This is a genomic window from Cupriavidus sp. GA3-3, assembly GCF_000389805.1.
GTDB lineage: Bacteria > Pseudomonadota > Gammaproteobacteria > Burkholderiales > Burkholderiaceae > Cupriavidus > Cupriavidus necator_D.
The window spans coordinates 57,672-113,939 of the sequence record NZ_KB944498.1; the positions used below are offsets into that span (position 1 = coordinate 57,672).

Genomic DNA, 56,268 nt, shown 5'->3' on the forward strand with positions numbered 1-56,268 from the left:
CGGCCCGGTGAACCTGGTGCGGCTGATGCAGATCCCCGACATGGTGGACCGGCCCGCGCTGAAGTTTGCGCCATATGTGCCCGCGCCGGTCAAGGCCTTCTCCGCCGGCGCGTCAATGTTCGACGTGATGCGCCAGCAGGACGTGTTGCTGCACCACCCGTACGAGAGCTTCAGTTCCGTGCTCGACCTGCTGCAGCTGGCCGCGGCCGACCCCAACGTGGTCGCGATCAAGCAGACCGTCTATCGCACCGGCAATGAGTCGCTGGTGATGGAAGCACTGATGACTGCCGCGCGCAACGGCAAGGAAGTGACCGTGGTGGTGGAGCTGCTGGCGCGCTTTGACGAGGAAACCAACATCAACTGGGCCGAGCGCCTGGAATCCGCGGGCGCACACGTGATCTACGGCGTGGTCGGCCACAAGTGCCACGCCAAGATGCTGCTGATCGTGCGGCGCGAGCCCACCGGCCCCAAGGCCAAGCAGGTCAAGCTGCGGCGCTACGCCCACCTCGGCACCGGCAACTACCATCCGCGCACCGCCCGCCTCTACACCGACTTCGGCCTGCTGACGGCCAACGAGGAGATCTGCGAAGACGTGCATCACGTGTTCCAGCTGCTGACCGGCACCGCCGGCACCATCCGGCTGAACCACCTGTGGCAGTCGCCCTTCACCATGCAGAGCAACCTGGTCGACCATATCCGCGCCGAGGCCCGCAACGCGCGCGCCGGCAAGCCCGCGCGCATCATCGCCAAGATGAACGCGCTGCTGGAGCCATCGATCATCGACGAGCTGTACAAGGCCTCGCGCGCGGGGGTGAAGATCGACCTGATCGTGCGCGGCGTGTGTGCGCTGATGCCGGGCGTGCCGGGCATGTCCGAGAACATCTCGGTGCGCTCGATCATCGGCCGCTTCCTGGAACACCACCGGGTCTACTACTTCTACGCCGGCGGCGAAGAGGTGCTGTACCTGTCCAGCGCCGACTGGATGGACCGCAACCTGTTCCGCCGCGTGGAAGTTGCCTTCCCGGTGCTGGACAAGGCGCTGAAGGCACGCGTCATCAAGGAAAGCCTGCAGGTGCACCTGCGCGACAACGCCTCGGCGTGGATCATGCAGCCGGACGGCAACTATGCACGCAAGCAGACGCGCTCGAAGCGTCCACATGTGAGTCAGAACGATATGCTGGTGATGTTTGGGGGGATGCCCTGAGCGGGCTTCTGTTGCCCACCTTGCGCCAGGAGCCGAGGAGGCTTCCCTGAGGCATAACATGCAAAACCCCGCCGCGGCGGGGTTTTACTTTACGGGTCAGGCGGCGCGCCGCGAGGTGTCCGGCGACTGCGGCGGCGCGGTCGGGCCGCTGCCTGGCGCTGGCATGTCCGCGCCCTCCCCGGCCGAACGCAGGCTGCGTTCAAGCGGGAAGATCACGCGGAACACGCTGCCCCGGCCCTCTTCGCTGGTCACGCGCAGGTCCGCATGGTGGCGTGACAGCACGTGCTTGACGATGGCCAGCCCCAGCCCGGTGCCGCCGGTGTCGCGCGAGCGGCTGCGGTCCACGCGGTAGAAGCGCTCGGTCAGCCGGGGAATATGCTCGGGAGCGATGCCCAGGCCGGTATCGGCCACCGAGAACACGGCATGACCCTCTTCCCAGGCCAGCCTGATGGTGATGCGCCCCCCGTCCGGCGTGTAGCGCACGGCGTTCGACACCAGGTTGCCCAGCGCCGACAGCAGTTCGGTCTCGGCGCCACGCATGCCGACGGTCGGGTCGATCTCGGCCGAGACCTGGTGCCGTCCCTGCGACAGCGCCTCGGCGTCGTGGGTCAGGTGCGCCACCATGGCACGGATCGGCACGATGTCATTGCCGGGCGGCTGCGCATCGCTTTCCAGCTTGGCCAGCGCCAGCAGGTCTTCGACGATGCTCTGCATGCGCACCGACTGCGCCAGCATCATGTCGATGTAGCGGCGCCGGTCGTCTTCCGACACCGGCAGGTCGCGCACGGTTTCCAGGAAGCCGGTCAGCACCGTCAGCGGCGTCTTCAGTTCGTGCGACACGTTGGCAACGAAGTCGCGCCGCATCGCCTCGGTGTTTTCGAGCTTGGTGATGTCCTGCGTGATCACCAGCTTGCGGTTGTCGCCATAGGGCAGGATCTGCACCGCGATCACGCTGTGCTTGTGCTCGCCCATGTCGCGCATCACCAGTGGGTCATCGAAGCGCTGCCGGGTCAGGTAGTGGACGAACTCGGGGCGGCGGATCAGGTGGGTGATGCGCTGGCGCACGTCGCGCCGCGCGTTCAGGCCGAAATGCTGCTCGGCCACGTCGTTGCACCACTCGATCTGGTCGGCGTCGTCCAGCATCAGCACGCCGTTGGGCGAAGCCTGGATGGCCTGGATAAAGCGCGTGTGCTGCTGCTCGACCTGCAGCACCTGGGTGCGCCAGCGCTTGACCAGCCGGTGCAGCCGGTAATACACCTCGCCCCAAAGCCCGAGTGCACTGGGGATCTCGCCGTAGACCGGCGCATCAAGCACCTTCCACAGGCGGTTGATCTGGTACAGGTAGTAGAACAGCAGCCCGAGCAGCGATACGCATGCCAGCGCCAGCGCCGGCACCGGGCCCACGGCCAGGTAAACACCGGCGGACAGCACCAGCAGGCTGATCAGGATGGCCACGGAACGGGCCCAGATGACATTCATGCGCAGGGTTCAGGCTCGCAGCCACGGAAGGCTGCAGGGTTGCGACGGAGTGTGCCACGAATGCGCCGCGCCCTGCCAGCAGCGTGGGCTCTGGCAGGGCAGCACGTCAAGCCGCCCTCCCATGTCCGGCGCGTCAGGCGCCGGGCGTGCGCGCCAGGCGGTAGCCACTGCCGCGCACGGTTTCGATCATATTGCTGTAGCCGCCGGGGGTGAGCGCGGCGCGCAGGCGCTTGATATGGACGTCGACGGTACGCTCCTCGACAAAGACATGGTCGCCCCAGACCTGGTCGAGCAGTTGCGAGCGGCTGTGCACGCGTTCCGGATGCGTCATCAGGAAGTGCAGCAGGCGGAACTCGGTCGGACCCAGCTCCAGCTTGATCGCGCCGCTGTCGTCCTGGCCGGTGACACGGTGCGTGGCCGGGTCCAGGCGCAGGCCGTTGATGGCCACCACATCGTCGGTCAGCTGCGGCGCACGGCGGCGCAGCACCGCCTTGATCCGCGCCAGCAGTTCCTTGGGCGAGAACGGCTTGGTGACGTAGTCGTCGGCGCCGGCCTCAAGCCCCATCACCTTGTCCTGCTCCTCGCCGCGGGCGGTCAGCATGATGATGGGGATCTGGCGGGTGCGGTCGTTGGCCCGCAACTCCTTGGCGAAGTTCGCGCCCGACTTGCCCGGGAGCATCCAGTCGAGCAGCACCAGGTCGGGCAGCACATCGCTCATCAGCGACAGCGCCTGCTCGGCGTTGTAGGCCCGGATCGGATAGTGCCCCGCGTGCTGCAGGTTCACGGCGATCAGTTCGGCGATCGCCGGTTCGTCTTCGACAACGAGAATACTGCTTGGCATGTAATTGTTCTCCGTGGGCGGCTGAGTTCAGCTCAGCGCTTCGCGCTCCATGTCCTCGCGCGAGACATGGCGGACGTCCGTCCCCTTGACAATGTAAATGATAAATTCCGCGATGTTCTTGGCGTGATCGCCAATGCGCTCCACCGCCTTGGCGATGAACAGGAAATCCAGCGCGACCGAGATCGTACGCGGGTCTTCCATCATGTACGTGATCAGCTTGCGCACGAAGCCGCGGAATTCCTCGTCGATGGCCTTGTCGTCCTTGACGATGCGCGCCGCCGCCACGGTGTCCAGGCGCGCAAAGGCGTCCAGCGCCTGGCGCAGCAGCGAGATCGCCATCTCGCCCGAGAGCTTGACCTCGGCGTAATTGATGCTGTGCGCCGACGCGTCTTCCATGATGTGCTTGGTGCGCTTGGCGATCTTCTCGGCCTCGTCGCCGGCGCGCTCCAGGTTGGTGATGGTCTTGGAGATGGCCATCACCAGGCGCAGGTCGCGCGCGGTCGGCTGGCGCCGGGCAATGATGTTGCCGCAGTCGGCATCGATCTCGACTTCCAGCGCGTTGAGCTGGATCTCCCGGGCGATGACCTGGTCGGCGGTCTCGCCATCGAAGTCGGACAGCGCGCGCATGGCGAGCTCGATCTGCGACTCGACCAGGCCGCCCATCTGCAGCAGCTTGGTGTTGATCGCGTTGAGGTCGGCGTCGAACTGGGTCGACAGGTGCTTGTCTGGCATGGGATTCTCCTGGCCGCTTATGGATATGCTACGCCCTGCGGTAACGATCAGCCGAACCGGCCGGTAATGTAGTCTTCCGTTTCCTTGCGGTGCGGCTTGATGAAGATCTTCTCGGTCTCGCCGAACTCGATCAGTTCGCCCAGGTACATATAGGCGGTGTAGTCCGAGCAGCGCGCCGCCTGCTGCATGTTGTGGGTAACGATCACGACCGTGTACTCGTCCTTCAGCTCCGCGATCAGTTCCTCGATGCGGCCGGTGGAAATCGGATCGAGTGCCGAGCACGGCTCGTCCAGCAGCAACACTTCCGGGCGGATGGCAATGCCGCGCGCGATGCACAGGCGCTGCTGCTGGCCGCCGGACAGGCCGTAGCCGGACTGATGCAGCTTGTCCTTGGCCTCGTTCCACAGCGCCGCCTTGGTCAGCGCCCATTCCACGCGGTCGTCCATCTCCGAGCGCGACAGCTTCTCGAACAGGCGCACGCCGAAGGCGATGTTGTCGTAGATCGACATCGGGAACGGTGTCGGCTTCTGGAACACCATGCCGACCTTGGCGCGCAGCAGCGCGATGTCCTGGCGCGCGGTCAGCAGGTTGTCGCCGTCCATGTTGATCTCACCCTCGGCGCGCTGCTCGGGATACAGCGCATACATCTTGTTGAAGGTGCGCAGCAGCGTCGACTTGCCGCACCCCGACGGTCCGATGAAGGCCGTGACCTTGCGGTCGGGGATCGACATGTTGATGTCCTTCAGCGCATGGAACTGGCCGTAGTAGAAGTTCAGGTTGCGCACGTCGATCTTGGCGCGTACCGAATCGGGAATGTCGATGACGGTGGAGGTCATTGCGTTTCTCGCTTGCAGTCTTTGGGCGGGACGGTTTGCGTGGTCCGGCCGCTTATTTCTTGAACAGGATGCGCGCCAGGATATTCAGGGCCAGCACGCCGATCGTAATCAGGAACACACCCGCCCAGGCCAGTTGCTGCCATTCGGTGAACGGGCTCATGGCAAAGCGGAAGATCGTCACCGGCAGGTTGGCCATCGGCTTGTTCAGGTCGCTGGTCCAGAACTGATTGGACAGCGCGGTGAACAGCAGCGGCGCGGTCTCGCCGGCGATACGGGCGACGGCCAGCAACACCCCGGTCACAATGCCGGCGTAGGATGACTTCACCGTGATCGACAGCACCATCTTCCACTTGGGCGTGCCGAGTGCGAAGGCCGCCTCGCGCAGCGCGTTGGGCACCAGGTTCAGCATGTTCTCGGTGGTGCGCACCACGATCGGCACCTGCAGCAGCGCCAGCGCGCAGATCCCGGCCCAGCCCGAGAAGTGGCCCATGCGGGTCACCACCAGCGCGTAGACAAAGAGGCCGATCACAATCGACGGCGCCGACAGCAGGATGTCGTTGATAAAGCGGATAAAGCTGGCCAGCGGCGAGCTCTTGCCGTACTCGGCCAGGTAGATGCCGGCCAGGATGCCCAGCGGCGTGCCGAACAGCGTCGCCATGCCGACCATCACGAAGCTGCCGAAGATGGCGTTGGCCAGGCCGCCGCCAGCGGTATTCGGCGCCGGGGTCATCTGCGTGAACAGGTCCAGCGACAGGCCGCCCACGCCCAGCGTGACGGTGGTCCACAGGATCCACGCCAGCCAGAACAGGCCGAAGCCCATCGCCACCAGCGAGGCGGTCAGTGCATACAGGTTGGTGCGGCGGCGGCGCGCCTGCAGCCGGGTGCGAATGGCATCCGCGTCGGCACGGACCGCCGGGATCGATGCGGTTGACACAGCTTGACTCGCGCTCATTTGGTTCCCTCATTCTTTGCCAGTCGCAGCAGCAGCAGCTTGGACAGCGCCAGCACCACGAAGGTAATGAAGAACAGGATCAGGCCCAGTTCCATCAGCGCCGCGGTGTGCAGGCCGGCGCCGGCTTCGGCGAATTCGTTGGCGAGCGCCGAGGTGATGCTGTTGCCCGGCGAGAACAGCGAGGCGCTGTCCAGCAGGTTGGTGTTGCCGATCACGAAGGTGACGGCCATGGTCTCGCCCAGTGCGCGGCCCAGGCCCAGCATCACGCCGCCGATGACACCGGCGCGGGTGTAGGGCAGCACCACGTTCCACATCACTTCCCAGGTGGTGCAGCCCACGCCGTAGGCCGATTCCTTGAGCAGCACCGGGGTGACTTCAAACACGTCGCGCATCACCGAAGCGATGTACGGGATGATCATGATCGCCAGGATCACGCCCGCGCACAGCAGGCCGATGCCCAGCGGCGCGCCCTGGAACAGCTTGCCGACCACCGGCAGCTGGCCCACCGTGGCGGCCAGGGGCTTCTGGAAATACTCGCCGAAGATCGGCGCGAACACGAGCAGGCCCCACATGCCGTAGACGATCGACGGCACCGCGGCGAGCAGTTCGATGGCCGTGCCCAGCGGGCGGCGCAGCCAGGCCGGCGACAGCTCGGTCAGGAACAGCGCGATGCCGAAGCTCACCGGCACCGCGATGATCAGCGCGATCAGCGAGGTCACGATGGTGCCGTAGATGGGCACCAGCGCGCCATAGACATCGGCGGGAGGATCCCACTCCGCGGTCCACAGGAAGCGCGCACCGAAGGTCTGGATCGACGGCCAGGCGCTGATCGCGAGCGAGACGATGATGCCGCCCAGCAGCAGCAGGGTCACGATCGCGGCGCCCCGCGTCAGGCCGCCGAACAGGATGTCGCCCATGCGGCTCGGGGGCTGGACGTTGCGGATCTCGGAGGGGGTAGTCGCCATGTCGGGAATTCAGGGTGGATCGCCGCTCCCGCCTGGGCGGGAGCCTGGTGTCCGGGCCAGTTTCGGGCAGCCCGGCCACCGGCCCCGCACTCGCGCGGGGCCGGCGATGCCGTCAGGATCAGTACAGCGCCTTGCCCGAGGCGTCCTTGACGCTGGTCTTCCAGGTCGAACGGATCTGGTTCACAACGTTTTCCGGCAGCGGCACGTAGTCAAGGTCGGCGGCCATGTTGGCGCCGCTCTTGTAGGCCCAGTCGAAGAACTTCAGCACTTCGGCACCCTGCGCGGCCTTTTCCTGGTTCTTGTGGACCAGGATGAAGGTGGCGCCGGCGATCGGCCAAGCTTCCTTGCCCGGCTGGTTGGTCAGGATCTGGTAGTAGGTCTTGCTCCAGTCCGCACCGGCGGCGGCAGCCTTGAAGGCATCGTCGCCCGGCTTGACCACGGCACCCGACGCGTTCTTCATGTTCACGTGGGTCATCTTGTTCTGCTTGGCGTAGGCGTACTCGACGTAGCCGATGGCGCCGTTCAGGCGCTGCACGAAGGCGGCGACGCCCTCGTTGCCCTTGCCGCCGGTGCCGCCGCCCGGCCAGTTGACCGTGGTGCCCTCGCCCACCGCGCTCTTCCAGTCCGGGCTGACCTTGGACAGGTAGTTGGTGAAGATGAAGGTAGTGCCCGAACCGTCGGCGCGGCGCACCGGCAGGATGTCCTGGCTCGGCAGCTTGGCTTGCGGGTTCAGCGCCTTGATCGCGGGGTCATCCCACTTCTTGATCTTGCCCAGGTAGATATTGGCCAGCACTTCGCCCGTGATGGTCAGATCGCCCGGCTTTACGCCCTGCAGGTTGATCACCGGCACCACGCCGCCGATCACGGTCGGGAACTGGACCAGGCCCTGCTTGTTCAGGTCCTCGTCCTTCAGCGGCGCGTCCGAGGCACCGAAATCGACCGTCTTGGCGCCGATCTGCTTGATCCCGCCCGACGAGCCGATGGATTGATAGTTGACCTTATTACCCGTTGCTTTTTGGTATGCGTCGGCCCACTTGGAATACACGGGCGCCGGGAAAGAAGCGCCTGCACCGGTAATTTCCGCCGCGAACGCAGTACCCGCCACCACCATCGAAACGATGCCTGCCACGGCAGTCTTGACCAGCTTCATATGTCCTCCAGAGAACATTGGTTGGGAATGACAAATTTTTGACAAGACGAACTCTATGCTCCCTGTATGACAATTCCGTGACATCTTTAAATCTTCTTGGAACCGGCCTCCAGCAAGGGATCGCCGCGCCCATCCGGCAATCATGGTGACGCAATATGACGGCGGTTAATTGCGCTATAGAATAAAAAAACGCCGGGACTGGCCCGGCGTTCCTGGTCAGGGGGCGGCGTATCAGGCGCCCAAGGCATCGGCCAGCCGCCTGGCCGCGCGCTCGGCCATTTCAGCCTGCTCGGCCTCGACCATCACGCGCACCACCGGCTCGGTGCCGGAGGCACGGATCAGCACCCGGCCGCGCCCCTCCAGTTCAGGCTCGACCGCCGCGCGCGCGGCCTGCAGGCCGGCATGCGACTGCCAGTCGAAGCCTTTCTGCACGCGCACGTTGATGAGCGTCTGCGGGAACAGCCTTACGCCCTCGAGCAACTGCGCCAGAGTCTTGCCGCTGCGGCGCAGCGCGGCCAGCACCTGCAGCGCCGACACGATGCCGTCGCCGGTGCTGTGGCGGTCCAGGCACAGCAGGTGGCCGGAGCCCTCGCCGCCCAGAGTCCAGCTGCGCTTGTTCAACTCTTCCAGCACATAGCGGTCACCCACCTTGGCGCGCACGAATTCCACGCCCTGGCGCTTGAGCGCGAGCTCCACCGCCATATTGGTCATCAGCGTGCCCACGGCACCCGGCACCGCCTGGCCAGCGGCCTGGCGGTCGCGCACGATCAGATACAGCAGTTCGTCGCCGTTGTAGAGACGGCCGTCGGCATCCACCACCTGCAAGCGGTCGGCGTCGCCGTCAAAGGCCAGGCCCAGGTCAGCGCCATGGGCCTTGACCGCCTCAACCAGCTTGGCCGGCGCGGTGGCGCCGTAGCCGTCGTTGATATTGCGGCCGTCCGGCTGGTTGCCGATCGAAACCACGTCGGCGCCCAGCTCATGGAACACGTGCGGCGCGATGTGGTAGGCGGCGCCATGGGCACAGTCGACCACCAGTTTCAGGCCGTACAGGTCCTGCTCATGCGGGAAGGTGCTCTTGCAGAACTCGATATAGCGGCCGGGCGCATCGTTGATGCGGCGCGCGCGGCCCAGGTCATCGGACGGCGCGCACACCATCGGCTCTTCGATGGCAGCCTCGATCTCTGCCTCGACCGCATCGGGCAGCTTGTCGCCGTCGGCCGAAAAGAACTTGATGCCGTTGTCGTAGTAGGGATTGTGGCTGGCCGAGATCACCACGCCGGCGGACAGCCGCAGCGCCCGCGTCAGGTAGGCGATGCCCGGCGTCGGCAGCGGACCGGTCAGCAGCACGTGCACGCCGGCCGAGGTGAAGCCGGCTTCCAGCGCCGCTTCCAGCATATAGCCGGAAATGCGCGTGTCCTTGCCGATCAGCACGGTCGGCTTGCCTTGCCCGGTCTTGGCGCCGTGGGCCAGCACCTTGCCGGCCGCATGGCCCAGGCGCATCACGAAGTCCGGCGTGATCGGCGCCTCGCCGACCCTGCCCCGCACGCCATCTGTCCCGAAATACTTGCGTGTCATTCGCTGATTCCCTTTCTTTACTCTGATCGTTGTTCTGCCTGCGGTGGCCGCGGCTGGTTCAGGCCGCGCCAACGGACTCGTTGCGCACCGCCCACCAGATCTTCACGGCGTCCACCGTCTGCTCCACATCATGCACGCGCACGATAAATGCTCCGCGCTCCAGCGCACACACCGCGGCGGCAATGCTGGCGGCAACACGCTGCTGCGGCGGCCGGCCACCAAGGACCGCGCCCAGCGTGGACTTGCGCGAGATGCCAGCCAGCACCGGCAGGCCCTCAAGCGCCAGCCGCGGCAGTTGGCCGAGCAGGCGCAGATTATGATCGGGTGTCTTGCCGAAGCCGAACCCCGAATCGAGGGAGATGCGCGCATCGTCGATGCCGGCAGCGCGCAGCACGGCAATGCGCTCGGCAAGGAACCCGGCCACCTCGGCGACCACGTCATCGTAGTGCGGGTCTTCCTGCATGGTCTGCGGATCGCGCTGCATATGCATCACGCACAGGCCCGCCTGCCCCGCCGCCACGGCCTCGACCGCGCCCGGCATGCGGAAACCCCAGATATCGTTGATGAGATCGGCTCCGGCCGCAAGCGCGGCGCGCATGACCTCGGGCTTGTAGGTATCGACCGAAAGCGGCTTGCCGCAGTCGCGCAGTGCTTCCACCACCGGGATCACGCGCGCCAGTTCGTCTTCCAGCGGCAGCGCCGCCGAACCGGGCCGGCTGGATTCCCCGCCGATGTCGATGATGTCCACGCCCTCGGCGATCATCTGCCCGGCATGGCGCAGCGCCGCGTCCCGGCTGGCATGCTGGCCGCCATCCGAGAAGGAATCGGGCGTGACGTTGAGGATACCCATCACCAGCGGGCGCTGGTCCAGGGCAAAGCGAAAACGGCCGCACTGGAAATACCTGGTCTGAGAAGTCTGCTGCAAGGTAGGAATGCTTGATTCAATCCGGGCGCGGCAGATGCCGCGCAAAAGGAAAAGCCGGTGCACCAGGCACCGGCTTCAGGGACAGGCACACTACACAGCCATCACTACGGCGTCGTCTGTGGACGAACCAGGATCAGGCCGTGGCGGGCGCGTTGGTCGGCGCCACCGGCGACCCGCCCGGAGGCGTGCTGCCGCCGCCGTTCGGGCCCGACGCGCTGCGCGGCGGACGCGGCGGCTTGCCGGCCATGATGTCGTTGACCTGGTCGGCATCGATGGTTTCCCATTCCATCAGCGCGTTGGTCATGGCTTCGACCTTGTCGCGGTTCTCTTCGAGCAGGCGCTTGGCCAGCGCGTATTGCTCGTCGATGATGCGGCGGATCTCGGCGTCGACCTTCTGCTGCGTGGCTTCCGACACCGTCTTCGACGACAGCTTGCCGAACATGCCATCCTGCTCGGTATCCACGTAGACCATGGCACCCAGCGAATCGCTCATGCCGAAGCGGGTCACCATGTCGCGGGCGAGCTTGGTGGCGCGCTCGAAGTCGTTGGAAGCACCGGTGCTCATGGCGTTGAGGAAGACCTCTTCCGCCGCACGGCCGCCGAAGAGGATGGCAACCTCTTCCAGCATGCTGTCCTTGTACTTCGAATACTTGTCATGCTCCGGCAGCTGCCAGGTCACACCCAGCGCCCAGCCACGCGGCATGATGGTGACCTTGTGCACCGGGTCAGCCTTGGGCAGCAGCTTGGCCACTACCGCATGGCCCGACTCATGGTAAGCCGTGGCCCGGCGCTCTTCTTCGCGCATGACCGTCGACTTGCGCTCCGGACCCATGTAGATCTTGTCCTTGGCGTCCTCGAAGTCCTGCATGTCGACCACGCGCTTGCTCCGGCGGGCGGCAAACAGTGCGGCTTCGTTGACCAGGTTGGCCAGGTCCGCGCCCGAGAAGCCCGGGGTGCCGCGCGCGATGATCGAGGCGTCGACATCGTTGCCGATCGGCACCTTGCGCATATGGACCTTCAGGATCTGCTCGCGGCCGCGGATGTCCGGCAGGCCCACGTAGACCTGGCGGTCGAAACGGCCCGGACGCAGCAGCGCCTTGTCCAGCACGTCGGCACGGTTGGTCGCGGCGATCACGATCACGCCCGAGTTGGCCTCGAAGCCGTCCATCTCGACCAGCATCTGGTTCAGGGTCTGCTCGCGCTCGTCGTTGCCGCCGCCCATGCCGGCGCCACGATGGCGGCCGACCGCGTCGATTTCATCGATGAACACGATGCAGGGTGCCTGCTTCTTGGCGTTCTCGAACATGTCGCGCACGCGGGCCGCGCCCACGCCGACGAACATTTCCACAAAGTCGGAACCCGAGATGCTGAAGAACGGCACCTTGGCCTCGCCGGCAATGGCGCGCGCCAGCAGCGTCTTGCCGGTACCCGGAGGGCCTACCAGCAGCACGCCGCGCGGGATGCGCCCGCCCAGCTTCTGGAATTTCTGCGGGTCCTTCAGGAAGTCGACCAGCTCGACCACTTCTTCCTTGGACTCGTCGCAGCCGGCGACGTCCTGGAACGTGACGGCGTTCTGGTTCTCGTCGATCAGGCGCGCACGCGACTTGCCGAATGAGAAAGCGCCGCCTTTGCCGCCCCCCTGCATCTGGCGCATCATGTAGAACCAGAACACGATGATCAGCAGGGTCGGCCCGAGGTAATACAGGGCCTGCACCAGCACGTTGGGTTCGTCGTCCGCCTTGCCGGTCACCTGGACGCCGTACTTCATCAGGTCGCCGACCATCCAGATGTCGCCCGGCGAGATGATGGTGTACTTGGCGCCTTCCTTAGGCGAGACCACCAGGTTGCGGCCCTGCACGTCGACACGCGACACCTTGCCATTCTTGGCGTCATCCATGAACTGCGAATAGGTGACGCTGTCCTGCGCACGGGGCTTGTCGAACTGCTTGAAGACGGTAAACAACACCAGCGCGATTACGAGCCAGATTGCCGCCTTTTGAAACAGGTTGTTATTCAAGGCCGAACTCCTTTGCAATTGCCTTGCCAACGGATAGCTGCATTGTAATGCAGCGCCCGCCCTCGGGGGGAAACAGAGAAACTATGATGCCGATAGCACCGGGTGGGGCACTTTCCACGCTTCTTTTTTCGCCCTGGCTTGTATCGAGACCGGTCAATCCACTGCCTTGAGGTAGCGCCCAAGGATAAAGGTTTCGGAAGACTTGTCGCGAGACGCCTTGGGCTTGCGTTTCGCAACCACTTTGAAATGCCGTTTGAACTTCTCCACGATCTGGCTGTAGCCGCTCCCGTGGAAGCACTTTACCAGCAATGCCCCCTCCGGCTTAAGGTGGGCCTGCGCAAATTCCAGCGCCAGGTCGCACAGGTACTCGATCCGTGCTGCATCGGCGAAGGCCACACCGGACAAATTGGGGGCCATGTCCGACAAAACAAGGTCAATCTTGTTACCGCCGGAGGCGTCCAGCACCACACTTTCCAGTTCGCGGAAGACTGATTCCTCGCGAAAGTCACCCTGGATGAAAGTGACGTCGGCGACCGGTTCCATCGGCAGCAGGTCGATCGCGACCACGGCGCCATCGATCCTGCCGTCCTTGGCCCGGGGCGAGTCCGCCAGCTTGTTGCGGGCGTACTGGCTCCAGCTGCCCGGCGCCGCGCCCAGATCGACGATCACCTGCCCCGGGCGGATCAGCTTGTCCTGCTCGTCGATCTCCTTGAGCTTGTAGGCCGCGCGGGCGCGATAGCCCTCGCGCTGGGCCATTTTCACGTACGGATCGTTGATGTGGTCGTGCAGCCACGAATGATTGAACTTGTTTTTTGCCATGCCAGTTACCAGCCTGTTCCCTGCCCCGCCCGCCGGTCAATGCCGCCCGCGAAGGTTTTCCTACTGTTTTGATGATTTTGCTGCCCGACAGTGCCGGATTGACGGATAATACGCGCCAATCCGCATCCCGACCGCCGGCTCGCCTTATCAGCTGCCGGCTTGCCGCCCCCGGGCGGCCGTCGGCAGCCTGTCCCTGCCCGACCCGCCGTGTCACGACCGGCGCGGGCTGCAGCGCCCGATTTCCAGCGCCCACGCGCTCTATCACTATTTCAAGCGCCTAATAATCAGCGCCAACTTATGCCTGCTCTACAACTAGTCCCTGCCCAGCGCTCTGACCTGCGCTCCCGTGCCCATGCCCTGAACCCGGTCGTGATGGTCGGCGCCGAAGGCCTGACCCGTGCCGTACTGGCCGAGATCGACCGCAGCCTGGCCGCCCACGACCTGATCAAGATCCGCGTGTTCGGCGACGATCGCGATGCGCGCATCGCCATCTACGAAGAAATCTGCGACCAGCTCAGCGCCGCGCCGATCCAGCATATCGGCAAGCTGCTGGTGGTCTGGCGTCCGGGCGAAGCGCGCCTGAAGGAAAACCAGGCCGAAGACCTGGGCCGCCACACCCCCGCCCGCCGTGGCGGCGCGGCCCCGCGCACGGTGACGGTCAAGAAGCCCAGCGCCGCGCCGAACCGCCGTCCGACCCGCAAGGAAGTCACGGTGCTTGGCAACGAGCGCGTCACCGCCGGCGGCAATGTGAAGCGTTCGCGCGCACGCCCGACCAGCCAGAAGAAGAAGGCGCTGGGCTGAGCACGATCAGCTGAAGCATGGCGGGGTCGCTGCCAGGCGACGCCCGATGCCGGCACGCCACGCCCGTGGCGGTGCCGGCGGCCGGCCTCATTCCCCGGCCGAACGCGGCGCCGAAGCGCGCCACACCAGCACCAGCGCCAGCAGGCTTTGCAGCAGGTAGAAGGCGCTCGACACGCCGTGCAGCATGCCGAACTGCGCCTTGTAAGGCGATTCCGAAACGCCGACGCCCAGCGCCAGCGCCTTTTCCTTCAGGCCGGCCATGAACGGCTGGGTGCCGAAGTAGCCCGCCAGCACGCAGCACAACATGCCCAGCACCAGCCAGCGCAGGCCGCGATAGCGGTGGGCACCGCGCCGGATCATCACGTTGCACAGCACCAGCTGCAGCACGCCGATGGTGACCCCGACGATGGCCTCGGTATGGAACAGGTGCCCGGCGATCATGCCCGCCATCTCGCGGCTGGGCAGCACCGAGAACAAGGTCGGCGCCACCATGTAGCCGACGGTCCAGAGGCTGCCTGCCCACACCACCGTCAGCAGCAGGAAGATGCGGTGCGGCAGCGGCGGCAGATTGTTATAGGAATTGGAGAACACGTGCCGGTCTTTCCGGTGGGCCGGGCCAGGTGCAAGCCTGCCGGCCGGGCCGGCGTCAGATATAGCGTACGGTAATGACTTCGTACTCGCGCTCGCCACCAGGGGCCAGCACGGTTGCGACGTCGCCTTCGAACTTGCCGATCAGCGCACGCGCGATGGGCGAGCTGACTGAGATCTTGCCGACGTCGATGTCGGCTTCGTCATCGCCCACGATCTGGTAGCTGACGGGACTGCCGGACTCCAGGTCTTCCAGGTCCACAGTCGCGCCAAAGACGATGCGGCCGTCGGTGTCCAGCTGGGTCGGGTCGATGATCTGCGCGGCCGACAGCTTGGCCTCCACTTCCAGGATGCGGCCTTCGATAAAGGCTTGCTTTTCCTTGGCGGCGTCGTATTCGGCGTTTTCAGACAGGTCGCCCTGTGCGCGGGCTTCCGAGATCGCATTGATCACCGCCGGACGCTCGACAGCCTTCAGGCGCTGCAGCTCTTCCTTCAGGAGCTCTGCGCCACGCTTGGTAATCGGAATGGTGCTCATGTCTTCGTTCAACAAAAAAATGAGCCGCAGCGGAGCTGGAGCCATCCCTGACCAATGCTGCCAGGGCACTTCCGCTCAACCGCGGCTTTCAGACAGGACCGAATGCGGGCACGCCGCATCGATCGGCGAATTTGACGTAGTTTAGGCCAGGAAGCCCGCCGGCAGCAACTCCGGCGGGCTTCCTGGCCTTGACCGGGCGCAATGCGCCCGGCCAGTGGCGATGTGCCGCTTGCCTTACCTGCGGGGCTTCAGGCCAGCGAGGCGTGCAGGCTCTGCAGGTCGTAGACCTCCAGGCTCTGCATGTGCTTCAGGCCCTCCACCGCGGCGCGGGCGCCGGCGATGGTGGTGTAGTAAGGAATGCGGTGGGCCAGCGCCGAGGTCCGGATCGAGCGCGAATCGGCAATCGCGGTGCGGGTTTCGTCCACGGTGGTGAACACCAGCGCCAGTTCGCCGTTCTTGATCATGTCCACGATATGCGGACGGCCGTCCTTGACCTTGTTGACGGTCTTGACCGGGATGCCGGCGGCCTCGATGGCCGACGCGGTGCCGCGGGTGGCAACGATCGGGTAGCCCATGTCGTGCAGCATGCGTGCCACGCCAACGGCGCGCGGCTTGTCGCTGTCCTTCACGGTGATCAGCACGGTGCCCTTCTCCGGCAGGCGCGAACCCGCGGCCAGCTGGCTCTTGAACAGCGCCTCGCCGAAGGCCTTGCCCACGCCCATCACTTCGCCGGTCGAGCGCATTTCAGGTCCGAGGACCGGATCGACGCCCGGGAACTTGTTGAACGGGAACACCGCTTCCTTGACGCTGTAGTACGGCGGGATGACTTCTTCGCCGATACCCTGCTCGTCCAGCGACTGGCCCGCCATGCAGCGCGCGGCGATCTTGGCCAACTGCAAGCCGGTGGCCTTGGACACGTACGGCACGGTGCGCGAGGCGCGCGGGTTCACTTCCAGCACGTAGACGGTATCGACGCCGTCGTTCTGCTGGATCGCGAACTGCACGTTCATCAGGCCGATCACGTTCAGCGCCTTGGCCATCGCGGCGGTCTGGCGCTTCAGTTCAGCCACGGTCTCGGCCGACAGCGAGTACGGCGGCAGCGAGCACGCGGAGTCGCCCGAGTGCACGCCAGCCTGCTCGATGTGCTCCATCACGCCGCCGATGAAGACGCGCTTGCCGTCGGAGATGGCATCGACGTCGCACTCGATGGCGTCGTTCAGGAAGCGGTCCAGCAGCACCGGGGAATCGTTCGAGACCTTGACGGCCTCGCGCATGTAGCGCTCGAGGTCGCGCGGCTCATGCACGATTTCCATGGCGCGGCCGCCCAGCACGTACGACGGGCGCACCACCAGCGGGTAGCCGATTTCTTCGGCCAGGCGCAGCGCTTCGTCCTCGGCACGCGCGGTGCGGTTGGGCGGCTGGCGCAGGCCCAGTTCCTGCAGCAGCTTCTGGAAGCGCTCGCGGTCCTCGGCCGCGTCGATCATGTCGGGGCTGGTGCCGATGATGGGCACGCCGTTGGCTTCCAGGTCCAGCGCCAGCTTCAGCGGGGTCTGGCCGCCGTACTGCACGATCACGCCGACCGGCTTCTCGAGCGCGACGATCTCCAGCACGTCTTCGAGCGTCAGCGGCTCGAAGTACAGGCGGTCCGAGGTGTCATAGTCGGTCGACACGGTTTCCGGGTTACAGTTGACCATGATGGTCTCGTACCCGTCTTCGCGCAGCGCCAGCGCGGCGTGCACGCAGCAGTAGTCGAACTCGATGCCCTGGCCGATCCGGTTCGGGCCGCCGCCCAGCACCATGATCTTCTTCTTGTCGGTCGGCTGCGCCTCGCACTCGCCATGCTCGGCCTCGTAGGTCGAGTACATGTAGGCGGTGTTGGTGGCGAACTCGGCCGCGCAGGTGTCCACGCGCTTGTAGACCGGGCGCACGTTCTGGGCGATGCGCGCTTCGCGCACGGCCTTGGCGTCGGTCTTCAGCAGCTTGGCCAGGCGGCGGTCGGAGAAGCCCTTCTGCTTCAGGAAGCGCAGCTCGGCGGTCGACAGGCTTTCCAGCGTGCGCGCCTTGACCAGGCCTTCGGTCTTGATGATGTCTTCGATCTGGGCCAGGAACCACGGGTCGATGTCGGTCTCGGCATAGACCTCTTCCAGCGACATGCCCAGGCGGAAGGCGTCGCCCACGTACCAGATGCGGTCGGGGCCGGCTTCGCCGATTTCCTCGACGACCTCGTCACGGTCCGTCGACTTTTCGTCCAGGCCGTCGACGCCCACTTCCAGGCCGCGCAGGGCCTTCTGGAACGATTCCTGGAAGGTGCGGCCCATCGCCATCACCTCGCCCACCGACTTCATCTGGGTGGTCAGGTGGCTGTCGGCCTGCGGGAATTTCTCAAACGCGAAACGCGGCACCTTGGTGACCACGTAGTCGATCGACGGCTCGAACGAGGCCGGGGTCGCGCCGCCGGTGATCTCGTTCTTCAGCTCGTCCAGCGTGTAGCCCACGGCCAGCTTGGCCGCGACCTTGGCGATCGGGAAGCCGGTGGCCTTGGAGGCCAGCGCCGACGAACGCGACACCCGCGGGTTCATCTCGATGACGATCATGCGACCGTCCTTCGGGTTGATCGAGAACTGCACGTTGGAGCCGCCGGTGTCGACACCGATCTCGCGCAGCACGGCCAGCGACGCGTTGCGCAGGATCTGGTATTCCTTGTCGGTCAGGGTCTGCGCCGGAGCGACGGTGATCGAGTCGCCGGTGTGGATGCCCATCGGGTCCAGGTTCTCGATCGAGCAGATGATGATGCAGTTGTCCTTCTTGTCGCGGACGACTTCCATCTCATACTCTTTCCAGCCCAGCAGCGATTCTTCGATCAGCAGCTCGCGCGTCGGCGACAGGTCCAGGCCGCGCTTGCAGATCTCTTCGAATTCTTCGCGGTTGTAGGCGATGCCGCCGCCGCTGCCGCCCAGCGTGAACGACGGGCGGATCACGATCGGGTAGCCGCCGGTGCCGGTTTCCTGGGCAATGCGCGACTGCACGGCCATGGCTTCGTCCATCGAGTGGGCGATGCCCGACTTGGCCGAACCCAGACCGATCTTGGTCATGGCGTCCTTGAACTTCTGGCGGTCCTCGGCCTTGTCGATGGCTTCCGGCGAGGCGCCGATCAGCTCGACCTTGTACTTGTCCAGCACGCCGTGACGGTGCAGGTCCAGCGCGCAGTTCAGCGCGGTCTGGCCGCCCATGGTCGGCAGGATCGCGTCCGGGCGCTCCTTCTCGATGATGCGCTCGACCACTTCCCAGGTGATCGGCTCGATGTAGGTCACATCGGCCGTGTTGGGGTCGGTCATGATGGTCGCCGGGTTCGAATTGACCAGGATGACCTTGAAGCCTTCCTCGCGCAGCGCCTTGCAGGCCTGGGCGCCGGAGTAGTCGAACTCGCACGCCTGGCCGATGATGATGGGGCCCGCGCCGATAATCAGGATGCTCTTGATGTCTGTGCGTTTTGGCATTGCACGCTCTCTTTATGGGCCGGCCCGCCTTGCCTGCGGACCGCGCCGGTAATCAGGGAATCCGTCAGGATTCAAAAATATCGTCTTGCTCAGTTCATCGTGGCCGTCGCCAGCTTGGCGCCGAAGCCGATGAACATCGCGCCCACCCCGCTCGACATGCCCGCCGACAGGCGCCGGCGGCGCCGGAATGCGTCGGCCAGCTTCGCGCCCACGAAGATGATCGTGGTCAGGTAGGCAAAGCTGCAGAACTGGGCGACCAGGCCCAGCACGGAGAACGACAGCACCGGGTAAGCGAAGGCCGGGTCGACAAACTGGATGAAGAACGAGATGAAGAACAGGATCGCCTTCGGGTTCAGCAGGCTGATCAGCAACGCCTTGCGGAACGGGTCGGACTGGTCGGCCTTGCTAACCGGCGCGGTGGCGGCGGCATCGCCGCATGCGGCCCAGTTGCGCAGCGCGCCGCGCAGCATGCTGAAACCAATCCACGCCAGGTAGGCCGCGCCGACGTACTTCACCACGTAGAACAGCGCCGGGCTGGCCTTGAGCAGCGAGGCCACGCCCGCCGCCGACAGCACCATCAGCACGAAGTCGCCCAGGAACACCCCGCACGCGCCCTTGTAGCCGGCGCGCACGCCGCGCTGCGCCGCCACCGACAGCACGTACATCGAGTTCGGCCCCGGCAGCAGCACGATAAAGATCGTGCCCAGCACATAGGTCCAGAAATCGGTGATGCCGAAAGCGGTATGCATGAAGGCGTTCATGGGATGTCCCTGAGGTCTGCGCTGTTCTTCTTGCCCGCTTACTTGCGCGCGTCCGTCATCAGCTTGATGAAGCGGTCGAACAGGTAAGCCACGTCGTTCGGACCGGGCGACGCCTCCGGATGGCCCTGGAAGCAGAAGGCCGGCTTGTCGGTCAGCGCGAAACCCTGCAGCGAACCGTCGAACAGCGACTTGTGCGTCACGCGCACATTCGACGGCAGCGTGTCCGCATCGACCGCGAAGCCGTGGTTCTGCGACGTGATCACCACGCGGCCATCGTCCAGGTCCTTGACCGGGTGGTTGGCGCCATGGTGGCCGAACTTCATCTTCAGGGTCTTGGCGCCTACTGCCAGCGCCATGATCTGGTGGCCCAGGCAGATGCCGAAGGTCGGGATGCCGCGCTCGATGAACTCGCGCGTGGCGGCGATGGCATAGTCGCACGGCTCGGGGTCACCGGGGCCGTTGGACAGGAACACGCCGTCCGGATTCAGCGCCAGCGCGTCGGCGGCGCTCGCCTGCGCGGGCAGCACCGTGACCTTGCAGCCGCGCTCGGCCAGCATGCGCAGGATGTTGTACTTGACGCCGTAGTCATAGGCGACCACGTGGAATTGCGGCTGGTCCTGCTTGCCGTAGCCTTCGCCCAGCTTCCATTCGGACTGGGTCCACTCGTACGGTTCCTTGACCGAGACTACCTTGGCCAGGTCCATGCCGGCCAGGCCGGGGAACGAGCGGGCCAGGTCGATGGCCTTCTGGACATTGTCTTCGCCGGCCAGGATGCAGCCGTTCTGGGCACCCTTTTCACGCAGGATACGCGTCAGCTTGCGCGTATCGATGCCGGCGATGGCCACCACCTTTTCCTGCTTCAGGTAGTGGGCAAGGGTGTGCTCCTTGCGGAAGTTCGAGGCCAGGATCGGCAGATCCTTGATGATCAGGCCGGCGGCATGGACTTTCGTGGCTTCGACATCCTCAGGATTGACCCCGTAGTTACCGATATGCGGATACGTCAGCGTGACGATCTGCCGGGAGTAACTCGGGTCGGTGAGGATTTCCTGGTAACCGGTGATGGCGGTGTTGAACACCACTTCACCGATGGTATGGCCGGAAGCGCCAATGGAATAGCCACGAAAGACCGTGCCGTCTGCAAGCGCGAGAATGGCGGACGGAAAAGACGGTAACACGGGTAGGCTCCTGCTGGACTCACCCCGTGACCGACCAATCGACGCCTCGTGCCTCCCAGGCTGGATCCGTGACGGCGGCAGCGGCATTGCGCCGATGCGGTCGGATCCGGTTGCGACATGCTCCTTGCGTCACATTGAATGCGGACAACAAAGGCGGCGCGGCTGGGGGCGGCGGAAGGTGGAAAGCGGTAGGCGCTAGGGTGAAGGGTTCTGAAAGCGAAACTTTCGAATTATATCCCGCGCCACCCAATTTCTCAAGTTTTCAAGGACTTGCACGCGGCAGGCAGCGGCGGCGCCACGCCGCCGGCCACCGTCCTGCCCTGTGCCTGCTACGTTACGCCCGCGGCGGCACGACCGCCGTGACCTCGATTTCCACCTTGGCGCGCGGCTCCACCAGGTCCGCAACCTCGACCGCCGTCATCGCCGGGAAGTGGCGGCCGATGATGGCCCGGTAATGCTGGCCGATCGCCCCATAGGCGCCGACATATTCCGCCTTGTCCTTCACATACCAGGTCATGCGCACGATATGCTCGGGCAGCGCGTCTCCGGCCGCCAGCACGGCAACCACGTTGCGCAGCGCCTGCGCCACCTGCAGGCCGAAGTCGTCGGTCTCGAATTCACATTTGCCGGTCCAGCCGATCTGGCCGCTGACAAAGAGGAGGCGGCTGCCGACCTGCATTTCGGTCATGGTGCCGTTGGCGTAGCCACGCGGAGGCGCCCAGTCGGGCGGCTGCAGGATGTTCATGATGCGTTTTCCTGTTGATTATCTGTATGAGTGAATGGAATTCGGGGATTCAGGCCGTCGCGACCAGGTAGGCCGACATGGCCTCGCGCACGGCATCGGGCAGCGGCTGCGGAGCAATCGAGCCGGTATCGACGCAGACCAGCCGCTGCGTCACTTCCATGCGGGTATCGTCATGCGGGCCGGCGAAGCGGATCGCGAGGGTAAAGCTGGACTGGCCCAGCTTCAGCACGCGCAGTTCCCGCGTCAGCACCTCGCCCAGCCGGCTCGGAGCCAGGAAGCGGCACTCCAGCTCGGCGGTCGGCACGCCAGTTCGGCCCTCGCCATGCATGGCGTCGAAGGGCCAGCCCAGCGCCTCGCTGAACCAGTCTTCGATCAGGTCGTTGAGCATCTCGAAATAGCGCGGGTAGAACACGATGCCCGCGGCGTCGCAGTGCTTGAAGCGCACCAGGACGGTGCTGCGGAACACGGGGCTCATGGCTTCCCCGCCTGGTTGACGCCGCCATTGCCGCCGCCATTGCCCTGCTCCGCCATCTGCCGCAGCCGGAAGCGCTGCAGCTTGCCGGTCTCGGTGCGCGGCAGCGCCGGCACGAACACAATACGGCGCGGATACTTGTAGGGCGCGATCTGGCGCTTCACGTAGTCCTGCAGCGCGGTGCGGGTAGCGTCGTCCGCCGCCACGCCCTCGCGCAGCACCACATAGGCCATCACCACCTGGCCGCGCCCGTCGTCGGGCGCGCCGACCACACCGCATTCGGCCACTGCCTCGTGCTGCATCAGTGCGCTTTCCACCTCCGGCCCGGCGATGTTGTAGCCGGCCGAGATGATCATGTCGTCCGAACGCGCCTGGTAGAAGTAGTAGCCGTCCTCGTCAACGAAAAAGGTATCACCCGGCAGGTTCCAGCCCGCCTTCACATAGTTGGACTGGCGCGGATCGTCCAGGTAGCGGCAGCCGGTTGGCCCCTGCACCGCGAGCTTGCCGACCTGCCCCGGCGGCAGGGGCTGCATGTTCTCGTCGACGATCTGCACGACATAGCCCGGCACCACGCGCCCGATCGCGCCCGGCCTGACCTCGGCGCCGGCGCTGGAGATAAAGATATGCATCATCTCCGTGCCGCCGATGCCGTCGGTCATCTCGATGCCGGTGGCCGCCTTCCAGCTCTGGCGCGTGGCGTCCGGCAGGGCTTCGCCGGCCGACACGCTCTTCTTCAGGCTGGACAGGTCGTAGCGCGGCGCCAGCGCTGCCATCTGCCGGTAGAAGGTCGGGGCGGTAAAGACGATGGTGGCGCGGAAATCCTGGATCAGCCCGAGCAGCGTCTCTGGCGTCAGCTTCTCGGCCAGCACGGCGCTGGCGCCGATGCGCAGCGGGAAACACAGCATGCCGCCCAGCCCGAAGGTGAACGCGATCGGCGGTGTGCCGCAGAACACGTCGTCGGGCTGCGGGCGTAGCACGTGGCGCGGGAACAGGTCGCACATGGCCAGCACGTCGCGATGGAAGTGCATGGTGCCCTTGGGCTGGCCGGTGGTGCCGCTGGTAAAGGCGATCAGGCAGACGTCGTCGCTGGCGGTGTCGCAGGCCTCGAAGGCATCCGGCTTGCCCGCCATCGCCGCCTCCAGCGAACCCTCGCCTTCACCGTTGAAGTACAGCGTGCGCGCCAGGCTCGGGCAGTGGAATTCGCCGCCCGCCTGCTGGTTGGCATCGAGTTCCTCGCGCAGCCGCGCATCGCACAGCGCGGCGCCGACCTGGGCCTTGTCGATGATCTGCTTCAGTTCCTTGGCGCGCAGCAGCGGCATGGTCGGCACCGCGACCAGGCCCGCCTTGAGCGTGGCCAGCCAGCTGGCGGCCATCATCAGGTTGTTGGGCCCGCGCAGCAGCACGCGATTGCCGGGCACCAGCTGCATGTCCTCGACCAGCACATGGGCGATGCGGTTCACCAGCGCCGCCAGCTGCGCATACGTGACCGTCTCGATCTGTCCGTCGCGGCGATGGCGGATGGCGATGCGCTCGCCGCGGCCTTCGCGCACGTGGCGGTCTACCAGCTCCACCGCGGCATTCATCCGCTCAGGGTAGTCGGTATCGTCATTGAAGCGGAACACCGGCCACATATCGGGCGGCGGCAGGCGGTCGCGCGCGAAGGTATCGAGGTGGGCTGTGGTCGCCATGGCTTGTCTCCTGTCTGCTCTGTATCGGTACGGCAGTTCGTGGGTGGCACGCGGGGGCGTCAGGCTTTGCGCCCGGCCAGCGTCTCGCGCGCAATGATCAGCTTCTGCACTTCGGTGGCGCCTTCATAGATGCGCAGCGAGCGGATCTCGCGGTACAGGCTTTCCACCCGCGTGCCGACCTTGACGCCCAGGCCGCCGAACATCTGCACCGCACGGTCGATCACCTGCTGTGCGTTCTCGGTCGCCACCATCTTGGCCATGGCCGCCTCGCGCGTGGTGCGCTGGCCCTTGACATCGCGCAGCCAGGCCGCGCGGTAGGTCAGCAGCGCCGCGGCGTCGATCGCGGTGGCCATGTCGCCGATGGCGGCCTGGGTCAGCTGCAGGTCGGCCAGCACGCCGCCGAACATCGGGCGCGCGCAGGCGCGCGCCAGAGCGTCGTCAAGCGCGGCGCGGCCAAAGCCCAGCGCAGCCGCCGCGACCGAGGCACGGAAGATGTCGAGCGTCATCATCGCCACCTTGAAGCCCTGCCCCGCCTCGCCCAGCCGGTTGCCCACGGGCACGCGGCAGTCGTCGAAACGCAGCGTGGCGAGCGGGTGCGGCGCCATCACGTCGATGCGCTCGGCGATGGTCAGGCCCGGCGTATCGGCGTCCACCACAAAGGCGGAGATGCCGCGCGCGCCCGGCGCCTCGCCGGTGCGCACGAACACGCAGTAGAAGTCGGCAATGCCGCCGTTGGAAATCCAGGTCTTGGCGCCATCGATCACATAGTGGCTGCCGTCGTCCGACAGCCGTGCGCTGCACTGCATGGCGGCCACATCGGAGCCGGCCTCTGGCTCGGACAGCGCAAACGCGGCAATCGCCTCGCCGCGGGCCACGCGCGGCAGGTAATGCGCACGCAGCGCATCGCTGCCGGCCAGCGAGATCGCGCCCGAGCCCAGCCCCTGCATGGCAAAGGCAAAATCGGCCAGGCCGTCATGGCGCGCCAGGGTCTCGCGCAGCAGGCACAGCGAGCGCGAATCCAGCGCCGGCAGCGCGCCGCCGTGCGCGGCCGGCACGCAGTAGCGCAGCCAGCCGGCCTCGCCCAGCTGGCGCACCAGCGCGCGGCAGGCGGCGTCGGTATCGCCGTGGTCGACATGGAGGTGTTGCGCGCACCAGGCGTCCAGTTCGCGCTCCAGTGTGCGGTGCGCGTCGTCGAACAGCGGCAGGTCGAGATAGGTCTTGTCGGACATGGCGCTTCAGTCCCCTTCGAACACCGGCTTGGTCTTGGCGACGAAGGCCTCGTAGGCGCGGCGGAAGTCGCGCGTCTGCATGCAGATGGCCTGGGCTTCGGCCTCGGCCTCGATGGCCTCGTCCAGCCCCATGTTCCATTCCTGGTGCAGCAGCTTCTTGGTCACACCATGCGCAAAGGTCGGGCCGGCGGCCAGTTGCGCGGCCAGCGTCTGCGCCTGGGCCAGCACCGATTCGGATGGATGCAGCGCATTGAAGAAGCCCCACTGCAGGCCCTCTTCAGCGCTCATCGAGCGGCCGGTGTAGAGCAGCTCGCTGGCACGCCCCTGCCCGATCACGCGCGGCAGCAGCGTGCACGCGCCCATGTCGGCGCCGGCCAGGCCGACGCGCGTGAACAGGAACGCGGTCTTGGCCTGCGCCGTCCCCAGGCGCATGTCGGAGGCCAGCGCCATCATCGCGCCGGCGCCGGCGCAGATGCCGTCGACCGCGCTCACCACCGGCTGCGGGCAGGCGCGCATGGCCTTGACCAGGTCGCCGGTCATGCGCGTGAAGTCGAGCAGCTCAGGCATGGTCATGCGCGTGAGAGGCCCAATGATCTCGTGCACGTCGCCGCCCGAGCAGTAGTTGCCGCCCGCGCCCGTCACCACCACCGCCTTGATGTCGCTGGCATAGCACAGGCCGCGGAACAGATCGCGCAGCTCGGCGTAGGAATCGAAAGTCAGCGGGTTCTTGCGCTCCGGCCGGTTCAGCGTCACGGTGCCGACCTTGCCGTCGCCGGACACCGACCACAGGAAGTGCTCCGGCTGGTAGCCGGCAAAGCTGCGCTTGTGGTGGCGCATGTCGAGTGCGATCTCTGTCATGGGTTCTCTCTCAGGTCCTTGTTCTGTCGTTGTCAGCCGGCCATCACCTCGCCGCCGGCCACCGGGATTGCCTGGCCGGTGATCGCCGCGGCGGACGGCTGGCACAGCCAGGCCACGGCGTCGGCCACTTCCTCGGGCTGCACCAGGCGGCGCTGCGGATTGCGCGCGGCCAGTTCAGCGCGGGCCTCGGTTTCAGTGCGGCCGGTCTTGCCGACGATGTTGGCCACCGCGTCGCGCACGATGTCGGTTTCGGTATAGCCCGGGCAGACCGCGTTGACGGTCACGCCCTTGGCCGCGGTTTCCAGCGCCAGCGCGCGCGTCAGGCCGATCACCCCATGCTTGGCCGCGCAATAGGCACTGACATAGCCATAGCCGATCAGGCCGGCCGTGCTCGCCACATTGACGATACGGCCCCAGCCCGCGTCGAGCATCGCCGGCAGCGCCGCCTGCGTGCACAGGAAGGTGCCGGTCAGGTTCACGTCCAGCATGCGCTGCCACAGCGCGGCATCGGTCTTCAGGAACGGTGCGCTGTGCGCCTGGCCGGCATTGTTGACCAGCATCGACACCGGGCCGGACTGTTCCGCGGCGGCGGCGAAGGCGCGTGCCACGCTGTCGGCATCGGCAATATCGGCCGTGACAAAGGAGACTACGGCGCCTGCGGGGGCGACCTCACGCAGCGCTTGTACAGTCGCCTGCAACGCGCCGGCATCGCGGCCCAGCAGCGTCACGCTGGCGCCGTCGGCCAGCAGCCGGCGCGCGATTGCCGCGCCGATGCCGCGCCCGCCGCCGGTGACCAGCGCGTGGCGCCCTGACAATGAACCCGTGCTGCCCGTCATCCCTGCTTCTCCTGCGCCGCGGCGCGTTCCAGGTTGGTTTCAAGTTGCCGCTTGCCGGCCTGGTACTGCTTGGGCCAGGTGATATCGCGGTAGCCGATGCGCGCCGCTTCCTGCAGCGTCCAGGCCGGGTTGGCCAGGTGCGGCCGCGCGATCGCGCACAGGTCGGCACGGCCCGCGGCGATGATCGAGTCGACATGGTCGGCCTCGAAGATCGCGCCCACGGCAATGGTGGCGATGCCGGCCTCGTTGCGGATGCGGTCGGCAAACGGAGTCTGGTACATGCGGCCGTAGACCGGAGCCTGGTCCGGGCTGACCTGGCCCGACGAGCAGTCGATCATGTCGGCGCCGGCGGCCTTGAACGCGCGTGCGATCTCGATCGCATCGTCGGGGGTGATGCCGCCTTCGACCCAGTCGTGCGCCGAGATGCGCACCGACATCGGCTTGTGTTCCGGCCACACTTCACGCACCGCGGCAAACACCTCCAGCGGGTAGCGCAGCCGTGCGGCCAGCGAACCGCCGTATTCATCTTCCCGCGTATTGGTCAGCGGCGAGATAAAGCTCGACAGCAGGTAGCCATGCGCGCAATGCAGTTCCAGCCAGTCGAAGCCGGCCTCGGCGGCGCGGCGCGCGCTGGCGACGAAGTCATCGCGCACACGGTCCATGTCTGCGCGCGTCATCTCGCGCGGGGTCTGCGACTCGCCCGGCAGGTAGGGCAGCGGCGAGGCCGAGATCACCGGCCAGTTGCCTTCCGACAGCGGATGGTCCATTGCCTCCCAGCCGAGCTGGGTCGAACCCTTGCGGCCCGAGTGGCCGATCTGCATGGCGATGCGCGCATCGCTGTTGGCATGCACGAAGTCGACGATGCGGCGCCAGGCGTCGCGCTGCGCGTCGTTCCACAAACCCGGGCATCCCGGCGTGATGCGCGCATCGGGCGACACGCAGGTCATCTCCGCCACCACCATGCCGGCGCCGCCCAGCGCGCGCGAACCCAGGTGGACCAGGTGGAAGTCGCCGGGCACGCCGTCGGTGCATGAGTACATCGCCATCGGCGACACCACCACGCGATTCTTCAGCGTGACGCCGCGCACGCGGAACGGCGTGAACATCGGCGGCAGCGGCTGGTGCTCACGCAGTTGCAGGCTTTCCGGTTGCACGCCGGCCTGCCGCGCCAGCCAGTGCTCGAACTGCGCCACGTAGTCCGCATCGCGCACGCGCAGATTCTCATGCGAGATGCGCTGCGAGCGGGTCAGCAGGGAATAGGCGAACTGCTCCGGCGGCAGGCTGCCCGCGTAACGCTCGACGTTCTCGAACCATTCGGTCGAGTTGCGCGCCGCGTTCTGGATCTTCAGCACTTCCACGCCGCGCGTGGCTTCGTAGCGCGACAGTGCATCGGGCAGGCCGTCATGACCCCTGCCACGGATTTCCTCGGCCAGGTCAATCGCATCTTCCAACGCCAGCTTGGTTCCCGAACCGATCGAGAAGTGCGCGGTGTGCGCGGCATCGCCCATCAGCACCACCGGCACGCGGCGGCCGTCGGGCAAGGTGTTCCAATGCACCCATTGGCGGCAGATCACGCGCGGGAAGCGGATCCAGATCGCCGAGCCGCGCAGGTGCGCCGCATTGGTGATCAGCTTGTTGCCGTCGAGGTAGCGCGCGAACAGGCGCTCGCAGTAGGCCACGCCCTCTTCCTGGCTCATCTGCTCGATGCCCGCGGCGCGCCAGACCGACTCCGGGGCCTCGACGATAAAGGTCGAGGTGGTGTCGTCAAAGCGGTAGGCGTGCGCCTGGAACCAGCCGTGCTCGGTCTTCTCGAAGGCAAAGGTGAAGGCGTCGAACAGCTTGTGCGTGCCCATCCAGACAAAGCGGCACTGGCGCGTGTCGATGTCAGGCTGGAAGGTGTCGGCGTAGCGGGTGCGGATGCGGCTGTTCAGGCCGTCCGAGGCGATCACCAGGTCGGCCTGGTATTGCATCGCCAGCGCCTGGTCGTCGGACACATCGGTCTCGAACACCAGCTTCACGCCCAGCGCCTCGCAGCGTGCCTGCAGGATATTGAGCAGGCGCTTGCGGCCGATGCCGATAAAGCCATGGCCGCCGGAGCGGATGGTGCGCCCGCCGATATGGATGTCGATATCGTCCCAGTGGTTGAAGGCCGCGTTGATCTCGGCCGCGCTGACCGGGTCGGCTTGCTTCAGGTTGTCCATGGTGGCGTCAGAGAACACCACGCCCCAGCCGAAGGTGTCGTAGGGCCGGTTGCGCTCGACCACGATGACCTCGTTGGCCGGATCCTGCAGCTTCATCAGCAGCCCGAAGTACAGGCCTGCCGGGCCACCACCAATACAAAGCACTCGCATCTGTCGCCTCCTGCCGGCTGCGCCGGGCACCTTTGCCCAGGATCACACCGCCATCTAGATGATGTCTAAATATTTTATACTTCAAATATTAGACTGCATCACGGCCGATGGCAAGGGCGGGAGGCGGAGTGCCCCGCACGGCACCCGCATCCCACGCCCTCAGCCCGCCATCTAGCCTTTCAGCGCTGCCTGCAACTGTTCCAGCGCACCCGGGTCCTCGATCGTGGTCAGGTCGCCCGGATCGCGCCCTTCGGCCACCGCCTGCATGGCGCGCCGCAGCAACTTGCCGGAGCGGGTCTTGGGCAGTGCATTGACAAAGAATACGCGCGCCGGCCGCGCCACGGCACCCAGTTGCTGCTCCACCGTCTTCATCAACTCGCCCTCCAATGCCAGCCGCGCTTCGGCCGTGGCCGTGCGCGCCGGATCGCGGGCGATGCAGAAGGCCATCGCCACCTGCCCCTTGAGCGCGTCCTGCACGCCCACCACCGCCACCTCGGCCACGGCAGCGTTGGACGACAGGCTTTCCTCGATCTCGCGGGTGCCCAGCCGGTGGCCGGCAACGTTGATTACGTCGTCGGTGCGGCCCAGGATAAAAACATAGCCGTCGGCGTCGCGCACGCCCCAGTCGAAGGTCGAATAGCACAGCCGGTTCGGCACCGCCTGCCAGTAGGTGCGCACGAAGCGGTCGTCGTCGCCCCAGACCGTGCTCATGCATCCCGGCGGCAGCGGGCCGTCGATGGCGACCACACCCTTCTGCCCCGGCGGGCATTCAGCGCCGGTGTTCTCGTCGACGATCTTCAGGTCATAGCCGTAGGCGGGCACGCCGGGCGAGCCCAGCTTGGGCGGCAGCGCCTCGATGCCGCGCTGGATCGCGAGGATCGGCCAGCCGGATTCGGTCTGCCAGTAGTTGTCGACCACGGGCTTGCCCAGGCCGTCCTGGATCCAGCGCGCGGTGGGCTCGTCCAGCGGCTCGCCGGCCAGGAACAGCAGGCGCAGGCTGGACAGGTCGTAGCGGGTCAGCCAGGCCGGGTCCTGCTTCTTCAGCACGCGGATCGCGGTCGGCGCGCTGAACATCAGGTTGACCTTGTATTGCTCCACCAGCCGCCACAGGATGCCACCGTCGGGGCGGATCGGCGTGCCTTCATACATCAGCGTGGCCATGCCGGCCAGCAGCGGGCCGTAGACGATATAGCTGTGCCCCACCACCCAGCCGATGTCCGACGCGGTGAACATGGTGTCGCCGGGCTTGCCGCAGAAGATGTATTCCATCGAGGTGGCCAGCGCCACCGCGTAGCCGCCGGTATCGCGCTGCACGCCCTTGGGCTTGCCGGTGGTGCCGGAGGTGTATAGCACGTACGACGGCTCGCTCGATTCCAGCCACACGCACGGCACCTGCACGCCGGCCACGCGTTCGCGCCAGGCGGCGTAGTCCTCATCGCGGCCCTCGGTACGGGGCATTTGCGCCAGTTGCCGGTCCACCAGCAGCACCTTCCCGGGCTGGTGCGACGACAGCCGGATGGCCTCGTCCAGCAGCGGCTTGTAGGGCACCACCTTGCCGGCACGCGAGCCGGCGTCGGCACTGACCACCACGCGCGGCCGGGCATCCTCGATGCGCGCGGCCAGGCTGACCGAGGCAAAGCCGCCGAACACCACCGAATGGATCGCGCCGATGCGCGCGCAGGCCAGCATGGCAAAGGCGGCTTCCGGGATCATCGGCATGTAGATCAGCACGCGGTCGCCCTTCTGCACGTCCAGGCCCTGCAGGATCGCGGCCATGCGGCTGACTTCGTCGTGCAGCTCGGCGTAGGTAAAGGTGCGGGCCTGGTCGGTCTCGGTCGAGACCCAGTGCAGCGCCGGCTGGCTGGCGCGGGCCGCCAGGTGGCGGTCGACCGCGTTGTGGCACAGGTTGGTGCGCCCGCCGACGAACCAGCGCGTAAAGGGCGCGCGGCTGTTGTCGAGCACCTGGCCGAACGGGGTTTCCCAGTCGATGCGCGCCGCCTGTTCGGCCCAGAACCCCTCGGGGTCGGCCAGCGAACGGGCATGCACGGCATGGCTTGCCGTCATGTCTGTCTCCTCCGCGTCTGCGGTCATTGTGATGATGACCGTAGTTTGCCACCGGCGCGGGTGCGCGTGGACACAGATTCGGAGAGGGGCGCGCGGGCCCCGGGGGCCGGCACATGAAAAAAGGGGCGTGCCGACGGCATCGCCCCTTCTTGCGCCATGCGGCGGACCAGCCGGCGCCCGCATTCGTCAGCGGGCCTTGGCCCCCTTGGCGCCGGCCTTGGCCGACGCCTTGACGTTCGGCCCCGGCTTGGACTCGCGCACCACGCGCGCCGGCGTCGCCTTGACTGCCGTGCGCCGCGAGGCCGCCTCGACGGTGACGCGCTTGCGCGGCTCCGCCTTGCCCGCCTTGCCCTTGGCCGAGACCCGCACGATGCCGCCCTTGCTGCTTCGCTCGGAACGCTCTGCACGGTCGGCGCGCTCGGCACGGTCGGCCTGTTCGGCCCGCGCCGCCCGCACCGCGCCGGCGCCGCGCACCGGCACCATCAGCACCAGGCTCTGCCCGGCGACCAACTTGGTGCCGGAGAGCTTGTTCCACGATTGCACCTGCCCCGCCGAGACGCCATAGCGCCGCGCCACCGAGGCCACGGTGTCGCGCCGCCCGGCACGCACCACCACGCGGCGCGCATCCGGCAAATCAGGCTCCATCGCCAGCATGGCACTGTCGGCCAGGGTCGCGCTGATATCCTGGTCGTGGCGGCCCGAGCGCGGGATCATCACGGTCGAGCCGGCCTTCAGGCGCATGCCTTTCGGGATGCTGTTGATCTCGCGCAGCGTATCGGCGTCGACGTTCAGCCGTGCCGCCAGCGCTTCGATACGCTCGCGGCTGTCCACCGTCACCGCCGACCAGCTCGACAACCCGCCGCGGTAGGTGTTCAGGTTGTACTGGAAGCGCTCGGCGTTATCGAACGGCAGCAGGATCTGCGGGTTGGACGCGCCCAGGATCACCGGCCGGTTGAACGACGGATTGAGCGCCTTGAATTCCTCTACCGACATGTCCGCCAGCTTGGCCGCCAGGTTCACGTCGATATCGCGCGAGGTGGTCACCGTGACAAAGTACGGGTGGTCCGGGATCTCGGGCAGCTTGACGCCATACGCAGCCGGGTTGGCGATGATGTTCTTGACCGCCTGCAGCTTCGGCACGTAGTAGCGCGTCTCGTTGGGCATGGGCAGGCTGGCGTAGTCGGTCGGCAGCCCGCGCGCCTGGTTGCGTGCGATCGCGCGCGACACCGCGCCCTCGCCCCAGTTGTAAGCCGCCAGCGCCAGGTGCCAGTCGCCGAACATATCGTAGAGCCGCGCCAGGTAGTCCAGCGCGGCGTCGGTCGAGGCCAGCACGTCGCGGCGCTCGTCACGGAACATGTTCTGCTTCAGGTTGTACGACTTGCCGGTACTCGGGATGAACTGCCACATGCCCGCCGCCTTGGCGGTGGACTGCGCCTGCGGGTTGAACGCGCTCTCGACGAACGGCAGCAGCGCCAGCTCGGTCGGCATCTTGCGCCGTTCCAGCTCTTCTACGATGTGGTACAGGTAGCGGCTTGAGCGCCCGACCATCCGTTCCATGTATTCCGGCCGCTGCGCATACCACTGGGTGCGGTCATCGACCAGCGTGCCCTCCAGGTCCTGCATGGCAAAGCCGCGCCGGATGCGATCCCAGATGTCGTTGGACGGGCCGCGCAGCCAGTCCAGGCCACCCTGGTCGACATTGATCGTGGATGCGGAAGAAAGCGCCGATTTGTCGATGAGCGAGTTGAGCGGGTCCTGGCGCTTGGCGGTCTGGGCGGTCGCGGCGCCGTTGGCGCCATCAGGCGGCGTTGGGGTGCTGGCGCACGCTGCAAGCAGCGCGGCGCACGCGACCACCGCCAGTAATCGACCAATTTTCATTAAGTTCTCGAATCGTGACGCCAAAAGGATGCGTGATGCTAAAAAAAACCGCGTATCGCGTCAATCAGATTTTCCATATGGCCAGTATCCGCCGGGCAGCCGGAAAGCCTTGCGGCGCAAGGCCCGGCAGGGTTCAGCGGAAATTGTCCTTCCAGCCGCGCAGCGCACCGAAGGCCTGCGCATCGCCCGTGGCGGCCCCGCCCTGCGCCGCCACCGCCGCGCGCACCGCGGGCTCGCGCGAGCGCAGGAAGGGATTGACCTCGCGCTCATGAGCGATGGTGGTCGGCAGCGTCGGCTGGTCCGCCGCGCGCAGCGCGTCGACCCGCTGCTCCCATGCCGCCAGCGCGGCATTGGCCGGTTCCACCGCCCGTGCAAAGCGCACATTGCTGCGCGTATATTCGTGCGCGCAATAGACGCGGGTATCGCCCGGCAGTGCCGCCAGCTTGTCGAGCGAGTCCAGCATCTGTGCCGGCGTGCCTTCGAACAGACGCCCGCAGCCACTGGCAAACAGCGTATCGCCACAGAAGACCGCCGGGCCGGCTTCGCCCAGGTCGCCCACATAGGCGATATGGCCGGCGGTGTGCCCGGGCACGTCCAGCACGCGCAGCGTCAGCGCCGGCGTCTCCAGCGTCACGACATCGCCTTCGCGCAGGGCCCGGGTGCGCCCGCCAATGCGTTCGCCGGCGGGCCCCAGCACCGGCATCGGCGCGCCCGACGAGGTGCGCGGGTGCGCCGCCAGCAACTCGGCTACCCCGCCCTGGTGATCGCCGTGGTGATGGGTGATTACAATAGCGCCCAGAGCCAGACCGCTTTGCGCCAGGAAGCGCTCCACCGGCGCGGCCTCGCCGGGATCGACCACGGCGGCGCTATGACCGTCGTGGATGGCCCAGATATAGTTATCCTGGAACGCCGGGATCGGCTCAACCTTCAACATGCGCATGCTCCTATGTCCAATCGTCCCAATCATCCGATTGTAAGCTGGGAAGACTGGCTGGCCTCGCCGCCCGGTGAGTACATGCTGCGCTGGGAGGCGCAGCAGTACGACCGGATCGTGACCGACATCTTCGGCTACCACGCCGTCCAGTTGGGCCTGCCCTTTATCGACACCCTGCGCGAGAACCGGATGCCGTTCTCGGCGCTGGCGCTGGACCCTTCCAGCGGACCGCACGGGCCGCGCGCCGCACATCCCGACGCGCGCCAGCTGCTGTGCCGCTTCGACGAGCTGCCGTTCGACACCCAGAGCATCGACCTGGTCACCCTGCCCCACATCCTGGAATTCGCCGAAGACCCGCACGAAGTGCTGCGCGAGGTCTCGCGGGTGCTGATGCCCGAGGGGCGCGTGGTGGTCACCTGCTTCAACCCGATGAGCCTGTGGGGCGCGCGCCAGGGCATGAACCGGCTCGGCGCCACGCCCTTCCTGCCGACGGACGCGCAGCAGATCGGCTTCGTGCGCATCAAGGACTGGCTCAAGCTGTTGGGCTTCGATATCATCCGCGGCCGCTTCGGCTGCTACTGCCCGCCCTACCGCACCGACCGCTGGCTGCAGCGCGCCGCCTTCATGGAAAAGGCCGGTGACCGCTGGTGGCCGATCTTCGGCGCGGTCTATATGATCTCGGCGATCAAGCGCGTGCGCAATATCCGCCTGGTCGGCCCGGCCTGGAAGAGCAAGCCGGCGCTGGCTCCGGTGTCATCGCCCGTGGCCACGCCTACCGGCACCCACGGCAAGACCCCCGGCGAAGAGCGCTGACGCGGTCCAGCGCCCTTCTCCTGCCCCCTTCAATGCGCCACCCGCCCGGCGGGTGGCCACCATGGAATCACATGCAAGAAGTCACGATCTACTCCGACGGCGCCTGCAAGGGCAATCCCGGCCGCGGCGGCTGGGGCGCGGTGCTCGTCGCCGGCACCAGCGAGAAAGAAATGTTCGGCGGCGAGCCCAACACTACCAACAACCGCATGGAAATGACCGCCGTGATCGAAGCATTGCGCGCGCTCAAGCGTCCCTGCGTCGTGCGTGTCTATACCGACTCGCAGTATGTCCAGAAGGGCATCAGCGAATGGCTGCCCGGCTGGAAGGCCCGGGGGTGGAAGACCGCCGACAAGAAGCCTGTCAAGAACGCCGACCTGTGGCAGGAACTGGACACCCTGGCGCAGCCGCACCAGATCTCCTGGCACTGGGTGCGCGGCCACAACGGCCACCCCGGCAATGAGCGCGCCGACGCGCTGGCCAACCGCGGCGTCGAATCGATCGGCCGCTGATCCCTCTCGCTAACAAGAAACCGCGGGGCGCCCGCGCCGCTCCGCTAGAATGCCCGCCATGCGACAAATCGTTCTCGACACCGAAACCACCGGCCTGAGTGCCGCCACCGGCGACCGCCTGATCGAAATCGGCTGCGTCGAGCTGATGAACCGCCGCCTGACGGGGCGCCACCTGCACTTCTACGTCAACCCGGAACGCGATATCGACGAGGGCGCGATCGCCGTGCACGGCATCACGGTCGAGTTCCTGGCCGACAAGCCCCGCTTTGCCGAAGTCGTCAACGACATCCGCGAGTTCATCCAGGATGCCGAGCTGATCATCCACAACGCGCCGTTCGACCTGGGCTTCCTCGACATGGAATTCCAGCTGCTGGGCCTGCCGCCGTTCCGCCAGCATGCCGGCAATGTGATCGACACCCTGCGCGAAGCCCGCCAGATGTTCCCCGGCAAGCGCAACTCGCTCGACGCCCTGTGCGACCGCCTGGGCATCAGCAACGCCCACCGCACGCTGCACGGCGCCCTGCTGGATGCCGAGCTGCTGGCCGAGGTCTACCTGGCCATGACGCGCGGCCAGGATTCGCTGGTGATCGACATGCACGACAGCACCGCAGGCCACGGCGGCGCGGTTGCCGCGGCCGACCTGTCGCGCCTGGCCCTGCCCGTGCTGCGCGCCACGGACGAAGAGCAGCAGGCCCATCTCGCCCTGCTCAAGGGCCTGGACAAGGCCAGCGGCGGCAAGACGGTGTGGCAGGAAGCCCCCGCGGCAGAACCCGGAAGCCTGGCCGCCTGACAAAAATCAAAAAAGGGCTTTACAAGATACAAGAACCTCTGCATAATCTCATTTCTCCGCTGCACGACGGCAACGACGGCGCAGTAAGGGGTGGTTAGCTCAGCGGTAGAGCACTGCCTTCACACGGCAGGGGTCACAGGTTCAATCCCTGTACCACCCACCAGACAAATGGCCAGCAACTGCCTAAGTTGCCAGGAAACCCAGACAGCGCAAGCTCTCTGGGTTTTTTGTTGCCCGGCGTTTGCCCACGTTTTCTACCCTCCCCCGGAAAACCGTGGTTCATCACGCCAATCAAGGAATGCTCGCCTGGCATATTTGCCGCTGGCGCGCATACTTGTCCACAGGACGACGGGCCAGGCAGGCACAGTCGCCCTCGCTCCCACGAGCACAGCCCCTATCGCCCATCCGATCATCGACGCAGCTTTCGGGAGTCCGCCATGCCCGATTCACCCAGGACGACGATCCATGCCGGCGCGACCGTGCCGCCGGAGGATGCTCAGACACGGGAGCCGGTGCTGGACGTCGTGGATCGCGTCTCCGAGATGTGCTTCGGCCTGTTCATGGCGCTCACTTTTGTCGGCGCGGTGTCGAGCGGCACGGGTGGCCCGGATGCCAGCCGCACCATGATGCATGCCGCGCTGGGCTGCAACCTGGCCTGGGGCATGGTGGACGCGGTCATGTTCCTGATCCGTACGCTGGCGAACCGCGGCCAGCGGATCTCCCTGGCACTTGCCGTCAGGAATGCTAACGACCAGGCCACGGCGATCGGCCTGATTCGCGATGCGCTGCCTCGCGCAACGAAGTCGCTGGTCACCGACAAGGAACTGGAAGCCATGCGGGCACGGCTTGCCGCCGCCCCGGCACTGCCGCCCCGCCCCCGCCTGAACATGGCCGACCTGATCGGTGCCGTGCACATCTTCTTTATCGTTGTACTGGCCACGTTTCCGGTCGCACTGCCGTTCGTACTGCTGGACGATGTCAAACTGGCGCTACTGATCTCGCGCGGGCTGACCCTGGCCATGCTGTTCGCCGCCGGGTGGGCGCTGGGCCACTATGCCGGCTTTGGCGGCTGGGTCACTGGCGCAGCCATGACTGCGCTGGGCGTGGTCATGACCATCGCCATTATCGCGCTGGGCGGCTGAGATGCGAGGCGCGATCCTGCTGCTTGCCGCCGCCCTTGGCGCGGGCACGGTCCAGGCACAGGAGCCGCCCCAGCCCGCGCCGGATGCCGCCGGGCAGGCGGCCGGCTCGCCCTGGACCTTCTCGGCAACAGGCTACTGGAACATGCCGCGCCAGAGCGGCGACTACCTCTCCGGCATCTTCATCGCCGAAAGGAAGCAGCTTCACCTCGAGGCAAGAAGCAACTACGAGGCAGTCCACTCGCAGTCAGCCTTCATCGGCTGGACCTTCTCGGGCGGCGAAACCATCCAGTTCAAGGCGACCCCCATCGTTGGCTTCGTGGGAGGCTCCACCCACGGCCTGATCGGCGGAATCGAGGCCAGCGTCGCAGTGAGCAAGTTCGACTACTACATCGAAGCCGAATACCTGGATGCGCGCGGCGAAGAGCCGGGCTATCTCTACGCCTGGAGCGAACTTGGCTTCCGCCCGGTCGAATGGCTGAGGCTGGGCCTGGTCGCGCAACGTACCCGGATCTACGGGGGAGGCCGCGAACTCCAGCGAGGCGGCTTTTTCCAGGTCACGGTGCGCAGGTTCACGGCGGGCTTCTACTGGTTCAACCCGGGCTCGACGGACCAGGTCGCGATCCTTTCGCTGGGCGTGAGCTTCTAGGCCCCAGCCACGTCGCGACGCAACCTTTCCGTTGCCGGCGACAAGGCTTATCTCATATCCGCCCACTCACTCGCCGGCTACCTTGACTGCTCCGACCTGCACCGGAGCACGACTTGCCGTCCCCCTGCCTCCCCACCGCGACCGAAACAGAACTCGCCCTGCCCTGGACCGGCCGCAACCCGGTCAGTGCCGGCTGGTTCGAGATGCGCCAGGCGCGCGTGCCGCGTGATGCGCTGCCGGTCTATGACGAAGACATGGATTGCATCATCGGCTACCACCGCAGCTTTGCCTCGGTGGCTTCCACCTATGACCTGACGGGCCGTGTCGTGGCGCTGGATGCATGCGTGGATGAAGCTGGCGCGGGGCGCGCACCGCTGCTGGTTGCCGGCACGCTGTGGCAGCCGCGTGTGCGCGGCATGACGCGCAGCGGCGCCGAGGGCGAAGGACTGGCGGCGCCCGCGGCGACGCTGGCGCGGCTGCGCGGGCGCTTCATCGCACTGGCTCGGCAGCCACTGCATTTCACGCTGGCCGCGCTGGCGGACATGCAGGAGCCGGAGCGGTTCGTGCCGCTGCATATCCTGCGGCTGGCGATGCGCTGCGGCACGCGCCTCGCTGCAGCAGCGGAAATGGCACGCTTTGTCGCGCCGATCACGAGGCGGGGCGTGCCGACCGCACTGGAATTGACGCTGCGCCCGCGCGACCATACCGTGCTGCGCGTGCGCACCTGGCCTGTCGCTGGTTAGCCGTGCCAGGCCCCTGCGTCCGCGACGACCGTGGCGAAGCGGTCGTTCAACGCGGCCAGCGTGCTGCGGTGGAGATCGGCCGCAGGCACGGCGGGCCCGCCCAGCGGGTCAGGCAGGTCGCGCGTGGCGCAGGCCGCGGCCACGACGGTGCTGCGATAGCCGTGGTCGAGCGCCGAGCGCACCGTGGCGCTTACGCACATATGCGTCTGGAAGCCGGCCACGATCAGCTCCTTGCGGCCGAGCCTGGCCAGTTCGTCGGCCAGGGTGGTGCCGGCGAAGCTGTTGGGCAAGCCCTTGGTGACGGTAATCTCACCGGCCTGCGGCCCCACCCCTTCAATGAAGGCGGCATACGGCCCGGTCGGATCGAACGCCATGCTACCCGGCCGGCCGTGGTGCGCGACATGGATTACCGGCGTGCCGTGGCGGCGCGCCAGCGCCAGCAGTTGCGCGCAGGCAGCCACGGCCGCGGGCATGCCGGCCAGCGGCAGGCGGCCGTCGACGTATTCGCGTTGATGGTCGATCAGGATCAGGACGGCGGCTTCCCAGGCGGAAGGGGTGCGGCTGGCGCCGGCCAGGTCGAGCAGCGTAGTCGGTGTAGTCATTGGCGTTTGGGCTGGAAAGGAATCAGGAACGGGCAATCAGGAACCGCGAGACGGGCCCGCCACATCGCGGGCCATCCCGCATGCTACTGCCAAGGCGGAATCGGTGCATGAGTGCGCGTGGCGATCTCGCCACCGGCCAGGCCCTTCCCTGTAGCGCGGCCGGCACGTTGCGCTGGCACCCTGGCGCGCTGTTGCAAACAGTTGCGAATTTCATCTTGACATCTGCTAATCTTGATTTCACGTCCCGGACAGGATCTCGGGTCGGCAACACAATGCGCCGGGACGAGGATACGGGTCAGTGCGCACAAGAAATAAGTCAATCATGCAGCACTCTTTGAAGTACCGGATGGCGTTCGCCACGGCGGGTGTGGTGACGCTGATCATCGTGCTGCGCGCGCTCTACGCGCAGTACTACGCCTACGACGGCCTGAAGAACTTGCAGCAGACGCAGCAGGACACGCTGGTCAAGATGGTGGCCGAGCAGCTCGATGAAAAGCTGCAGGGCCGCGCCACCGTCCTGCGGCGCGTGGCAAGCCAGCTCTCCCCCATGCTTTCGGCAAAGCCGGCCGAACTGCGCCGGGCCGTGGAGGGCATGGTGGAAATGCCCGAGACTTTCAACGCCGTCTTCCTGGCCGCGCCCGACGGGCACCTGGTGTTCAGCACCGCCGTGCCGGATGGCGTGCGCCTGCGCGTGGACGACCGCGACTATTTCCGCGATATCCAGCAGGGCCAGGCGTTCGCGGTGTCGGACCTGATCCAGGGCAAGCAGACCAATGCCCCCGGCGTAGTGCTGGCAGTGCCGCTGCACGGGCCGGGTGGCGAGCTGCGCGGCGTGGTCGGGGGCGTCCTGAACCTCTCGGACAGCAACTTCCTGCGCGAGCTTGCGCACAGCCGCGTGGGCACTACCGGCAGCTTCTGCCTGGTTTCCGCCGGCACCAATCCCCGCTATGCAATGCACCCGGACGCTGCCCGCGTGCTGAGCCCCGCACGCGCGATCGGCGAAGCCTGCGGCGCCGATCACGCCCCCGCCTTCCTGGAAGTCCTGACGCCGACGCAGCCGATCGTGGCGCGCCATCTGCTGGCATCCAACGGCTGGGAGTTGGTGGCGGTCCTGCCGGCAGCCGAAGCCTACGCGCCGCTGCTCGCGGTGCGCCAACGGACCCTGGTCATCGGCGCCATCACCATGCTGCTTGCCGCCGCGATGATGTGGCTGGTCATGCGCCGCCTGCTTGAACCGCTGCAGCGGCTGCACCGCGCCGTGCGCCAGATCGGCACCAACCCGGCCGCGGTGGCGGACCTGCCCGTCGGCCGCGCCGACGAGATCGGCGAACTGGCCGCGACCTTCGCCGAGGTGGTGGCGCAGCTGTCGGAGCGCGAAGCCGCGCTGAAAGCGGCCAAGGACCGCGCCGCCGAAAGCGAGAAGCGCATCGAGGCGATCGCCAACCATGTGCCGGACTTTGTCTCGTTCATCGACATGCAGCAGCGCTACGTCTTCGTCAACCAGGCCTATGCGCAGCGCTATGGCGTGCCGGCGCAGCAGATCGTGGGGCTGTCGCTGCGCGAACTGTGGGGCACGCAGGAATACCTGGCCTGCCAGCCGTACCTGGAGCAGGCCTGCGCCGGGCGCGCGGTGACGTTCACCCGTGAAAGCGCTGATGGCACCGAATGCATGGAGATCACCTGCCAGCCGGCCTGGAACGATGTGCAGGATACCGTCATCGGCCTGCACATGTTCGGGCGCAATGTCACCCATGAGCGCGAAAAACTGCGCAGCCTGGAAGCGCAGACCATCTCCGACTACCTCACCGGCCTGCTCAACCGCAAGGGTTTCGACCGGCGCCTGGCCGAATGCATGGCCCGCGCCAGCGCCGACGGGCGCTCGCTGGCGCTGCTGCTGGTGGACCTGGACGACTTCAAGGGCGTCAACGACAGCTTTGGCCATCCGGTGGGCGACGAGTTGCTGGTCGCCTTTGCGCAGCGGCTGCGCGCCTGCGTGCGCAAGGGCGACGCGGTCGCGCGCATCGGCGGCGATGAGTTTGCGGTAATCCTGGACGGCGTTGCCGACCGCCAGGCCATGGCATCCATCGCCAACACCATAGTGCAGGCCGCGCGCATGCCCTTCGTGATCGATGGCCACACGCTGGCGGCCTCGGCCAGCGTCGGCTCGGCCATCCATGACGCGCGCCATGCCATGACCGCGAGCGAGCTGTTCATGCACGCCGACATAGCGCTGTATGAGGCCAAGCGGCATGGGAAGGCGCGTTATGCGGTGCAGTCAGTGGCGGACGAGCCCCACTCGGAAACATCGGACTTGGCCACGTAGAGAGCGAGCGCCGAAGTCAGGGCCGAATGACCTGTTGAGTGCCCCCTCTCCCGCAAGCGGGAGAGGGGAGCAAACCAGCGGCATTCATTCATTGCCGGCAGCCTCAAACGCCTCAGCGCACCTTCCCTTCCTTCCACGCCTGCAGCAGCTTGTCGTAAGGAATGGTCTCGCCCTTCGGCTTTTCGTTGGCCAGCTTCTGCCACGGCGCATGGTCGTTCGACAGCCACTTGCCCGGGTCTCCCTTCGGGTTGAGCCTGGGCGCGCAGTTGCTCATGCCGGCGCGTTGCAGCCGCGCCATGACCTGGTCCATCTCTTCGGCCAGCGTGTCCATGGCGGCTTGCGGCGTCTTCTCGCCGGTCACCGCGGTGGCCACGTTCTTCCACCACAGCTGGGCCAGCTTCGGATAGTCGGGGACGTTGGTGCCGGTCGGCGTCCACGCCACGCGCGCGGGGCTGCGGTAGAACTCGATCAGCCCACCGTACTTGGCCGCGTTCCTGGTCAGGTAGTCGTGGTGGATGTCGCTGTCGCGGATAAAGGTCAGCCCGGTCAGCGACTTCTTCAGCGAGACCGTCTTGGATGTCACGAACTGCGCATACAGCCAGGCGCCCGCCAGCTTGTTGGGATCGGTGTTCTTGAAGAAGGTCCAGGAGCCCACGTCCTGGTAGCCGTTCTGCATGCCCTGCTTCCAGTACGGGCCGTACGGCGACGGCGCCATGCGCCACTTGGGCGAGCCGTCGGCGTTGACCACCGGCAGGCCCTTCTTGGTCATGTCCGCGGTGAAGGCGGTGTACCAGAAGATCTGCTGCGCCACCTGGCCTTGCGCGGGGACCGGGCCGGCCTCGGAGAAGGTCATGCCCATCGCCTGCGGCGGCGCGTACTTCTTCATCCAGTCGATGTACTTGGTCAGCGCATAGACCGCCGCCGGGCTGTTGGTGGCACCGCCGCGCGACACCGAGGCGCCGACCGGCGTGCACTTGTCCTCGGCCACGCGGATGCCCCACTCGTCCACCGGCATGCCGTTGGGAAGGCCCTTGTCGGCGGTGCCGGCCATCGACAGCCAGGCGTCGGTGAAGCGCCAGCCCAGCGACGGATCCTTCTTGCCGTAGTCCATGTGCCCGTAGACCTTCTTGCCGTCGAGCTCCTTCACGTCGTTGGTGAAGAAGTTGGCGATGTCCTCATAGGCTGACCAGTTGGTCGGCACACCCAGGTCGTAGCCGTACTTGGCCTTGAACTTGTCCTGCAGGTCCTTGCGCGCGAACCAGTCGGCGCGGAACCAGTACAGGTTGGCAAACTGCTGGTCGGGCAGCTGGTACAGCTTGCCGTCCGGCGCGGTGGTGAACTTGGTGCCGATAAAGTCCTTCACATCCAGCCCGGGGTTGGTCCACTCCTTGCCGGCGCCGTTCATATAGTCGGTCAGCGGCAAGATCGAGCCGTAGCGGTAGTGCGTGCCGATCAGGTCCGAGTCAGAGATCCAGCCGTCGTAGATCGACTTGCCGGACTGCATTGAGGTCTGCAGCTTCTCGACCACATCGCCTTCCTGGATCAGGTCGTGCTTGACCTTGATGCCGGTAATCTCCTCGAACGCCTTGGCCAGCGTCTTGGACTCGTACTCGTGCGTGGTAATGGTTTCGGACACGACGCTGATCTGCGTGACCCCCCTGGCCTTGAGCTTGGCGGCGGCGTCGATGAACCACTTCATTTCGGCCTGCTGCTTGTCCTTGGCCAGCGACGAGGGCTGGAATTCATTGTCGATCCACTTCTTGGCCTCAGCCTCGCCCGCCGAGGCGGACCCACAAGCCAGCGCAGCCGCGCAGGCAAGGGCTGACATCCCCAACTTCACGTGCACTTTCATCAGTGTCTCCTCAAGATTTCCCCTCCCCGGCTGTGGTCGTGGTGGCGGCCCCGGGGCAGGGATAAGCCGCAAACCTTCCATCCAACCCTGATGCCTGCGAATAAACGGCTAGCCCTTGCGCATGATCAGCGCCAGCACCAGCATCGATACCCCGAAGCTGATCCAGACCGACGGCTCTTCGGGCAGCGACAGCCAAGCGGTGACTTTCTCGCCCAGTCCCACCCACGCCAGGTTGACCCAGGCGGCGCACATCAGCCCGATAAACAAGCGGTCGCCACGCGTGGTCGCGATCGGCAGGAAGCCCTTGCGCAGCACCGACGGCGCGCGTATTTCCCAGATAGTCATGGTGATCAGCATGACTACGATGCAGCCGAAGAACACCGCCACCGGTATCGTCCAGACCATCCAGCTCAGCATTGCGCCGTCTCCTTGTGTTGTGATCAGGGTTGCGCCGCGCGCTTACACGCGACCCATCGCGAAGCCCTTCGCGATGTAATGCCGCACGAACCAGATCACGATGCCGCCGGGCACGATGGTCAGCACGCCGGCCGCGGCCAGCACGCCCCAGTCCATGCCCGATGCCGACACCGTGCGCGTCATGGTGGCGACGATGGGCTTGGCATTGACCGAGGTCAGCGTGCGCGCCAGCAGCAGCTCGACCCAGCTGAACATGAAGCAGAAGAACGCCGCCACGCCCACGCCGGCCTTGATCAGCGGCAGGAAGATGGTCAGGAAGAAGCGCGGGAACGAGTAGCCGTCGACATACGCGGTCTCGTCGATCTCGCGCGGCACGCCCGACATGAAGCCCTCCAGGATCCACACCGCCAGCGGCACGTTGAAGACCAGGTGCGCCAGCGCCACGCCCAGGTGGGTATCCATCAGCCCGATGGTGCTGTAGAGCTGGAAGAACGGCAGCAGGAACACCGCGGGCGGCGTCATGCGGTTGGTCAGCAGCCAGAAGAACACATGCTTGTCGCCGATGAACTGGTAGCGCGAAAAGGCATAGGCGGCCGGCAACGCCACGCTGATCGAGATCACCGTGTTCATCGCCACGTAGATCATCGAGTTGACGTAGCCCGAATACCAGGACGGGTCGGTGAAGATGGTCTTGTAATGCTGCAGCGTGAATTCCGCGGGCCACAGCGACAGCGTGGAGACGATCTCCTCGTTGGTCTTGAACGACATGTTCACCATCCAGTAGATCGGCACGATGGCGAACAGCAGGTAGACCAGCAGGAAGCCGGCGCGCCACCAGGTGGCGCGGTTGGCGGGGGGGCGTATCTCAGCCATGGGGCATGTCCTCGCTGCCGGCGGTGCCCGCGCGCTGCATCCAGTTATAGAGGATGAAGCACATGAGCAGGATGATCAGGAAATAGACGATGGAAAACGCTGCCGCCGGGCCCAGGTCGAACTGGCCCACGGCCTTCTGCGTCAGGTACTGCGACAGGAAGGTGGTGGCGTTGCCGGGGCCGCCGCCGGTCAGCACGAACGGCTCGGTATAGATCATGAAGCTGTCCATGAAGCGCAGCAGCACCGCGATCATCAGCACGCCGCGCAGCTTGGGCAGCTGGATATAGCGGAACACCGCCAGGCGCGAGGCGCCGTCGATCTGCGCGGCCTGGTAGTAGGCGTCGGGGATGGCGCGCAGTCCGGCGTAGCACAGCAGCGCCACCAGCGGCGTCCAGTGCCAGACGTCCATCACCAGCACCGTGACCCAGGCATCGAAAGCGCTGCCGGTGTAGTTGTAGTCGAACCCCAACGCCTCGAGAGCGGCACCGAGCAGGCCGATATCGGTGCGCCCGAAGATCTGCCAGATGGTGCCGACCACGTTCCACGGGATCAGCAGCGACAGCGCGATGATCACCAGCACCGTCGATGCCTTCCAGCCCCTGGCCGGCATCGACAGCGCCAGCAGGATGCCGAGCGGGATCTCCACCAGCAGCACCGCCAGCGAGAAGCCCAGCTGGCGCAGCAGCGCGTCGTGCAGCTCGCCATCGCGCAACACGGTGCGGAACCATTCGGTGCCGACAAAGACGCGCCGCTCGGGCGAGATGATGTCCTGCACCGAATAGTTGACGATGGTCATCAGCGGCAGGATCGCGGAGAACGCCACGCACACCACCACCGGCAACACCAGCAGCCAGGCCTTCTGGTTGACGGGCTTCATGGCACCAGTTCCTCGTTGACGTAGTAGCAGGTATGGCGGTTGAACACCGACAGCCAGGCCGTGTCGCCCAGGCGCAGATCGGCCGCCTCGATACCCAGCCGCGCGCGCAGCGTACCGGCCAGTGCGCCCGCCTCCTGCACTCCGCCGGTCAGCAGCCAGTAAGTGCCGATGTCCTGCGCGCGCTCGACCCGCACCGGCACCGCCTGCGCGTCGCTCTCCGGCGCCAGGCGCAGGTACTCGGGCCGCACGCCGATGCGGAAGCTGCCGGCCTCGCGCAGCGCCGCTTCAACTGACGGCGACAACTCCGGCATGTAGCGGCGACCCGCCAGCTCGATCGCGCCGTCGCGCCACTGCCCGGTCAGGAAATTCATGCCCGGCGAGCCGATGAAATGCCCGACGAAGGTATGCGCGGGACGCTCGAACAGCGCATCCGCCGGCCCCACCTGCACCGCCTTGCCGCGCGACATCACCACCACCTGGTCGGCAAAGGTCAGCGCCTCGGTCTGGTCGTGCGTCACGTAGATCAGCGTCAGGCGGAATTCGTGGTGGATTTCCTTGAGCTTGCGCCGCAGCTGCCATTTGAGCTGCGGGTCGATCACCGTCAGCGGCTCGTCGAAGAGGATGGCCGACACGTCCTGGCGCACCAGCCCGCGCCCCAGCGAGATCTTCTGCTTGGCGTCCGCGGCCAGGCCGCTGGCGCGGCGATCGAGCGTGGCCGACAGGTCCAGCATCTCGGCCACGCGCCCTACCCGCTCGCGCACCTGGGCTTCCGGCACGCCGCGGTTGCGCAGCGGGAAGGCCAGGTTCTCGCCGACGGTCATGGTGTCGTAGATCACCGGGAACTGGAACACCTGGGCGATATTGCGCGCCTGCGGCGTGGCGGCGGTCACGTCGCGGCCATCGAAGGCGATGGTGCCGTGCGAGGGCCGCAGCAGCCCGGAAATGCAGTTCAGCAGCGTGGTCTTGCCGCAGCCGGACGGGCCCAGCAGCGCATAGGCGCCGCCGTCTTCGAACGTGAATTGCAGCGGCAGCAGCGCGTAGTCCTCGTCGGTACGCGGATTTGGCACATAGGAGTGCGCCAGGTCCAGGTCGATGCGCGCCATCTCAGGCCCCTGCCCCGGCAGCCGCGGCCGCGCCGCCGGGCACGTCCGCCGCCAGCCCGCCCGGCCGGCGCGGCGCATGGATGCGGCGCCCGTCGGCGTCGAACAGATAGATCTGCTCGGGCAGCAGGTGCAGTGACACGGGCTCGCCCAGCGCCAGGTCGAGCACGCCGGCGAACTGCGCCACCAGGTTGCCCACCGGGGTATCGGCGTGGACGAAGGTGTCCGAGCCGGACAGCTCGGCCAGCGCCACGCGCCCCGGCACCGCCACCGCGCCCGGCTCACCGGCCAGGCGCAATGCCGACGCGCGTACCCCCACCGTGACCGGGCCGTCGTGCCCGCCCGCGCCGGGCACCGGCACTGAGATGTCGCCGGCCAGCGTGACCCGGCCGCCCTGCAGCCGGCCCTCGACCAGGTTCATCGGCGGATCGTTGAAAGCGCGCGCCACGCGCAGCGAATCGGGGTAGTGGAAGACCTGGGGCGTGGGGCCGTACTGCAGCAGTTCGCCGGCGTCCAGCACCGCGGTATGGCCGCCCAGCAGCAGCGCTTCGCCGGGCTCGGTGGTGGCATAGACCACGGTGGCGTCGCCATGCGCGAACAGCTGCGCCAGTTCCTCGCGCAGTTCTTCGCGCAGCTTGTAGTCAAGGTTGACCAGCGGCTCGTCCAGCAGCATCAGCGGCGCCTCCTTGGCCAGCGCACGCGCCAGTGCCACGCGCTGCTGCTGCCCGCCGGAGAGCTCGGACGGATAGCGGTCCAGCAGGTGGTCGATATGCAGCCGCCCGGCCAGCTCGCGCACGCGCGCGGCAATCTCTGCGGCCGGCGCCTTGCGCAGCAGCCGCAGCGGCGAGGCGATGTTGTCGAAAACCTTGAGCGACGGGTAGTTGATGAACTGCTGGTAGACCATCGATACATTGCGCTCGCGCACCGGCATGCCGGTCACGTCTTGGCCGTCGACCAGCACGCGGCCGGCGCTGGGCCGGTCCAGCCCGGCCATCAGCCGCATCAGCGAGGTCTTGCCCGCCTGCGTCGCGCCCAGCAGGATGGTCACCGCGCCCGGAACCGGCGCGAGCGTCATCGGAAAGAGATACGCCTGCGAACCTGCCTGCTGTGCGACGCCTTCCAAACGTAGCTGCATCCGGTCTCCATGTTCGATATGCTTCCCGCAGCACAGCTTTGGCGCGCGATGCAGGCACAAAAGTCTTGGCTTGACGTTCGTTTTAGCAACAAAACGAACGCAAAACAATAGTGCACTGCATCATTTGTTTTCGTTTCTGTTTGAACTAGAATCCCGGCATGACCCTGAATCCCCGCCAGACGGCCCTGCTCGAAGAAGTCCGCACCCAGGGCTTTGCCTCCATCGACGAACTTGCGCGCAAATTCGGCGTCACGCTCCAGACGGTGCGCCGCGATGTCAACCTGCTGGCCGGGAACGGCATGCTGGCGCGCTTCCATGGCGGGGTGCGGGTGGAGGGCTCCACCACCGAGAACATCGCCTACCGGCAGCGGCAGGTGCTCAACGCCGAGGGCAAGGCGCGCATCGCGCGCGCGGTGGCCGCTGCGGTGCCCGAGGGCTGCTCGCTGATCCTGAACATCGGCACCACGGTGGAAGAGATAGCGCGCGAACTGATGCACCACCGCGGGCTGCGCGTGATCACCAACAACCTGAACGTGGCCAATATCCTTGCCGACAACCCCGATTGCGAGGTCATCGTCGCCGGCGGCGTGCTGCGCTCACGCGACCGCGGCATCGTGGGCGAGGCCACGGTGGAGTTCATCCGCCAGTTCAAGGTGGATATCGGGCTGATCGGCATCTCGGGCATCGAGACCGACGGCACGCTGCGCGACTACGATTTCCGCGAGGTCAAGGTGGCGCGGACCATCATCGAGCATTCACGCGAGGTGTGGCTGGCGGCGGACGCCAGCAAGTTCAATCGCCAGGCGATGGTGGAGCTGGCGCATGTGTCGCAGGTCGACCGGCTCTTTACCGACGAGCCGCTGGCAGCGCCGTTCGACCAGATCGTGGCCGACAGTGGGGTGAAGTGTGTGGTGGCGGAGCGAGAGTGAGCGCGCCGGGGACCGGCTTGACGCTGCCTTGCTGGCGGTGATGCCCGGCGCCTCGCTCTTGCGACAGGCCAGCCCTCTCCCCCGGCCCCTCTCCCGCAAGCGGGAGAGGGGAGAACACCGAGGGTCGGGCAGAGAATTACTTGAACACCACGGTCTTGTGGCCGTTCAGCAGGATACGGTGTTCGGCATGCCACTTGACCGCGCGCGCCAGTGCCACGCATTCCACGTCGCGGCCGACGGCGGTCAGTTGCTCCGGGTCCATGCTGTGGTCCACGCGCTCGATCTCCTGCTCGATGATCGGGCCTTCGTCCAGGTCGGCGGTGACGTAGTGCGCGGTCGCGCCGATCAGCTTCACGCCGCGCTCATGCGCCTGGTAGTACGGCTTGGCGCCCTTGAAGCTGGGCAGGAACGAGTGGTGGATATTGATCGCGCGGCCGGCCAGCTTGCGGCACAGGTCATCGGACAGCACCTGCATGTAGCGCGCCAGCACCACCAGGTCGATCTTCTGCTCCTGCACCACGTCGAACACGCGCGCTTCCTGCGCTGCCTTCTGCTCGGCCGAGGCGTTCATCAGCGGCAGGTGGAAGAACGGCACGTCATACGATGCCGCCAGCTGGTAGAAGTCGCGGTGGTTCGAGACGATGGCCGCGATCTCGACCGGCAGGCCGCCCACCTTGGCGCGGAACAGCAGGTCGTTCAGGCAGTGGCCGATCTTGGACACCATGATCATCACGCGCGGCTTGACCGCGGCGTCGTTCAGCTCCCACTGCATGCCGAACTGGTCGCCCACCGGCGCGAACGCGGCCTTCAGCGTGTCCAGGTCCGGGCCGCCGGCGGCCGGCGTGAAATGCACGCGCATGAAGAAGCGGCCGGCGTACTCGTCACCGTACTGGTCGGAATCGACGATATTGCAGCCGTGCTGGAACAGCAGGCCCGAGACGGCATGGACGATGCCCGGCTGGTCGGGGCACGAGAGGGTCAGGATGAATCCGGTGTTGCTCATGGTGTGTTGTTCTGTCGGAGTGGCGCGGCGCAAGGCCGGAAAAATCAGGTCAGCGCGGTCGGCAAGACCGGCACAGGCGGAACCCGCGGCGACGGCTCAGGCGCGATGGTCAGGACCGAGCCAGCCGCGCCGCCCAAGGGCATCCAGCGTCACCAGTGTCGCATCAACCGTCATGGCGCCGGCCGACATGATAGCAAGCAATGCGGCCACATCGACGCGCCGGTGCTCGCTGACCTCGCCATCCTGGTTGCGCGGCGTGAAGCCGGGCGGCAGCAGCAGGTCGTAGACGTAGACCTGCTCCCACTGTACGCCTTCGGGCAGGTCGCGCAGCACCTCGATCATGCCGTGGGCCTGCGCGCCCTGCGCCAGCGCGGGCGGGATGCCGGATTCTTCCTCGCATTCGCGCACCAGCGTCGCCAGCGGATCGCTGCCGTGCGGCATGCCGCCGGCGACCAGGTTGTCCCACATGCCGGGGTCGACCGACTTGGCCGGGCTGCGCCGCGAGATCCACAGGGCGGGACCGCCGTCGACATCGCCATCCACAATGCCGTTCATGTGCGAGGCAAAGGTCAGCAGCCCGAGAAAGCGCGCCGCCGCGCGCTCCACCACGGTAAGTGCGGGCGCGTCCAGCGCAGGGGTGACCGCGAACAGTTCGTCACGCCAGCCGCGCACATGGCCGGCATCGGCCAGCTGGCGGGCCAGCGCCTGCAGCGCGGCGCTGCGCGCGTCGAAGTCATTGCGCCCGGGCAGCAGTTCTGCCGCCGTGGTGCCATCGGCCAGGCGCTCGTCCGGGCCGAGGATGGCGCCCATGCCGCGCAAGATTGCCGCATGGGCACGCGGCAGCCAGCCAACCTGCTGGCCTGCCGCCATCAGGCGCAGCTTGGCGGCGGCGTCGAAGCCGCTGCGCGCCGCCAGCGAGGCGGCGATCTGCGCGGCGGGATCGGCGGCGAAGTTGCCCGCGGCGTCCGCGGGTGGCAAGGAAGACGTTTCAGCCATCAGGAATCCATGCGCCGGCCGGGCCGGCGTGCTTTGTCATTGTCAGGATTGAACGCATGAACCAGCCAGCCGCGCAGGCCCAGCGCCCTGCATCGTCCCAGCTTCCCACCGAGCCGCAATATGTGCTGGCGCTCGACCAGGGCACCAGCAGCTCGCGGGCCATCCTGTTCGACCATGCCGGCAATGTGGTGCGGCTCGCGCAGCGCGAGTTCCGCCAATATTACCCACATCCCGGCCATGTCGAGCACGACCCCTACGAGATCTGGCAATCGCAGCTGGCGGTGGCGCACGCGGTGCTGTCCGATGCCGGCATCTCGGCCGCGCAGGTGCGCGCCATCGGCATCACCAACCAGCGCGAGACCACTGTGCTGTGGGACCGCAAGACCGGCGAGCCGGTCGGGCGCGCGCTGGTCTGGCAGGACCGCCGCACCGCGCCCATGTGCGAGGCGCTGCAGGCCGCCGGCCACGGCGAGCTGTTCCGCGACAAGACCGGCCTGATCATCGATGCCTACTTCTCCGGCACCAAGCTGCGCTGGATGCTCGACAACATCGAAGGCGCGCGCGAACGCGCCCAGCGCGGCGAGCTGGCCTTCGGCACCGTCGACAGCTGGCTGATCTGGCAGTTGACCGACGGCGCGCGCCATGTCACCGATGTGTCAAATGCCTCGCGCACCATGCTGTTCAATATCCACAACTTCGAGTGGGACGATGCGCTGCTGGCGCTGCTGGACATCCCGCACGCGCTGCTGCCCGAGGTGGTGGCGTCCAGCGGCGAGGTGGCGCGCACCTCGGCGCGGCTGTTCGGCATGCAGATCCCCATTGCCGGCATCGCCGGCGACCAGCAGGCCGCCACCTTCGGCCAGGCCTGCCTGTCGCCGGGCATGGCCAAGAACACCTACGGCACCGGCTGCTTCCTGCTGATGAATACCGGCTCGCAGCCGGTCACGTCGCACAACCGGCTGCTGACCACGATCGGCTGGCAGATCCGCGGCCAGACGCAATATTGCCTGGAAGGCGGCGTGTTCATGGGCGGCGCCACCATCCAGTGGCTGCGCGACGGCCTCAAGATCATCAATAGCGCTCCCGAGATCGAGCCGCTGGCGCGCCAGTGCGACGACACCGGCGGCGTGGTGCTGGTGCCCGCCTTTGCCGGCCTGGGCGCGCCGCACTGGGACCCGTTTGCACGCGGCACGCTGGTTGGCATGACGCGCGGCACCGGCCGGCCGCAGATCGCGCGCGCGGCGCTGGAATCGATCGCGCTGCAGAGCGTCGACGTGCTGGAAGCCATGCAGAAGGATGCCGGCATCTCGCTGGCCGAACTGCGCGTGGACGGTGGCGCCTCGCGCAGCGACCTGCTGATGCAGATGCAGGCCGACCTGCTCGGCACCCCGGTGGTCCGCCCGCGCGTGACCGAAACCACCGCGCTGGGCGCCGCCTACTTGGCGGGACTTGCCACCGGTTACTGGAGCGATCCGGCGGAGATCGCGCAGCAATGGCAGGTGGAGCGGCGCTTTGAGCCGAACCTGTCGGCTGACGCGCGCGGCCACCGGCTGGCGCGCTGGCATCGCGCAGTCGACCGCGCGCGCGACTGGGCGCGCGAGGACGAAGCCAGCGGCAGCCACGCCTGAGCGCCGGCCCACCCCGAACACACCCCCAAGAAAAGCGTCATGCAGAGAGTCTCCACCCCGATCCAGCCCCCCGACCGCGCCGCCCTGCTCGCCACCCTGGAGCGCGAGCCGCGCTGGGATGTGATCGTCATCGGCGGCGGCGCCACCGGCCTGGGCACCGCAGTCGACGCCGCCTCGCGCGGCTACCGCACGCTGCTGGTCGAAGCCGCGGATTTTGCCAAGGGCACCTCCAGCAAGGCCACCAAGCTGGTGCATGGCGGCGTGCGCTACCTGGCCCAGGGCAATATCAGCCTGGTGCGCGAGGCCCTGCACGAGCGCGGCCTGCTGGCGCGCAACGCGCCGCACCTGGTGTGGCCGCTGGGCTTCGTGGTGCCGGCCTACCAGCTGTTCGACCAGCCCTTCTACGGCATCGGCCTCAAGGTCTACGACATGCTGGCCGGCGACCTCAACCTGGCCGGCAGCCGCTGGCTGAACCACCGCGAGGTGCTAGCCGCGGCGCCCAACCTGGCCGAGCACGTCGGCGGGCGTCCGCTGCGCGGCGGCAACCTGTATTTCGACGGCCAGTTCGACGATGCGCGGCTGGCGGTGGCGCTGATGCGCACGCTGTTCGACGTGGGCGGCACCGCGCTCAACTACATGCGCGTGACGGGCCTGAGCCAGCAAGGCGGCGTGATCAGCGGCGTGACCGTGCAGGATGTGCTGGGCGACGCCACCTTCCACCTGCGCGCCGACTGCGTGATCAACGCCACCGGCGTGTGGGTCGATGCGATCCGGCAGATGGAAGACGGCCACGCGCGCGCCATGGTCGCGCCCAGCCAGGGCGTGCACCTGACGCTGCCGCGCAGCTTCCTGCCGGGCGAGCGCGCCATCCTGATCCCCAAGACCGACGACGGCCGGGTGCTGTTCGTGGTGCCCTGGAACGGCCACACCATCGTCGGCACCACCGACACCCCGCGCCGCGACCTGCCGCTGGAACCAGACGCCGGCGCCGACGACGTCGACTTCATCCTGGAAACCGCGTCGCGCTACCTCGCCAGGGACCCGACCCGCGCCGACGTCACCAGTGTCTGGGCCGGCCTGCGGCCGCTGGTGCGGGCCACCGGCGAGGCCTCTACCGCGTCGCTGTCGCGCGAGCATACGATCCTGGTGTCCAAGGCCGGGCTGATCACCGTCACCGGCGGCAAGTGGACCACTTACCGCAAGATGGCTGAAGACGTGATCGAGACCGCGATCCAGCGCCAGATGGTGCGCGCGGCCCCGTGCGTGACCGCCGAGCTGCCCCTGCACGGCGCGGCGGGGCTGCCGGCCGGGCTGCCGCCGCCGGATTCAGGCTCGCCGGACCGCTACTACGGCAATGAGCTGGACCTGCTGCGCGCGCTGCCCGGATATGACCGCATGCTGGCACCGGCGTCAGGCCTGACCGAAGCGCACGTGCGCTTTGCGGCCCGGCACGAACTGGCGCGCCGGGTCGAGGACGTGCTGGCCCGCCGCAACCGCGCGCTGTTCCTGGACGCGCGCGCCGCCGTGGACGCCGCGCCGGCCGTGGCCGCTATCCTGGCCGAGGAACTCGGCGAGGACGAGGCCTGGCAGGCGCGCGAAATCGAGAGTTTCCGCACGCTCGCCGCCGGCTACATGCTCGGCTGACCCGGACGCCGGCGCCGCCCCTCTCAACTGGCTGACAATCCACCCATCGACCAAGGCAAAGCCATGACCACTCGCCCGATCCTGTCCTGCGCCCGCGCCGTGGCCCTGCTCGCAACCCTCGGCGCATGCGCCGCGGCACACGCCGCCCGTGCGCCCGGCATCGACGGCGTGCGCTTCCCGGACGTGCGCGCCGTGCGCTACCAGTGCGACGGCGGCAAGACGCTTTCCGTGCGCTATTTCAACAGTCCGGACAACCAGGCGGCGGTGTTCCGCATCGATGGCAAGCCCGTGCTGGCGGTCAGCACCGTGTCGGCCTCCGGCGCGCGCTATGTCGGCGGCCGCTACGAATGGTGGACCAAGGGCGAGGAAGGCACGCTGCGCGACCTGATGCAGGCCGAAAACGCCGCGCCGGCGCTGGCCAACTGCCAGGCAAAGCCCTAAGCGCCACGTCAACGTTTGAGGTGGCGGCGTTCCGGGCGATAATGCGGGGATTGAATCAGGGAGAACACCATGGACGAGATTGAAGATCTGTCCGATCTGCCGATGCCCCGCTTTATCTGGGGCTTCGCCGTTATCGCAGGCAAAGGCGGCGAGGTCATGCACGACGAGTTCGAGTATCTGACCCATACCCGCAGCCCGCGCTTCACCTGCCGCGTGGTCGAGCTAGAAGACATGCCGGCGGAAAGCGAGGAAGACGCCATCGATGGCCGCATCGTCCATGAAGACGATCCGAGCCGGATGTTCTATATCACCGATGCCGGCATGGCGCTGGTCAATTTCCAGCTGTTCGACAAGATGCCGGACAAGCAGAAATTCAAGCGCATCTGCGACGAAGCCATCGCCAACTGGATGCTGCGCCGCGAATTCCTTGACGAAGAAGAGGACTGACCCGCTCGCGACCTGATGGGGTCAGGCAGGTGGCCGCGGGCGCGGCCACCATATTTCAGCTCTGGCCCTGCTCCGGCGGCAACGCGCCCGCCAGCAGCTCATTGAGCAGCCCGGTCATGCCACCCGGGTGATCCACGGCAAGCGCTTGCAGGCGCTTGACCAGCGTGCCGTCCAGCTTGCACGCAAAGGGCACCAGACCTTGCTCCTGGTCCAGCCGGCGCTGTTCGCGCCGGTCCGGGCGCGCAGCGCCGCCGGGAATACCCCGGCCCGCCGAAGCCTGCTTCAGGCTGTTGGCGATCTTCAGGCCCTTGTTTTTTTCCAGGTCCGTTTTCTTCACGGCATTATCCGAAAGTCTGTAGAGGCCGGTATTGTACGCACTCGCGGCACCCACCGGCCGCAACGCGACCGGCGCCGCTATTCGTTGCCGACTTCGATCAGTTCGGCAGCCACGCGCTGGATTTCCGCATAGACAGGAATGGCCTCCATCGGCCCGGTGCAGCCCACGGCCGTGGCCTGGCTGGCATCGGCGCCAGGCGGCAGGAACACAAAGGCCATGCCGGGCTGCCAGCCGGGATGCTTGCGCAGGCTGTCATTGAGGATGTCGAGATACTGCGCGCGCGTGAAAACGTGCTTTGCCATTGCTACCTCCGGTATCCGCCGCCGATGTGCCGCGTGGGCGCGGCTGTCATGGCGGCGATCGTAGCATGGCAAGGCCACCCGGCGTCACCGTGCTGCGCCCGGTGGCCGGCACCTCAGCACTCGCCCTTCTTGGCGTGGCCGGGTGGGCAGTGATAGCCCTTGTCCTTGTGGCCCTTATCCTTCTGCCCCTTGTCCTTGTACCCGCCCTGGTCCCAGCGACCCGGCACCAGCACCCAGCCGTCGCGCGACTGGATCCAGCGCGGCGACTCATAGATATAGCCGGGGCGTTCACGTTCCCAGCGCCCCTTCTTCCAGGCGTGCTTGTGGTGGTGATCATCCCAGTCCCAGTAGCCCGGCATCCAGACATAGCCGGAGCGCGGTGCGGGCACGACCTCGTAGATCGGGGCCGGCGGTGGTACGCCGATGGCAATATTGACCGACACCTGGGCCATCGACGCCGCACTGAACGTCAGGCCGGAACCCAGCAGGGCCGCCAGCAGGAGGACCTTGGCCGGCCGGAGCGCGCGATGTGTCATGGGAGTCCTTTCTTGTGGAGGAACATGCCCACAGTCTAGCGCGCACCGATCCCGGCGCAATGTAAGAAACGGTATCCGTTGATCACAAAGATGCCGGCGCGCAACACTGGCCCCAGCCTAGTGGTCTTCGGCCATCGCCTTGAGCTGGGCCTCGCCCGCTACCCGCGCGGCATCCGAGGTGGTGAAGGTGTCGTCCGAGACGATGGCGCGCCGGATCTGCTGCGCGCCAAAGTCCACCAGCGCGATGACCCACACATAGCGCCCCGCCTGGGGCGC

The 56,268-nt window shown here is 66.8% G+C and carries 53 protein-coding genes and 1 tRNA gene (2 of these 54 running past the window's edge); 15 read left to right on the forward strand and 39 right to left on the reverse strand.

Annotation, left to right across the window (positions count from 1 at the left end; genetic code table 11):
* A protein-coding gene (gene ppk1, locus C265_RS23675) for a polyphosphate kinase 1 (protein ID WP_081225790.1) crosses the window boundary here: on the forward strand, positions 1-1,204 show its 3' portion. Its footprint begins 923 nt before the window's first position; 1,204 of the gene's 2,127 nt are visible here — the last part of the coding sequence; its start codon lies beyond the left edge, outside the window; its stop codon occupies positions 1,202-1,204.
* A gap of 96 nt (positions 1,205-1,300) precedes the next feature.
* Here the strand turns inward: ppk1 and phoR are convergent, their stop codons facing one another.
* From phoR to C265_RS23730, 11 genes are all read right to left on the reverse strand, one after another.
* A complete protein-coding gene (gene phoR, locus C265_RS23680; protein ID WP_010814306.1) occupies positions 1,301-2,683 on the reverse strand; it encodes a phosphate regulon sensor histidine kinase PhoR in 1,383 nt (460 codons plus the stop codon).
* A gap of 133 nt (positions 2,684-2,816) precedes the next feature.
* The gene (gene phoB / locus C265_RS23685; protein WP_010814307.1) at positions 2,817-3,524 is read right to left on the reverse strand and encodes a phosphate regulon transcriptional regulator PhoB; all 708 of its coding nucleotides are present in this window, start codon (positions 3,522-3,524) and stop codon (positions 2,817-2,819) included.
* 27 nt (positions 3,525-3,551) lie between these two features.
* On the reverse strand, positions 3,552-4,256 hold the full coding sequence (phoU, locus tag C265_RS23690) for a phosphate signaling complex protein PhoU (protein WP_010814308.1): 705 nt from the start codon (positions 4,254-4,256) through the stop codon (positions 3,552-3,554).
* Positions 4,257-4,303: 47 nt separating this feature from the next.
* Positions 4,304-5,092, reverse strand: coding sequence for a phosphate ABC transporter ATP-binding protein PstB (pstB, locus tag C265_RS23695; protein ID WP_010814309.1), 789 nt, complete (start codon positions 5,090-5,092; stop codon positions 4,304-4,306).
* Between the two features lie 52 nt (positions 5,093-5,144).
* Positions 5,145-6,044, reverse strand: coding sequence for a phosphate ABC transporter permease PstA (gene pstA / locus C265_RS23700; protein ID WP_011615656.1), 900 nt, complete (start codon positions 6,042-6,044; stop codon positions 5,145-5,147).
* On the reverse strand, positions 6,041-7,009 hold the full coding sequence (pstC, locus tag C265_RS23705) for a phosphate ABC transporter permease PstC (protein ID WP_011615657.1): 969 nt from the start codon (positions 7,007-7,009) through the stop codon (positions 6,041-6,043). The genes pstA and pstC overlap by 4 nt, the downstream gene beginning before the upstream one ends.
* 118 nt (positions 7,010-7,127) lie before the next feature.
* Complete coding sequence (pstS, locus tag C265_RS23710; protein ID WP_010814312.1) at positions 7,128-8,159, reverse strand: phosphate ABC transporter substrate-binding protein PstS; 1,032 nt, start codon at positions 8,157-8,159, stop codon at positions 7,128-7,130.
* 231 nt (positions 8,160-8,390) lie between these two features.
* Positions 8,391-9,734 (reverse strand): phosphoglucosamine mutase, encoded by a 1,344-nt coding sequence (glmM, locus tag C265_RS23715; RefSeq protein WP_010814313.1) that lies wholly within the window; start codon positions 9,732-9,734, stop codon positions 8,391-8,393.
* A 58-nt stretch (positions 9,735-9,792) separates the two neighbouring features.
* A complete protein-coding gene (folP, locus tag C265_RS23720; RefSeq protein ID WP_010814314.1) occupies positions 9,793-10,659 on the reverse strand; it encodes a dihydropteroate synthase in 867 nt (288 codons plus the stop codon).
* A 133-nt stretch (positions 10,660-10,792) separates the two neighbouring features.
* Positions 10,793-12,676, reverse strand: a complete 1,884-nt coding sequence (gene ftsH, locus C265_RS23725) for an ATP-dependent zinc metalloprotease FtsH (protein WP_010814315.1) — start codon at positions 12,674-12,676, stop codon at positions 10,793-10,795.
* Positions 12,677-12,829: 153 nt separating this feature from the next.
* A complete protein-coding gene (locus C265_RS23730) occupies positions 12,830-13,495 on the reverse strand; it encodes an RlmE family RNA methyltransferase (RefSeq protein ID WP_010814316.1) in 666 nt (221 codons plus the stop codon).
* 297 nt (positions 13,496-13,792) lie between these two features.
* Between C265_RS23730 and C265_RS23735 the strand changes: the two genes are divergently transcribed.
* Positions 13,793-14,296, forward strand: coding sequence for a YhbY family RNA-binding protein (locus tag C265_RS23735; RefSeq protein WP_010814317.1), 504 nt, complete (start codon positions 13,793-13,795; stop codon positions 14,294-14,296).
* 87 nt (positions 14,297-14,383) lie between these two features.
* Here C265_RS23735 and C265_RS23740 read toward each other — a convergent pair whose 3' ends face one another.
* The 15 genes from C265_RS23740 to gloB all read right to left on the reverse strand — a co-directional run bounded on the left by C265_RS23740 (position 14,384) and on the right by gloB (position 33,907).
* Positions 14,384-14,887, reverse strand: a complete 504-nt coding sequence (locus C265_RS23740; protein WP_010814318.1) for a DUF4149 domain-containing protein — start codon at positions 14,885-14,887, stop codon at positions 14,384-14,386.
* A gap of 55 nt (positions 14,888-14,942) precedes the next feature.
* Positions 14,943-15,419: a transcription elongation factor GreA gene (gene greA, locus C265_RS23745; RefSeq protein WP_010814319.1), complete on the reverse strand. Its 477-nt coding sequence runs from the start codon at positions 15,417-15,419 to the stop codon at positions 14,943-14,945.
* A gap of 248 nt (positions 15,420-15,667) precedes the next feature.
* Positions 15,668-18,916 (reverse strand): carbamoyl-phosphate synthase large subunit, encoded by a 3,249-nt coding sequence (gene carB / locus C265_RS23750; RefSeq protein WP_010814320.1) that lies wholly within the window; start codon positions 18,914-18,916, stop codon positions 15,668-15,670.
* Between the two features lie 89 nt (positions 18,917-19,005).
* A complete protein-coding gene (gene leuE / locus C265_RS23755) occupies positions 19,006-19,677 on the reverse strand; it encodes a leucine efflux protein LeuE (protein WP_010814321.1) in 672 nt (223 codons plus the stop codon).
* A gap of 38 nt (positions 19,678-19,715) precedes the next feature.
* Positions 19,716-20,852: a glutamine-hydrolyzing carbamoyl-phosphate synthase small subunit gene (gene carA, locus C265_RS23760; RefSeq protein ID WP_010814322.1), complete on the reverse strand. Its 1,137-nt coding sequence runs from the start codon at positions 20,850-20,852 to the stop codon at positions 19,716-19,718.
* Between the two features lie 334 nt (positions 20,853-21,186).
* On the reverse strand, positions 21,187-21,597 hold the full coding sequence (locus tag C265_RS23765; RefSeq protein ID WP_010814323.1) for a RidA family protein: 411 nt from the start codon (positions 21,595-21,597) through the stop codon (positions 21,187-21,189).
* A 49-nt stretch (positions 21,598-21,646) separates the two neighbouring features.
* Positions 21,647-22,072, reverse strand: a complete 426-nt coding sequence (locus tag C265_RS23770; RefSeq protein ID WP_010814324.1) for a thioesterase family protein — start codon at positions 22,070-22,072, stop codon at positions 21,647-21,649.
* Positions 22,069-23,757 carry an AMP-binding protein gene (locus C265_RS23775; protein ID WP_010814325.1) on the reverse strand — a complete coding sequence of 563 codons (1,689 nt, stop codon included), beginning with the start codon at positions 23,755-23,757 and terminating at the stop codon, positions 22,069-22,071. The genes C265_RS23770 and C265_RS23775 overlap by 4 nt, the downstream gene beginning before the upstream one ends.
* 59 nt (positions 23,758-23,816) lie before the next feature.
* Complete coding sequence (locus tag C265_RS23780) at positions 23,817-24,986, reverse strand: acyl-CoA dehydrogenase family protein (protein WP_010814326.1); 1,170 nt, start codon at positions 24,984-24,986, stop codon at positions 23,817-23,819.
* Between the two features lie 6 nt (positions 24,987-24,992).
* The gene (locus C265_RS23785) at positions 24,993-25,844 is read right to left on the reverse strand and encodes an enoyl-CoA hydratase family protein (RefSeq protein WP_010814327.1); all 852 of its coding nucleotides are present in this window, start codon (positions 25,842-25,844) and stop codon (positions 24,993-24,995) included.
* Between the two features lie 32 nt (positions 25,845-25,876).
* A complete protein-coding gene (locus C265_RS23790) occupies positions 25,877-26,680 on the reverse strand; it encodes an SDR family NAD(P)-dependent oxidoreductase (RefSeq protein ID WP_010814328.1) in 804 nt (267 codons plus the stop codon).
* Positions 26,677-29,031: a bifunctional salicylyl-CoA 5-hydroxylase/oxidoreductase gene (locus C265_RS23795; protein WP_010814329.1), complete on the reverse strand. Its 2,355-nt coding sequence runs from the start codon at positions 29,029-29,031 to the stop codon at positions 26,677-26,679. Before C265_RS23795 ends, C265_RS23790 begins: the two co-directional genes overlap by 4 nt.
* A gap of 171 nt (positions 29,032-29,202) precedes the next feature.
* Positions 29,203-31,095, reverse strand: a complete 1,893-nt coding sequence (locus C265_RS23800; RefSeq protein ID WP_010814330.1) for a propionate--CoA ligase — start codon at positions 31,093-31,095, stop codon at positions 29,203-29,205.
* A gap of 186 nt (positions 31,096-31,281) precedes the next feature.
* A complete protein-coding gene (locus tag C265_RS23805; RefSeq protein ID WP_037025174.1) occupies positions 31,282-32,973 on the reverse strand; it encodes a transglycosylase SLT domain-containing protein in 1,692 nt (563 codons plus the stop codon).
* Between the two features lie 133 nt (positions 32,974-33,106).
* A complete protein-coding gene (gene gloB / locus C265_RS23810) occupies positions 33,107-33,907 on the reverse strand; it encodes a hydroxyacylglutathione hydrolase (protein WP_010814332.1) in 801 nt (266 codons plus the stop codon).
* A gap of 12 nt (positions 33,908-33,919) precedes the next feature.
* Between gloB and C265_RS23815 the strand changes: the two genes are divergently transcribed.
* The 7 genes from C265_RS23815 to C265_RS23845 all read left to right on the forward strand — a co-directional run bounded on the left by C265_RS23815 (position 33,920) and on the right by C265_RS23845 (position 38,550).
* Positions 33,920-34,720: a methyltransferase domain-containing protein gene (locus C265_RS23815; protein ID WP_010814333.1), complete on the forward strand. Its 801-nt coding sequence runs from the start codon at positions 33,920-33,922 to the stop codon at positions 34,718-34,720.
* A 71-nt stretch (positions 34,721-34,791) separates the two neighbouring features.
* Complete coding sequence (gene rnhA / locus C265_RS23820; RefSeq protein WP_010814334.1) at positions 34,792-35,229, forward strand: ribonuclease HI; 438 nt, start codon at positions 34,792-34,794, stop codon at positions 35,227-35,229.
* A gap of 49 nt (positions 35,230-35,278) precedes the next feature.
* The gene (gene dnaQ / locus C265_RS23825) at positions 35,279-36,019 is read left to right on the forward strand and encodes a DNA polymerase III subunit epsilon (RefSeq protein WP_011615667.1); all 741 of its coding nucleotides are present in this window, start codon (positions 35,279-35,281) and stop codon (positions 36,017-36,019) included.
* 88 nt (positions 36,020-36,107) lie between these two features.
* Positions 36,108-36,182: transfer RNA gene (locus tag C265_RS23830), tRNA-Val, on the forward strand.
* A 274-nt stretch (positions 36,183-36,456) separates the two neighbouring features.
* Positions 36,457-37,161: a membrane protein gene (locus C265_RS23835; protein ID WP_010814336.1), complete on the forward strand. Its 705-nt coding sequence runs from the start codon at positions 36,457-36,459 to the stop codon at positions 37,159-37,161.
* Position 37,162: 1 nt separating this feature from the next.
* On the forward strand, positions 37,163-37,807 hold the full coding sequence (locus C265_RS23840; protein ID WP_010814337.1) for a hypothetical protein: 645 nt from the start codon (positions 37,163-37,165) through the stop codon (positions 37,805-37,807).
* A 113-nt stretch (positions 37,808-37,920) separates the two neighbouring features.
* Positions 37,921-38,550, forward strand: a complete 630-nt coding sequence (locus C265_RS23845; RefSeq protein WP_010814338.1) for a hypothetical protein — start codon at positions 37,921-37,923, stop codon at positions 38,548-38,550.
* Here the strand turns inward: C265_RS23845 and C265_RS23850 are convergent.
* Complete coding sequence (locus C265_RS23850) at positions 38,547-39,152, reverse strand: cysteine hydrolase family protein (RefSeq protein WP_010814339.1); 606 nt, start codon at positions 39,150-39,152, stop codon at positions 38,547-38,549. The two genes, C265_RS23845 and C265_RS23850, sit on opposite strands and share 4 nt — an antisense overlap.
* Before the next feature lie 322 nt (positions 39,153-39,474).
* On the opposite strand from C265_RS23850, the gene C265_RS23855 reads away from it, so the two are divergent.
* Positions 39,475-41,475, forward strand: a complete 2,001-nt coding sequence (locus C265_RS23855; protein ID WP_246840247.1) for a diguanylate cyclase domain-containing protein — start codon at positions 39,475-39,477, stop codon at positions 41,473-41,475.
* Between the two features lie 112 nt (positions 41,476-41,587).
* Here C265_RS23855 and C265_RS23860 read toward each other — a convergent pair whose 3' ends face one another.
* The 6 genes from C265_RS23860 to C265_RS23885 form a co-directional block, all read right to left on the reverse strand.
* Positions 41,588-43,315: an ABC transporter substrate-binding protein gene (locus C265_RS23860; protein WP_037025189.1), complete on the reverse strand. Its 1,728-nt coding sequence runs from the start codon at positions 43,313-43,315 to the stop codon at positions 41,588-41,590.
* Positions 43,316-43,435: 120 nt separating this feature from the next.
* Positions 43,436-43,744 (reverse strand): DUF2160 domain-containing protein, encoded by a 309-nt coding sequence (locus C265_RS23865; protein ID WP_010814342.1) that lies wholly within the window; start codon positions 43,742-43,744, stop codon positions 43,436-43,438.
* Between the two features lie 42 nt (positions 43,745-43,786).
* Positions 43,787-44,617 (reverse strand): carbohydrate ABC transporter permease, encoded by an 831-nt coding sequence (locus tag C265_RS23870; RefSeq protein ID WP_010814343.1) that lies wholly within the window; start codon positions 44,615-44,617, stop codon positions 43,787-43,789.
* Complete coding sequence (locus C265_RS23875; protein ID WP_010814344.1) at positions 44,610-45,494, reverse strand: carbohydrate ABC transporter permease; 885 nt, start codon at positions 45,492-45,494, stop codon at positions 44,610-44,612. Before C265_RS23875 ends, C265_RS23870 begins: the two co-directional genes overlap by 8 nt.
* Complete coding sequence (locus C265_RS23880; RefSeq protein WP_010814345.1) at positions 45,491-46,597, reverse strand: ABC transporter ATP-binding protein; 1,107 nt, start codon at positions 46,595-46,597, stop codon at positions 45,491-45,493. Before C265_RS23880 ends, C265_RS23875 begins: the two co-directional genes overlap by 4 nt.
* Before the next feature lies 1 nt (position 46,598).
* Complete coding sequence (locus C265_RS23885; RefSeq protein ID WP_037025177.1) at positions 46,599-47,729, reverse strand: ABC transporter ATP-binding protein; 1,131 nt, start codon at positions 47,727-47,729, stop codon at positions 46,599-46,601.
* A 158-nt stretch (positions 47,730-47,887) separates the two neighbouring features.
* On the opposite strand from C265_RS23885, the gene C265_RS23890 reads away from it, so the two are divergent.
* Positions 47,888-48,658, forward strand: coding sequence for a DeoR/GlpR family DNA-binding transcription regulator (locus tag C265_RS23890; RefSeq protein ID WP_010814347.1), 771 nt, complete (start codon positions 47,888-47,890; stop codon positions 48,656-48,658).
* A gap of 136 nt (positions 48,659-48,794) precedes the next feature.
* Here C265_RS23890 and purU read toward each other — a convergent pair whose 3' ends face one another.
* On the reverse strand, positions 48,795-49,661 hold the full coding sequence (purU, locus tag C265_RS23895) for a formyltetrahydrofolate deformylase (RefSeq protein ID WP_010814348.1): 867 nt from the start codon (positions 49,659-49,661) through the stop codon (positions 48,795-48,797).
* 96 nt (positions 49,662-49,757) lie between these two features.
* A complete protein-coding gene (locus C265_RS23900) occupies positions 49,758-50,657 on the reverse strand; it encodes an NUDIX hydrolase family protein (protein ID WP_037025178.1) in 900 nt (299 codons plus the stop codon).
* 56 nt (positions 50,658-50,713) lie between these two features.
* On the opposite strand from C265_RS23900, the gene glpK reads away from it, so the two are divergent.
* From glpK to C265_RS23920, 4 genes are all read left to right on the forward strand, one after another.
* Positions 50,714-52,285, forward strand: a complete 1,572-nt coding sequence (gene glpK, locus C265_RS23905; protein ID WP_010814350.1) for a glycerol kinase GlpK — start codon at positions 50,714-50,716, stop codon at positions 52,283-52,285.
* A 39-nt stretch (positions 52,286-52,324) separates the two neighbouring features.
* A complete protein-coding gene (locus C265_RS23910) occupies positions 52,325-53,929 on the forward strand; it encodes a glycerol-3-phosphate dehydrogenase/oxidase (protein ID WP_010814351.1) in 1,605 nt (534 codons plus the stop codon).
* 63 nt (positions 53,930-53,992) lie between these two features.
* Positions 53,993-54,370: an MliC family protein gene (locus C265_RS23915; protein ID WP_010814352.1), complete on the forward strand. Its 378-nt coding sequence runs from the start codon at positions 53,993-53,995 to the stop codon at positions 54,368-54,370.
* A 69-nt stretch (positions 54,371-54,439) separates the two neighbouring features.
* Positions 54,440-54,817 carry a hypothetical protein gene (locus tag C265_RS23920; RefSeq protein ID WP_010814353.1) on the forward strand — a complete coding sequence of 126 codons (378 nt, stop codon included), beginning with the start codon at positions 54,440-54,442 and terminating at the stop codon, positions 54,815-54,817.
* A gap of 55 nt (positions 54,818-54,872) precedes the next feature.
* On the opposite strand, the gene C265_RS23925 is transcribed toward C265_RS23920, so the two are convergent.
* The 4 genes from C265_RS23925 to C265_RS23940 all read right to left on the reverse strand — a co-directional run.
* Complete coding sequence (locus tag C265_RS23925) at positions 54,873-55,154, reverse strand: hypothetical protein (RefSeq protein ID WP_010814354.1); 282 nt, start codon at positions 55,152-55,154, stop codon at positions 54,873-54,875.
* A 77-nt stretch (positions 55,155-55,231) separates the two neighbouring features.
* A complete protein-coding gene (locus C265_RS23930; protein ID WP_010814355.1) occupies positions 55,232-55,456 on the reverse strand; it encodes a hypothetical protein in 225 nt (74 codons plus the stop codon).
* Positions 55,457-55,569: 113 nt separating this feature from the next.
* Positions 55,570-55,992, reverse strand: a complete 423-nt coding sequence (locus tag C265_RS23935) for a YXWGXW repeat-containing protein (RefSeq protein ID WP_010814356.1) — start codon at positions 55,990-55,992, stop codon at positions 55,570-55,572.
* A gap of 117 nt (positions 55,993-56,109) precedes the next feature.
* Positions 56,110-56,268, reverse strand: the 3' portion of a protein-coding gene (locus C265_RS23940) for a hypothetical protein (protein WP_010814357.1). 45 nt of this gene lie beyond the right edge of the window; 159 of the gene's 204 nt are visible here — the last part of the coding sequence; the start codon falls outside the window, past its right edge — the gene reads right to left on this strand; the stop codon is at positions 56,110-56,112.

What these genes read in the sequence shown, in the direction of transcription:
- phoR (WP_010814306.1), bottom strand. Translation starts at nt 2,683, where the DNA reads ATGAATGTCATCTGGGCCCGTTCCGTGGCCATCCTGATCAGCCTGCTG.
- phoB (WP_010814307.1), bottom strand. Translation starts at nt 3,524, where the DNA reads ATGCCAAGCAGTATTCTCGTTGTCGAAGACGAACCGGCGATCGCCGAA.
- phoU (WP_010814308.1), bottom strand. Translation starts at nt 4,256, where the DNA reads ATGCCAGACAAGCACCTGTCGACCCAGTTCGACGCCGACCTCAACGCG.
- pstB (WP_010814309.1), bottom strand. Translation starts at nt 5,092, where the DNA reads ATGACCTCCACCGTCATCGACATTCCCGATTCGGTACGCGCCAAGATC.
- pstA (WP_011615656.1), bottom strand. Translation starts at nt 6,044, where the DNA reads ATGAGCGCGAGTCAAGCTGTGTCAACCGCATCGATCCCGGCGGTCCGT.
- pstC (WP_011615657.1), bottom strand. Translation starts at nt 7,009, where the DNA reads ATGGCGACTACCCCCTCCGAGATCCGCAACGTCCAGCCCCCGAGCCGC.
- pstS (WP_010814312.1), bottom strand. Translation starts at nt 8,159, where the DNA reads ATGAAGCTGGTCAAGACTGCCGTGGCAGGCATCGTTTCGATGGTGGTG.
- glmM (WP_010814313.1), bottom strand. Translation starts at nt 9,734, where the DNA reads ATGACACGCAAGTATTTCGGGACAGATGGCGTGCGGGGCAGGGTCGGC.
- C265_RS23730 (WP_010814316.1), bottom strand. Translation starts at nt 13,495, where the DNA reads ATGGCAAAAAACAAGTTCAATCATTCGTGGCTGCACGACCACATCAAC.
- C265_RS23735 (WP_010814317.1), top strand. Translation starts at nt 13,793, where the DNA reads ATGCCTGCTCTACAACTAGTCCCTGCCCAGCGCTCTGACCTGCGCTCC.
- greA (WP_010814319.1), bottom strand. Translation starts at nt 15,419, where the DNA reads ATGAGCACCATTCCGATTACCAAGCGTGGCGCAGAGCTCCTGAAGGAA.
- carB (WP_010814320.1), bottom strand. Translation starts at nt 18,916, where the DNA reads ATGCCAAAACGCACAGACATCAAGAGCATCCTGATTATCGGCGCGGGC.
- leuE (WP_010814321.1), bottom strand. Translation starts at nt 19,677, where the DNA reads ATGAACGCCTTCATGCATACCGCTTTCGGCATCACCGATTTCTGGACC.
- C265_RS23765 (WP_010814323.1), bottom strand. Translation starts at nt 21,597, where the DNA reads ATGAACATCCTGCAGCCGCCCGACTGGGCGCCTCCGCGTGGCTACGCC.
- C265_RS23770 (WP_010814324.1), bottom strand. Translation starts at nt 22,072, where the DNA reads ATGAGCCCCGTGTTCCGCAGCACCGTCCTGGTGCGCTTCAAGCACTGC.
- C265_RS23775 (WP_010814325.1), bottom strand. Translation starts at nt 23,757, where the DNA reads ATGGCGACCACAGCCCACCTCGATACCTTCGCGCGCGACCGCCTGCCG.
- C265_RS23780 (WP_010814326.1), bottom strand. Translation starts at nt 24,986, where the DNA reads ATGTCCGACAAGACCTATCTCGACCTGCCGCTGTTCGACGACGCGCAC.
- C265_RS23785 (WP_010814327.1), bottom strand. Translation starts at nt 25,844, where the DNA reads ATGACAGAGATCGCACTCGACATGCGCCACCACAAGCGCAGCTTTGCC.
- C265_RS23790 (WP_010814328.1), bottom strand. Translation starts at nt 26,680, where the DNA reads ATGACGGGCAGCACGGGTTCATTGTCAGGGCGCCACGCGCTGGTCACC.
- C265_RS23795 (WP_010814329.1), bottom strand. Translation starts at nt 29,031, where the DNA reads ATGCGAGTGCTTTGTATTGGTGGTGGCCCGGCAGGCCTGTACTTCGGG.
- C265_RS23800 (WP_010814330.1), bottom strand. Translation starts at nt 31,095, where the DNA reads ATGACGGCAAGCCATGCCGTGCATGCCCGTTCGCTGGCCGACCCCGAG.
- C265_RS23805 (WP_037025174.1), bottom strand. Translation starts at nt 32,973, where the DNA reads ATGAAAATTGGTCGATTACTGGCGGTGGTCGCGTGCGCCGCGCTGCTT.
- gloB (WP_010814332.1), bottom strand. Translation starts at nt 33,907, where the DNA reads ATGTTGAAGGTTGAGCCGATCCCGGCGTTCCAGGATAACTATATCTGG.
- C265_RS23815 (WP_010814333.1), top strand. Translation starts at nt 33,920, where the DNA reads ATGTCCAATCGTCCCAATCATCCGATTGTAAGCTGGGAAGACTGGCTG.
- rnhA (WP_010814334.1), top strand. Translation starts at nt 34,792, where the DNA reads ATGCAAGAAGTCACGATCTACTCCGACGGCGCCTGCAAGGGCAATCCC.
- dnaQ (WP_011615667.1), top strand. Translation starts at nt 35,279, where the DNA reads ATGCCCGCCATGCGACAAATCGTTCTCGACACCGAAACCACCGGCCTG.
- C265_RS23835 (WP_010814336.1), top strand. Translation starts at nt 36,457, where the DNA reads ATGCCCGATTCACCCAGGACGACGATCCATGCCGGCGCGACCGTGCCG.
- C265_RS23840 (WP_010814337.1), top strand. Translation starts at nt 37,163, where the DNA reads ATGCGAGGCGCGATCCTGCTGCTTGCCGCCGCCCTTGGCGCGGGCACG.
- C265_RS23850 (WP_010814339.1), bottom strand. Translation starts at nt 39,152, where the DNA reads ATGACTACACCGACTACGCTGCTCGACCTGGCCGGCGCCAGCCGCACC.
- C265_RS23855 (WP_246840247.1), top strand. Translation starts at nt 39,475, where the DNA reads ATGCAGCACTCTTTGAAGTACCGGATGGCGTTCGCCACGGCGGGTGTG.
- C265_RS23865 (WP_010814342.1), bottom strand. Translation starts at nt 43,744, where the DNA reads ATGCTGAGCTGGATGGTCTGGACGATACCGGTGGCGGTGTTCTTCGGC.
- C265_RS23870 (WP_010814343.1), bottom strand. Translation starts at nt 44,617, where the DNA reads ATGGCTGAGATACGCCCCCCCGCCAACCGCGCCACCTGGTGGCGCGCC.
- C265_RS23875 (WP_010814344.1), bottom strand. Translation starts at nt 45,494, where the DNA reads ATGAAGCCCGTCAACCAGAAGGCCTGGCTGCTGGTGTTGCCGGTGGTG.
- C265_RS23880 (WP_010814345.1), bottom strand. Translation starts at nt 46,597, where the DNA reads ATGGCGCGCATCGACCTGGACCTGGCGCACTCCTATGTGCCAAATCCG.
- C265_RS23885 (WP_037025177.1), bottom strand. Translation starts at nt 47,729, where the DNA reads ATGCAGCTACGTTTGGAAGGCGTCGCACAGCAGGCAGGTTCGCAGGCG.
- C265_RS23890 (WP_010814347.1), top strand. Translation starts at nt 47,888, where the DNA reads ATGACCCTGAATCCCCGCCAGACGGCCCTGCTCGAAGAAGTCCGCACC.
- purU (WP_010814348.1), bottom strand. Translation starts at nt 49,661, where the DNA reads ATGAGCAACACCGGATTCATCCTGACCCTCTCGTGCCCCGACCAGCCG.
- C265_RS23900 (WP_037025178.1), bottom strand. Translation starts at nt 50,657, where the DNA reads ATGGCTGAAACGTCTTCCTTGCCACCCGCGGACGCCGCGGGCAACTTC.
- glpK (WP_010814350.1), top strand. Translation starts at nt 50,714, where the DNA reads ATGAACCAGCCAGCCGCGCAGGCCCAGCGCCCTGCATCGTCCCAGCTT.
- C265_RS23910 (WP_010814351.1), top strand. Translation starts at nt 52,325, where the DNA reads ATGCAGAGAGTCTCCACCCCGATCCAGCCCCCCGACCGCGCCGCCCTG.
- C265_RS23915 (WP_010814352.1), top strand. Translation starts at nt 53,993, where the DNA reads ATGACCACTCGCCCGATCCTGTCCTGCGCCCGCGCCGTGGCCCTGCTC.
- C265_RS23920 (WP_010814353.1), top strand. Translation starts at nt 54,440, where the DNA reads ATGGACGAGATTGAAGATCTGTCCGATCTGCCGATGCCCCGCTTTATC.
- C265_RS23930 (WP_010814355.1), bottom strand. Translation starts at nt 55,456, where the DNA reads ATGGCAAAGCACGTTTTCACGCGCGCGCAGTATCTCGACATCCTCAAT.
- C265_RS23935 (WP_010814356.1), bottom strand. Translation starts at nt 55,992, where the DNA reads ATGACACATCGCGCGCTCCGGCCGGCCAAGGTCCTCCTGCTGGCGGCC.